General features: G+C 68.8%; 51 protein-coding genes and 2 tRNA genes (1 of these 53 cut by a window edge). 32 read left to right on the top strand and 21 right to left on the bottom strand.

Annotation, left to right across the window (positions count from 1 at the left end):
- Positions 1 to 331: the 3' portion of a GNAT family N-acetyltransferase gene (locus C0481_RS03335; RefSeq protein WP_293400665.1), read on the top strand. The gene continues 191 nt to the left of window position 1, outside the view; the window shows 331 of its 522 coding nt (coding positions 192–522); its start codon lies beyond the left edge, outside the window; it ends in the stop codon at positions 329 to 331.
- Here C0481_RS03335 and C0481_RS03330 read toward each other — a convergent pair.
- Entirely contained in the window at positions 328 to 930 is a 603-nt protein-coding gene (locus C0481_RS03330; protein WP_293400663.1) for a TIGR00730 family Rossman fold protein, read from the bottom strand. The genes C0481_RS03335 and C0481_RS03330 overlap by 4 nt on opposite strands.
- 246 nt (positions 931 to 1176) lie before the next feature.
- Here C0481_RS03330 and C0481_RS03325 point away from each other — a divergent pair, with 246 nt between their 5' ends.
- Genes C0481_RS03325 through C0481_RS03315 form a run of 3 tightly spaced genes read left to right on the top strand, consistent with a single transcriptional unit; the run spans position 1177 to position 3996 of the window.
- Positions 1177 to 1806, top strand: a complete 630-nt coding sequence (locus C0481_RS03325; RefSeq protein ID WP_293400661.1) for a hypothetical protein — start codon at positions 1177 to 1179, stop codon at positions 1804 to 1806.
- Positions 1807 to 1825: 19 nt separating this feature from the next.
- On the top strand, positions 1826 to 3649 hold the full coding sequence (locus tag C0481_RS03320) for an ABC transporter ATP-binding protein/permease (protein WP_293401047.1): 1824 nt from the start codon (positions 1826 to 1828) through the stop codon (positions 3647 to 3649).
- 56 nt (positions 3650 to 3705) lie between these two features.
- Positions 3706 to 3996, top strand: a complete 291-nt coding sequence (locus C0481_RS03315; protein ID WP_293400659.1) for a hypothetical protein — start codon at positions 3706 to 3708, stop codon at positions 3994 to 3996.
- Positions 3997 to 4000: 4 nt separating this feature from the next.
- Here the strand turns inward: C0481_RS03315 and C0481_RS03310 are convergent, their stop codons facing one another.
- Both C0481_RS03310 and C0481_RS03305 read right to left on the bottom strand, forming a co-directional pair.
- Positions 4001 to 7237, bottom strand: coding sequence for an efflux RND transporter permease subunit (locus C0481_RS03310; RefSeq protein WP_293400657.1), 3237 nt, complete (start codon positions 7235 to 7237; stop codon positions 4001 to 4003).
- Positions 7238 to 7267: 30 nt separating this feature from the next.
- Complete coding sequence (locus C0481_RS03305; protein ID WP_293400655.1) at positions 7268 to 8332, bottom strand: efflux RND transporter periplasmic adaptor subunit; 1065 nt, start codon at positions 8330 to 8332, stop codon at positions 7268 to 7270.
- A 251-nt stretch (positions 8333 to 8583) separates the two neighbouring features.
- On the opposite strand from C0481_RS03305, the gene C0481_RS03300 reads away from it, so the two are divergent.
- The 3 genes from C0481_RS03300 (at position 8584) to C0481_RS03290 (ending at position 11596) form a co-directional block, all read left to right on the top strand.
- Positions 8584 to 9024, top strand: coding sequence for a VOC family protein (locus tag C0481_RS03300; RefSeq protein WP_293400653.1), 441 nt, complete (start codon positions 8584 to 8586; stop codon positions 9022 to 9024).
- Positions 9021 to 9806 (top strand): SDR family oxidoreductase, encoded by a 786-nt coding sequence (locus C0481_RS03295; protein WP_293400651.1) that lies wholly within the window; start codon positions 9021 to 9023, stop codon positions 9804 to 9806. The genes C0481_RS03300 and C0481_RS03295 overlap by 4 nt, the downstream gene beginning before the upstream one ends.
- 176 nt (positions 9807 to 9982) lie before the next feature.
- Complete coding sequence (locus C0481_RS03290) at positions 9983 to 11596, top strand: NAD(P)/FAD-dependent oxidoreductase (protein WP_293400649.1); 1614 nt, start codon at positions 9983 to 9985, stop codon at positions 11594 to 11596.
- Between the two features lie 70 nt (positions 11597 to 11666).
- Here the strand turns inward: C0481_RS03290 and C0481_RS03285 are convergent, their stop codons facing one another.
- The 4 genes from C0481_RS03285 to epmA all read right to left on the bottom strand — a co-directional run bounded on the left by C0481_RS03285 (position 11667) and on the right by epmA (position 15293).
- Positions 11667 to 12125, bottom strand: coding sequence for a hypothetical protein (locus tag C0481_RS03285; RefSeq protein WP_293400647.1), 459 nt, complete (start codon positions 12123 to 12125; stop codon positions 11667 to 11669).
- A gap of 68 nt (positions 12126 to 12193) precedes the next feature.
- Positions 12194 to 13093, bottom strand: coding sequence for an alpha/beta hydrolase (locus tag C0481_RS03280; protein WP_293400645.1), 900 nt, complete (start codon positions 13091 to 13093; stop codon positions 12194 to 12196).
- Positions 13094 to 13149: 56 nt separating this feature from the next.
- Positions 13150 to 14196 carry a lysine-2,3-aminomutase-like protein gene (locus C0481_RS03275; protein WP_293400643.1) on the bottom strand — a complete coding sequence of 349 codons (1047 nt, stop codon included), beginning with the start codon at positions 14194 to 14196 and terminating at the stop codon, positions 13150 to 13152.
- Positions 14197 to 14240: 44 nt separating this feature from the next.
- Complete coding sequence (gene epmA / locus C0481_RS03270; RefSeq protein ID WP_293400641.1) at positions 14241 to 15293, bottom strand: EF-P lysine aminoacylase EpmA; 1053 nt, start codon at positions 15291 to 15293, stop codon at positions 14241 to 14243.
- A gap of 142 nt (positions 15294 to 15435) precedes the next feature.
- Here epmA and efp point away from each other — a divergent pair, with 142 nt between their 5' ends.
- On the top strand, positions 15436 to 16002 hold the full coding sequence (gene efp, locus C0481_RS03265) for an elongation factor P (RefSeq protein ID WP_293400639.1): 567 nt from the start codon (positions 15436 to 15438) through the stop codon (positions 16000 to 16002).
- A 20-nt stretch (positions 16003 to 16022) separates the two neighbouring features.
- Here the strand turns inward: efp and C0481_RS03260 are convergent, their stop codons facing one another.
- Complete coding sequence (locus C0481_RS03260; protein WP_293400637.1) at positions 16023 to 16883, bottom strand: DMT family transporter; 861 nt, start codon at positions 16881 to 16883, stop codon at positions 16023 to 16025.
- 105 nt (positions 16884 to 16988) lie between these two features.
- Between C0481_RS03260 and C0481_RS03255 the strand changes: the two genes are divergently transcribed.
- Positions 16989 to 18377 (top strand): PLP-dependent aminotransferase family protein, encoded by a 1389-nt coding sequence (locus C0481_RS03255; RefSeq protein WP_293400635.1) that lies wholly within the window; start codon positions 16989 to 16991, stop codon positions 18375 to 18377.
- A gap of 148 nt (positions 18378 to 18525) precedes the next feature.
- Complete coding sequence (locus C0481_RS03250) at positions 18526 to 20157, top strand: hypothetical protein (RefSeq protein ID WP_293400633.1); 1632 nt, start codon at positions 18526 to 18528, stop codon at positions 20155 to 20157.
- Between the two features lie 10 nt (positions 20158 to 20167).
- On the opposite strand, the gene C0481_RS03245 is transcribed toward C0481_RS03250, so the two are convergent.
- Positions 20168 to 20776 (bottom strand): peptidylprolyl isomerase, encoded by a 609-nt coding sequence (locus C0481_RS03245; protein ID WP_293400631.1) that lies wholly within the window; start codon positions 20774 to 20776, stop codon positions 20168 to 20170.
- A 154-nt stretch (positions 20777 to 20930) separates the two neighbouring features.
- A tRNA-Asn gene (locus tag C0481_RS03240) sits at positions 20931 to 21006 on the bottom strand.
- A gap of 280 nt (positions 21007 to 21286) precedes the next feature.
- Here C0481_RS03240 and C0481_RS03235 point away from each other — a divergent pair.
- Positions 21287 to 22696, top strand: a complete 1410-nt coding sequence (locus C0481_RS03235) for a Mur ligase family protein (RefSeq protein WP_293400629.1) — start codon at positions 21287 to 21289, stop codon at positions 22694 to 22696.
- 92 nt (positions 22697 to 22788) lie between these two features.
- The gene (locus C0481_RS03230) at positions 22789 to 23901 is read left to right on the top strand and encodes an FAD-dependent oxidoreductase (protein WP_293400627.1); all 1113 of its coding nucleotides are present in this window, start codon (positions 22789 to 22791) and stop codon (positions 23899 to 23901) included.
- A gap of 1 nt (position 23902) precedes the next feature.
- Here the strand turns inward: C0481_RS03230 and C0481_RS03225 are convergent, their stop codons facing one another.
- Entirely contained in the window at positions 23903 to 25201 is a 1299-nt protein-coding gene (locus C0481_RS03225) for an acyl-CoA dehydrogenase family protein (RefSeq protein ID WP_293400625.1), read from the bottom strand.
- A gap of 167 nt (positions 25202 to 25368) precedes the next feature.
- Between C0481_RS03225 and C0481_RS03220 the strand changes: the two genes are divergently transcribed.
- From C0481_RS03220 to kynA, 5 genes are all read left to right on the top strand, one after another.
- Positions 25369 to 25923 carry a hypothetical protein gene (locus C0481_RS03220; protein WP_293400623.1) on the top strand — a complete coding sequence of 185 codons (555 nt, stop codon included), beginning with the start codon at positions 25369 to 25371 and terminating at the stop codon, positions 25921 to 25923.
- Positions 25924 to 25997: 74 nt separating this feature from the next.
- Positions 25998 to 26987 carry a phosphotransferase family protein gene (locus C0481_RS03215; RefSeq protein WP_293400621.1) on the top strand — a complete coding sequence of 330 codons (990 nt, stop codon included), beginning with the start codon at positions 25998 to 26000 and terminating at the stop codon, positions 26985 to 26987.
- Positions 26984 to 27340 (top strand): DUF6285 domain-containing protein, encoded by a 357-nt coding sequence (locus C0481_RS03210; RefSeq protein WP_293400619.1) that lies wholly within the window; start codon positions 26984 to 26986, stop codon positions 27338 to 27340. Before C0481_RS03215 ends, C0481_RS03210 begins: the two co-directional genes overlap by 4 nt.
- A 52-nt stretch (positions 27341 to 27392) precedes the next feature.
- Entirely contained in the window at positions 27393 to 28619 is a 1227-nt protein-coding gene (gene kynU, locus C0481_RS03205) for a kynureninase (protein ID WP_293400617.1), read from the top strand.
- Positions 28616 to 29422, top strand: coding sequence for a tryptophan 2,3-dioxygenase (gene kynA / locus C0481_RS03200; protein WP_293400615.1), 807 nt, complete (start codon positions 28616 to 28618; stop codon positions 29420 to 29422). Before kynU ends, kynA begins: the two co-directional genes overlap by 4 nt.
- Here kynA and C0481_RS03195 read toward each other — a convergent pair.
- Positions 29419 to 29805: a response regulator gene (locus tag C0481_RS03195; protein ID WP_293400613.1), complete on the bottom strand. Its 387-nt coding sequence runs from the start codon at positions 29803 to 29805 to the stop codon at positions 29419 to 29421. The two genes, kynA and C0481_RS03195, sit on opposite strands and share 4 nt — an antisense overlap.
- 2 nt (positions 29806 to 29807) lie before the next feature.
- Entirely contained in the window at positions 29808 to 30497 is a 690-nt protein-coding gene (locus C0481_RS03190; RefSeq protein ID WP_293400611.1) for an alternative oxidase, read from the bottom strand.
- 193 nt (positions 30498 to 30690) lie between these two features.
- On the opposite strand from C0481_RS03190, the gene C0481_RS03185 reads away from it, so the two are divergent.
- The 6 genes from C0481_RS03185 (at position 30691) to C0481_RS03160 (ending at position 36752) form a co-directional block, all read left to right on the top strand.
- The gene (locus tag C0481_RS03185) at positions 30691 to 32118 is read left to right on the top strand and encodes a PAS domain S-box protein (RefSeq protein ID WP_293400609.1); all 1428 of its coding nucleotides are present in this window, start codon (positions 30691 to 30693) and stop codon (positions 32116 to 32118) included.
- Positions 32111 to 32719: a response regulator FixJ gene (gene fixJ / locus C0481_RS03180; RefSeq protein WP_293400607.1), complete on the top strand. Its 609-nt coding sequence runs from the start codon at positions 32111 to 32113 to the stop codon at positions 32717 to 32719. The genes C0481_RS03185 and fixJ overlap by 8 nt, the downstream gene beginning before the upstream one ends.
- 314 nt (positions 32720 to 33033) lie before the next feature.
- Complete coding sequence (locus tag C0481_RS03175) at positions 33034 to 33987, top strand: BadF/BadG/BcrA/BcrD ATPase family protein (protein WP_293400605.1); 954 nt, start codon at positions 33034 to 33036, stop codon at positions 33985 to 33987.
- Entirely contained in the window at positions 33987 to 35258 is a 1272-nt protein-coding gene (locus C0481_RS03170) for a hypothetical protein (RefSeq protein WP_293400603.1), read from the top strand. Before C0481_RS03175 ends, C0481_RS03170 begins: the two co-directional genes overlap by 1 nt.
- Before the next feature lie 10 nt (positions 35259 to 35268).
- Positions 35269 to 36105, top strand: coding sequence for a polysaccharide deacetylase family protein (locus C0481_RS03165; RefSeq protein ID WP_293400601.1), 837 nt, complete (start codon positions 35269 to 35271; stop codon positions 36103 to 36105).
- Between the two features lie 8 nt (positions 36106 to 36113).
- Positions 36114 to 36752: a TetR/AcrR family transcriptional regulator gene (locus C0481_RS03160; protein ID WP_293400599.1), complete on the top strand. Its 639-nt coding sequence runs from the start codon at positions 36114 to 36116 to the stop codon at positions 36750 to 36752.
- On the opposite strand, the gene C0481_RS03155 is transcribed toward C0481_RS03160, so the two are convergent.
- The 3 genes from C0481_RS03155 to C0481_RS03145 form a co-directional block, all read right to left on the bottom strand.
- Positions 36749 to 38740 (bottom strand): oligopeptide transporter, OPT family, encoded by a 1992-nt coding sequence (locus tag C0481_RS03155; RefSeq protein WP_293400597.1) that lies wholly within the window; start codon positions 38738 to 38740, stop codon positions 36749 to 36751. The two genes, C0481_RS03160 and C0481_RS03155, sit on opposite strands and share 4 nt — an antisense overlap.
- A gap of 68 nt (positions 38741 to 38808) precedes the next feature.
- Positions 38809 to 40020 (bottom strand): acyl-CoA dehydrogenase family protein, encoded by a 1212-nt coding sequence (locus C0481_RS03150; RefSeq protein WP_293400595.1) that lies wholly within the window; start codon positions 40018 to 40020, stop codon positions 38809 to 38811.
- A 534-nt stretch (positions 40021 to 40554) separates the two neighbouring features.
- Positions 40555 to 40628: transfer RNA gene (locus C0481_RS03145), tRNA-Cys, on the bottom strand.
- Between the two features lie 156 nt (positions 40629 to 40784).
- Between C0481_RS03145 and C0481_RS03140 the strand changes: the two genes are divergently transcribed.
- The 6 genes from C0481_RS03140 (at position 40785) to C0481_RS03115 (ending at position 49193) form a co-directional block, all read left to right on the top strand.
- Positions 40785 to 41357 (top strand): protein-L-isoaspartate O-methyltransferase, encoded by a 573-nt coding sequence (locus C0481_RS03140; protein WP_293400593.1) that lies wholly within the window; start codon positions 40785 to 40787, stop codon positions 41355 to 41357.
- A gap of 174 nt (positions 41358 to 41531) precedes the next feature.
- Positions 41532 to 43010 (top strand): TolC family outer membrane protein, encoded by a 1479-nt coding sequence (locus C0481_RS03135; protein ID WP_293400591.1) that lies wholly within the window; start codon positions 41532 to 41534, stop codon positions 43008 to 43010.
- A 134-nt stretch (positions 43011 to 43144) separates the two neighbouring features.
- Positions 43145 to 43684 carry a DUF2497 domain-containing protein gene (locus C0481_RS03130; protein WP_293400589.1) on the top strand — a complete coding sequence of 180 codons (540 nt, stop codon included), beginning with the start codon at positions 43145 to 43147 and terminating at the stop codon, positions 43682 to 43684.
- A gap of 165 nt (positions 43685 to 43849) precedes the next feature.
- Positions 43850 to 46513, top strand: a complete 2664-nt coding sequence (locus C0481_RS03125) for a valine--tRNA ligase (protein WP_293400587.1) — start codon at positions 43850 to 43852, stop codon at positions 46511 to 46513.
- 177 nt (positions 46514 to 46690) lie between these two features.
- On the top strand, positions 46691 to 48445 hold the full coding sequence (locus tag C0481_RS03120; RefSeq protein ID WP_293400585.1) for a class I adenylate-forming enzyme family protein: 1755 nt from the start codon (positions 46691 to 46693) through the stop codon (positions 48443 to 48445).
- A gap of 16 nt (positions 48446 to 48461) precedes the next feature.
- On the top strand, positions 48462 to 49193 hold the full coding sequence (locus tag C0481_RS03115) for a TlyA family RNA methyltransferase (RefSeq protein WP_293400583.1): 732 nt from the start codon (positions 48462 to 48464) through the stop codon (positions 49191 to 49193).
- Positions 49194 to 49395: 202 nt separating this feature from the next.
- Here C0481_RS03115 and C0481_RS03110 read toward each other — a convergent pair whose 3' ends face one another.
- Together C0481_RS03110 and C0481_RS03105 are read right to left on the bottom strand one after the other, a co-directional pair.
- A complete protein-coding gene (locus C0481_RS03110; protein ID WP_293400581.1) occupies positions 49396 to 49983 on the bottom strand; it encodes a hypothetical protein in 588 nt (195 codons plus the stop codon).
- 48 nt (positions 49984 to 50031) lie between these two features.
- Positions 50032 to 50487: a glycine zipper 2TM domain-containing protein gene (locus C0481_RS03105; protein WP_293400579.1), complete on the bottom strand. Its 456-nt coding sequence runs from the start codon at positions 50485 to 50487 to the stop codon at positions 50032 to 50034.
- Positions 50488 to 50659: 172 nt separating this feature from the next.
- On the opposite strand from C0481_RS03105, the gene C0481_RS03100 reads away from it, so the two are divergent.
- Positions 50660 to 51946 (top strand): class I SAM-dependent RNA methyltransferase, encoded by a 1287-nt coding sequence (locus C0481_RS03100; protein ID WP_293400577.1) that lies wholly within the window; start codon positions 50660 to 50662, stop codon positions 51944 to 51946.
- On the opposite strand, the gene C0481_RS03095 is transcribed toward C0481_RS03100, so the two are convergent.
- Entirely contained in the window at positions 51943 to 53028 is a 1086-nt protein-coding gene (locus C0481_RS03095) for a PA0069 family radical SAM protein (protein ID WP_293400575.1), read from the bottom strand. The genes C0481_RS03100 and C0481_RS03095 overlap by 4 nt on opposite strands.
- A gap of 78 nt (positions 53029 to 53106) precedes the next feature.
- On the opposite strand from C0481_RS03095, the gene C0481_RS03090 reads away from it, so the two are divergent.
- Positions 53107 to 53553 carry a cell wall biosynthesis glycosyltransferase gene (locus C0481_RS03090; RefSeq protein ID WP_293400573.1) on the top strand — a complete coding sequence of 149 codons (447 nt, stop codon included), beginning with the start codon at positions 53107 to 53109 and terminating at the stop codon, positions 53551 to 53553.
- Here the strand turns inward: C0481_RS03090 and C0481_RS03085 are convergent.
- Positions 53550 to 55139 carry a lytic transglycosylase domain-containing protein gene (locus tag C0481_RS03085; protein ID WP_293400571.1) on the bottom strand — a complete coding sequence of 530 codons (1590 nt, stop codon included), beginning with the start codon at positions 55137 to 55139 and terminating at the stop codon, positions 53550 to 53552. The two genes, C0481_RS03090 and C0481_RS03085, sit on opposite strands and share 4 nt — an antisense overlap.
- Positions 55140 to 55205: 66 nt before the next feature.
- A complete protein-coding gene (locus C0481_RS03080) occupies positions 55206 to 56027 on the bottom strand; it encodes a uracil-DNA glycosylase (RefSeq protein WP_293400569.1) in 822 nt (273 codons plus the stop codon).
- A gap of 143 nt (positions 56028 to 56170) precedes the next feature.
- Here C0481_RS03080 and C0481_RS03075 point away from each other — a divergent pair.
- Positions 56171 to 56959, top strand: a 789-nt coding sequence (locus C0481_RS03075) for an NAD(P)/FAD-dependent oxidoreductase (protein ID WP_293400567.1), incomplete at its 3' end; no start/stop codon positions are given.

Genomic DNA, 56959 nt, shown 5'->3' with positions numbered 1-56959 from the left:
CTTCTGGGCGGTCTGCGAGAAGTCTAGCGGCCGCTTCGTCGGCGAACTCGGCCTGGCCGACTTCATGCGCAGCTTCGAGCCGGGCTTCGGCGACACGCCGGAAATGGGCTGGGTGCTGAGCCCCGCCGTCCACGGCAAGGGCTATGCTAGCGAGGCGATCGCCGCGGCCCTGGCCTGGGCGGACGCCAATCTGGCCGGCGCGCGCACGGTCTGCATGATCAATCCGCAGAACGCGCCGTCCCTCCGCGCCGCCGACAAGGCCGGCTTCCGCGAATACGCCCGCGCCGACTACCACGGCGAAGTCGTGCTGCTGGAGCGGATGCGCCCCTAGGTCAGTTGGGCGACGTCCGGCGCGGCGTCCGGGCCGATCGGCATGCCGCGGCGCAAGGCCGGGATGACGTCCTCGATCGTATCCACCGCCGCCCAGCTCTCCATGAAGCTGGGCGGCGTCAGGTGTTGGTCGACGGTGTGCTGGAACAGGTGGAACAGCGGCTCCCAGAAGCCGTCCGGATTGTAGAACACCACCGGCTTGCCATGCAGGTCGAGGCGTCGCCAGGACAGCAGCTCGACCACCTCTTCCAGCGTGCCGATGCCGCCGGGCAGCACGACGAAGCCGTCGGAGCGCTCGAACATCATCATCTTGCGCTCGTGCATCGACTCCACGACCACCGTCTCGACCACGTCGAGGCGACGCTCACGCTCCTTCAGAAAGGCCGGGATGATGCCCAGAACCTTGCCGCCGGCCTCGTGCGCGGCGACCGCGCAGGCGCCCATCAGGCCGACCCCGCCGCCGCCGTAGATCATCGTCAGGTCGGCCGCCGCCAGCCCGCGTCCGAGCTCGGCGGCGCTGGCCAGCAGGGCCGGATCGGCCGCATCTGAAGAGCCGCAGAAGACGCAGACAGAGTCGAGGCGGTCGGGCGCGTCGCCCATTTGATGAAGCTCCTGGAGAATCAACGCGGCGCGCTTGCAGAGGCGCCGGGAAAGACCGATTAGCTAGGCCGAGAACCAGGGAGTTTCAAGCTGCGCCGAGTCCCGCTTCATCCGCCGCTTCTGGCGGCGCTCGCCCTCGGTCTGGCCGCCTGCGGCCAGGACCCTGCGCCCGGCGCTTCGTCGGCCGCCAACAGCGCGCCGGCCCAGACCGACGTCGGCTATCTGGCCCCGCCGCAGGTCAGCGCGGTGCGGCTCGACGGCGACAGCCTGCAGATCAGCGGCTCGGCCCCCGGCTCCTCGCAGGTGCGCCTGGCGACGCCCGAGGGCAAGGCGCTGTTCGCCGAAGCCGATGCCAAGGGCGCCTGGCGGCTGGCCGCGCCGCGCGGCAGCCAGCCGCAGATCTACGGCCTCTCGGCGACTGGCGGCGGGCGCACGGTGCAGAGCGAGGGGTATCTGCTGCTCACTCCCGACGGCGAGGCGGCGCTGCTGCGGGCCGGAACCGGCGCTCTGCGGGTCGGCCGCACCGGGAAGAACGACCTCGACGCCGTCGATTTCGACCGTGAGGGCGGGGCGGTGGTGTCCGGCCGCGCGCCGGCCGGCGCGGCGCTCAGCGTCCATGTCGACGGCCGCAAGCTCGCCGAGGGCCGGGCCGACGCGCGTGGCCGCTATGTCCTGTCCCTGACCCAGCAGCTGGAGCCGGGTCGGCGGCAGATCGACGTCTTCGGCGACGCCACCGAAAACCCGGTGGAGATCGAAGCGACCCCGGCGGCGGCGCTTTCCAGCGGCCCGTTCCGCGCCGCCTCGGTGGCGGCTGGCCTGCGTGTCGACTGGATGACGCCGGGCGGCGGGGTCCAGTCGACCATCCTGTTGAAGTGACCTGCCCATGACCCCGGCTATGGCCGCCCGCCGCCAGCCCGACGCCATCGCCCCGGCCTCGGTGAAGTTCGATTTCTGGCGCTCCATGCGCGACCTGGCGGCGCTGGTCATGCGCTCGGGCGCGCCCGGCCTGGGCTGGCGCGTGGTCGCGTCCTTGGCCCTGGTGTTTGCGGGCAAGGCGGCGGGCGTGGCCGCGCCGGTCGCGCTGGGCGAGGCGATCAACCGCCTGGCCCCCGGGGCCGGGCAGGCCGCCTCGCTGGGCGTCGACTTCGTCATGCTGGCGCTAGCCTTTACGGCCTTGCGGCTGGTGTCGGCCTTCGCGCCGAACCTGCGCGACATGATCTTCACCGTGGTCGCCCAGTCGACCATGGCCAAGGCGGCCACCGAGACCTTCGCCCACACCCTGGCTCTGGGGCTGGACTACCACCAGGGCAAGCAGACCGGCTCGCTGGCGCGGGTCATCGATCGCGGCGCGCGGTCCACCGACTTCCTGATGCGTAGCGTGGTGTTCAACCTCGGGCCGACGGCGATCGAGCTGGTGCTGGCCATGGCGGTGATGGCCATGCGTCTGGATTGGCGGTTCGCGGCGACGGCTCTTGTCACCATCGTCCTCTATGCTGTGCTGACCTTCAAGATCACCGACTGGCGGCTCAGCCACAGGCGCGAACTGAACGAAGCCGACAGCCGCAGCGCCGGCCTGTCGGTGGACGCGCTGCTGAACTACGAGACCGTGAAGACCTTCGGTTCGGAGGATCGCACCGTCGACCGCTACGAGGCGGCCATGGCCGACTATGTCCGCGCCGGCGTCCGCGCCAACGCCTCGCTGGCCATGCTCAACGCCATCCAGGCGGTGGTGCTGAACCTGGGCTTGGCGCTGATGACGGTGATGGCCGGCTACGAGGTCATCAACGGCCGCATGCGGATCGGCGATGTGACCATGGCGATCCTGCTGCTGATCGGCATCTACGGGCCGCTCAACATGCTGGGCTTCAACTACCGCGAGATCCGCCAGGCCTTCATCGACATGGAGCAGATGGTCCAGCTGCGCGCCGTGAAGCCGGATATCGTCGATGCGCCCGACGCCCGGCCGCTGCCGCCTGCCAGCGGCCGCGGGGCCGAGATCGTGTTCGAAGACGTGGAGTTCCGCCACGACGCCCGCTCCACCGGCCTGATCGACGTCAGCTTCCACGCCCCGCCCGGCGCGACGGTGGCGCTGGTCGGTCCGTCGGGGGCCGGCAAGACCACGGCCATCCGCCTGGCCCTGCGCCTGATCGATCCGCAGAGCGGAAGCATCACCCTCGACGGCGTGGACCTGCGAAAGGTCCAGCAGAGCTCGCTGCGTCAGGCGATCGCCCTGGTGCCCCAGGACGTGGCGCTGTTCAACGACACCATGGCCGCCAACATCGCCTTCGCGCGGCCCGGCGCCAGCCTGGCCGAGATCCGCGCCGCGGCTGACGCCGCCGAGCTGGGCGGCTTCATCGACAGCCTGCCGAACGGGCTGTCGACCCTGGTCGGCGAGCGCGGTCTGAAGCTTTCGGGCGGCGAGCGCCAGCGCGTCGGCATCGCTCGCGCCCTGCTGGCCGATCCGCGGCTGCTGATCCTGGACGAGGCGACCAGCGCCCTCGACGGGCCGACCGAAGCGGCGATCCAGGAGACGCTGCGCAAGGTCCGCGCCGGCCGCACGACCTTGGTCATCGCGCACCGCTTGTCGACCATCGTCGACGCCGACCTGATCCTGGTCCTGCGCCGCGGCCGCATCGTCGAGCGCGGCCGCCATGCCGAACTGCTCGAGAAGGGCGGCGAGTATGCGGCTCTTTGGCGTCGTCAGACCCGCGAGGCGTGACGCGGCGCCTCCACTGGGTCTAGGGTCCGGCCCTCAGGTTTCGCAAGGCCACGCCGATGTTCAATCCCAATCCCTGGCTGAAGCTGTCGATGGACGCCTTCTGGCTCGGGGCCGAGTCGAGCCAGGTGGTGGCGCTGCGCATGATGAAGCTGGCCGGGGGCGGGGCAGGGGCCGCGGCCGAGGCTCAGCGCATGGTGGCCGAGAAGGTGTCCGCCGCCATGGCCGCCCAGACCGAGCTCGCGCTCGGGGCCATGAGCGGTTCGCCGCATGCCGGCCCGACCAAGGCGATGGCGCTCTACCGCCGCCGGGTGCGCGCCAACCGCCGCCGGCTGGCGCGCGAAGTCTGACCCGCTACTCGGCGGCCTTCGGGATCTCGCCCTCGGCGGCGCCGGCGAAGGCGTCGGGACGGGGCTTGCGGCGGCGCAGGCCGAGCCGTTGGCCCAGCCAGCCGAACCGCCGGCCATAGACCTTCGGCGCAGCCAGCATCACCGGCGTCAGGATCAGCGTCAGCAGGGTGGCGAACGACAGCCCCCAGACCACCGCGCCAGACAACTGCACCCACCACTCCGACCCAGGCGCCTTGTACTCCATGTGCATGCCGTGGAAGTTCGGGTGCAGCTGGAACATCAGCGGCAGCAGCCCGACGACCGTCACCAGCGTGGTCAGCATCACCGGCCGGAACCGCTGGGTGGCGGCGCGCACAGCCGCCTCGTCGGCCGGGAAGCCGGCCCGGCGCAGCTGGTAGTAGGTGTCGACCAGCACGATGTTGTGCCCGACGACCACCCCGGCCAGGGCCACGACCCCGGTCCCCAGCATGATCACCGAGATGTAGTCGAACGTGTGGTGGATGTTGACCACCACGCCCAGCAGCACGCCGACCGTCGACAGCGCCACCGCCGACAGCGTCACCACCACGCCGTAGAACGAGTTGAACTGCCAGAGCAGGATCACGCCCATCAGGAACAGCGACACCGCCATGGCGGTGACGAAGAACTTCGCCGCCTCCTGGCCTTCCTCGTCGGCGCCGGTGAACTTCCAGCGCACGTTCGGATCGATGTTGGCCTTTTCCAGCCAGGGCCGCAGCTCCGAGATCTTGTGGCTCGCCGCCACGCCTTCGACGGTGTTGGCCTGGATGACCGCCAGGCGCTGGCCGTCGCGGCGCTGGATCGTGGTCACCTGCTGGGCGGGGGCCAGCTTGATGAAGTAGCTGGCCGGCACCGGGCCGAACTGGGTCGGGATCTTCAGAGTGTCGAACGCCGCCACGTTGCGGCTTTCAGGCGGGAAGCGGACACGGATGTCCAACTCATCGTCGGCGTCGTCGGGGCGGAAGCGTCCGACCAGCACGCCGCCGGTGACGAACTGGATCGCCTGGCCGACGGTCAGCACGTCGACGCCGTAGCGGCCCGCCGCCTCGCGGTCGACGGTCATGTTCCACTCGATGCCGGGCGAGGTGCGGTTGTCCTCCAGCTCGTGCAACTGCCGGTCGGCGGCCAGCTTGGCCTTGACGATGTCGGCCGCCTTGTTGAGCGCCGCCGGGTCCTGGCTGCGCAGTTCGACCTGCACGTCCTTGCCGGTGGGCGGTCCGCCCTGCGGTTCGCGCACCTCGACCTCGACGCCGGGGATATTGGCGACACGCTTGCGGACCTCGTTGGCGATATCCTTGCCGACCAAGCCGAGCGCCAGCCGATCTTCGTAGTCGACGAAGTCCAGGCTGATACGGCCGATGGTGTCGTTGGGGATCGAGTTCGGCCCGCCGCCGGGGCTGGCCGTGCCCGAGCGCACGAAGATCGAATTGACGCCCTTCTGCCCGATCAGCCGGTTCTCGACCTGGCGCACGATCTGGTCCTGGGCCTGCGGCGACAGGTTGCCCCGCGCTTTGACGTAGACCGAGACGTATTCGGGGTCCTGCTGCAGGAAGAACTCGGTCGGCTTGTTCTCGGCCCGGAAGGCGATCACCACCACGATGATCACCGCCAGGGTGGTGAACATGGTCGTGGTCGGGTGCCGGCCCAGGACGTCGATCGTGCGCGCGTACCAGCCCATGAAGCCGGTCATCTCGCGCGGGTCGCCGCGTTCTGACTTCTCGATCTCGGCCAGATGCGCCTCGTCGACCGCCGCCTTGCGCCCGAAGATCGAGCCCAGGGCCGGGGTGAAGATCAACGCGATGAAGATCGACGCGCCCAGCACGTAGAACAGCGTCATGGGCAGGAAGCTCATGAACTTGCCGGGGATCGAGTTCCAGAACAGGAACGGCAGGAAGGCGCAGAGCGTCGTCAGGGTGCCGTTGAGCACCGGCCAGAACATCCGCTTGCCGGCCGCGGCGAAGGCCTCTTCCTTCGACATGCCCTCGGCCATCTTCCGGTCGGCGTACTCGACCACCACGATGCCGCCGTCGACCAGGATGCCGACCGCCAGCACCAGCCCGAACATGACCATCTGGTTCAGGGTCACGCCGGTGGCGTTGAGCATCAGGAAGGCCAGCATGAAGCAGGCCGGGATCGCCGCGCCCACCATCAGCCCCTGGCGGATGCCGAGCGTCGCCACAATGATCAGCATGACCAGGATGGTGGCGATCAGCAGCCCGCTCTCCAGCACCACCAGGGTGCGGCCGATGAAGTCGCTTTCGTCGAAGATGTAGGAGACCTTGACCGTCTCGGGCCAACGCTTCTGCTCCTCGGCGACGACCTTGCGGACCTCCTTGACGGTGTCGAGGACGTTGGCCCCCGAGCGCTTGGCGACGTCCACCGAGAAGGCCGGCTGGCCGTTGAAGCGGGTGATGTAGTTGGCTTCCTTGAAGGTCCGCCGCACGTCGCCGATGTCGCCGACCGTGATCAGCCGGTCGCCGTTCTTCTTGATCGGCAGCGCCAGGATGTCGGCCGGCTGGTTGACCACGCCGGGCACCTTGACCGCGAACTTGCCGGCCCCGGATTCCAGGTTGCCGGCCGGAACCAGCTGGTTGTTGCGGCCGATCACCTGCGCCAGCTCGCCGGGGGAGACGTTGGCCGCCTCCATGCGCACGGGGTCGATGGTGACTTCCAGCAGCTCCTCACGGCCGCCGTTCAGATAGACCTCGAGCACGCCGGGGGTGCTCTCCAGCCGGTCCTGCAGGCTGCGCGAGATCTGGAACAGCGTGCGTTCGGGGGCCGCGCCGGACAGCACGATGCCGATGATCGGCTCGCCAGAGGCGTTGGCCTCCTCGATGATCGGCTCCTCGGCGTCGGGCGGGAACTTGCCGCGGGCCAGGTCGACCTTGGCGCGGACCTCGCCCAGGGCCTTGTCCTTGTTGAAGTCGGCTTCGAACTCCAGGTTCACGATCGCCATGCTCTGGCGGGCGACCGCGTTCATCTCCTTGACGCCCTCGATCGTCTGCAGCTCGGTCTCCAGCGGCCGCACGAGCAGGCGCTCGGCGTCCTCGGGACTGACGCCGGGATAGGGCACCACCACGGTGATGAACGGGAAGTCGATGTTCGGGTTGGATTCCCGCGGCATCGACAGATACGCAAAGAACCCGAACAGGCTGGCGATCAGCGTAACGGCCAGCACCACCTTGCGCCGTTTGATCGCGCCGTCGATCAGAGGTCCGATCATAGCCTCGTCTCCTGATGAGCAGGGGCGCGCCTAGCGCGCCGCGGCCACTCGAACCTTCTGCCCCTCGGCCACGTACGACTGGCCGACGGTGATCACACGGACCGGGCCCTTCAGGCCGGTCACCCAGATGCCTTGCGGGGTCTCCTCCAACACCTTGACCGGCGCGAACGCGACCTTGTCGTCAGCCAGCACGTAGCGAACGCCCTGGCGTCCGCTCGCGTCCAGCACCAGCGTCGACAGCGGCACCAGGTGGGCCGGGCCCGAGCCGCTGTTGATCCGCACCGCCGCCGACAGGCCCGAGCGGGTCATCTGCGGGTTCGCGGTGGTGATCTCGATGCGATAGGTGCGGGTCTGGGCGTCGGCCTCGCGGGCGGCGTAGCGCACCTTGCCGGTCAGGGTCTCGCCGGAGGTGAGCTGAGCGCTGGCGCTCGACCCGATCTTGACCTTGGAGGTCTCGGTCTCGGGCAGGTCGCCGACGATCAGCAGCGGATTGAGCTCGATCATCGTGCCGCAGGGCTGACCCGGCGCCAGATAGGCGCCGACCTCGGCGTCGCGCTTGTCGAACACGCCGTCGAACGGCGCGCGGATGCTCATCTGCTCGACGCCCAGCTCGGCCTGGCGGACCGTCGCCGAGGCGGCGTCCAGGTTGGCCTGGTCCTGCAGGACCTGGGTTTGCGAGCGATAGCCCTTGGCGGCGAGGTCGGCCGAAGCCTTCTGCTGCAGCTGGCGCGAGCGCATGTTGGCGCGCGCCTGGTCCAGCGTCGCTTGGCGGGCGTCGACGTTCAGCCGGCAGAGCACCGTGCCCTTGCGCACGAACGAGCCTTCGACGGCGGGGGTGGCGGCGACGACGCCGGCGGTCTCCGAACGAACCACGACGCTGCGCGCCGCCTCGGTGCGGCCGCGGATCGCCACGGCGTATTCGTGTGTCGCTTCAGGGGTGAGGACCGCCTGCACGGTCGGCAGGGCGCCGGCGCCGGTGGTCTTGGCCTCGGCCTTGCCCTTGCCCGCACGGCTCACGATCGTCCCGATGCTGAAGGCCAGCACCAGCACCACCACCACCGCGATCACAAACAGGTACTGTGATTTTACTCGCATTCAGTCGTTTCCCCCCGGGCAGCAACGAAGTCGCGACCGCATCTGAATCGCAGTCGTATGCCCGGACCGCAGAAATCAGGTTTTAGCGTCTTCTGATGCCGCTGTTCTGCGACTGCAAATGAAATCGCGGACAGACAACCTAAAGGACGGATAATGTGCCCCCGGCGCCGCATGATTGCAGCATGGCCTTGCTTGCTCTTTAACGCCGCGGACGCTCAAATATCCGTCGCCTGCAAGGAAAGTACGCCGCCGTGAAATACCTGCACACCATGGTCAGGGTCGCAGACCTCGATGCTTCGCTCGACTTTTACTGCGCCAAGCTCGGCTTGGTCGAAGTTTCCCGCGCAGAGAACCCGGGCGGGCGATTCACCCTGGTCTTCCTCTGCGCCCCGGGCGACCGCGAAGCGGCCTTGGCCGCCAAGGCCCCGATGGTCGAGCTGACCTACAACTGGGATCCGGAGGACTATCAGGGCGGCCGCAACTTCGGGCACCTGGCCTACGCGGTCGACGACATCTACGCGACGTGCCAGCGCCTGGCCGATGGCGGGGTGACCATCAATCGTCCGCCGCGCGACGGCCACATGGCCTTCGTGCGCTCGCCCGACGGCATCTCGATCGAACTGCTGCAGGCCGGTCCGCGCAAAGAGCCGGCCGAGCCCTGGGCCTCGATGCCGAACACGGGGGCGTGGTGAGCGGCCGCCTCTCCGGGCGCTCGGCGCTCATCACCGGCGCGGCCGGCGGCATCGGCCTGGGCTGCGCGCGCGCCTTTGCCGCCGAGGGCTGCGATCTCGTCCTCCTCGACCTCGACGAGGCGCGGGTGATCGCCGCCGCCGAGGCGTTGGCCGAGGCCAGCGGCCGCAAGGTCCATGCTCTGGCCTGCGACCTCGCCGACGCCGAGGCGGCGCGCAAGGCGGTGATCCGCGCCGCCGCTCTGCTGGGACGGATCGACGTGCTGGTCAACAACGCCGGCATGTTGGTCCCGGGCGATATCCTGGACGCCGACCTGGCCGACTTCGACCGGGTGATGACGGTGAACCTGCGCGCCCCGTTCGTCGTCGGCCAGACGGTCGCGCGGCACATGGTCGACGCCAAGATCAAGGGCTCGATCATCAACATGTCCTCGATCAACGCCGTGCTCGCCATCCCCGGCCAGTTGGCCTACGTGACCTCCAAGGGCGGCCTGGCGCAGCTGACCAAGGCCATGGCCCTGGGCCTTGCGCCGCATGGCGTGCGGGTGAACGCCATCGGTCCGGGCACGATCGTCACCGACATCTTGAAGGGCGTGCTGGAGGACGACGACGCTCGCCGCAGGGTGCTGCAGCGCACGCCGCTGGGCCGCTTCGGCGAGGCCGACGAGGTCGGCAAGGTGGCGGTGTTCCTGGCCAGCGACGACAGCTCCTACATCACCGGCCAGACCATCTATCCCGACGGCGGCCGGCTGGCGCTGAACTACACGGTGCCGGTGGCGGACTGACCTCAATTGCTCCCCCACTGGGGGAGCTGTCAGCCGAATGGCTGACTGAGGGGGACCTTGCCTCTCGTTTTTCGAGAGTGGTCCCCCTCCGTCTCGATGCTCCGCCTCGATCCACCTCCCCCAAGAGGGGAGGAACTCGGCTGTTTTCCGTCCCCAGACCCGCTACAAGCCCGCCGATGTTGCGACTGACCGAACTCAAGCTGCCCCTCGGCCATCCGGAAGAGGACCTGCGCGCCGCGGTGCTGGCCAAGCTGGCGGGCCCGGAGGCCGAACTCGTCTCGTTCGAGGTCTTCCGCCGCGCCAACGACGCGCGGCGCAAGTCGGCGATCCTGATGGTCTACACCGTCGACGTCGTCGTGACTGACGAGGCCGCCGTGCTCGCCCGCCATGCCGGCGACCGCAACGTCCAGCCGACCCCGGACATGGCCTATCGCCAGGTCGCCCAGGCCCCGGCCGATCTGGCCAAGCGGCCGGTGGTCATCGGCGCCGGCCCGTGCGGCCTCTTCGCCGGTTTGATCCTGGCCGAGATGGGCTTCAAGCCGATCATCCTCGATCGCGGCAAGGTCGTGCGCGAGCGTACCAAGGACACCTGGGACCTCTGGCGGCGCAGCAAGCTGCACCCGGAATCCAACGTCCAGTTCGGGGAGGGCGGCGCCGGCACCTTCTCCGACGGCAAGCTCTACAGCCAGGTCAAGGATCCGCGCTTCCTCAGCCGCAAGGTGCTGACTGAGTTCGTCGACGCCGGCGCGCCGCCCGAGATCCTCACCGAGGCTCACCCCCACGTCGGCACCTTCCGGCTGGTGACCATGGTCGAGGCCATGCGCGAAAAGGTGGAGAGCCTTGGCGGCGAGTACCGCTTCCAGCACAAGGTCGAGGACTTCGACATCGTCGATGACGGCGGCCAGCGCCGGATCCGCGGCCTCCACTTGCAGGACGGCGGCTACATCGAGGCCGACCACGTGGTCCTGGCCCTCGGTCACAGCGCCCGCGACACCTTCCACACGCTCTACGACCGCGGCGTCCACATCGAGGCCAAGCCGTTCTCCCTGGGCTTCCGGATCGAGCACCCGCAGTCCTGGATCGACCGCGCCCGCTTCGGGACCAACGCCGGGCACAAGGACCTGGGCGCGGCCGCCTACAGCCTCTCGCACCACTGTTCCAACGGCCGCACGGTCTACAGTTTCTGCATGTGCCCGGGCGGCACGGTGGTCGCCGCCGCCTCCGAGCCGGGGCGGGTCGTCACCAACGGCATGAGCCAGTATTCCCGCAACGAGCGGAACGCCAACGCCGGCATCGTCGTCGGCATCGAGCCGGAGCGTGACTATCCCGGACACCCGCTCGCTGGCATCGCCCTGCAGCGTCACTGGGAGGCCCAGGCCTTCGTCGCGGGCGGCGAGACCTACGCCGCGCCTGGCCAGCGGGTCGGCGACTTCCTTGCCGGCAAGCCTTCGACCAGCCTCGGCGAGATCGTCCCTTCGTACCGCCCCGGCGTGACGCCCACCGACCTTTCGTCCTGCCTGCCGGACTACGCCATCGAGGCGATCCGCGAGGCCCTGCCGGCCTTCGCCCGCCAGATTCCCGGATTCGACGCCGCCGACGCCGTCCTCACGGGGGTCGAGACCCGTACCTCCTCGCCGGTTCGCATCACCCGCGGCAAGGACTTCCAGAGCCTCAACACCGCCGGTCTCTATCCGGCCGGCGAAGGCGCAGGCTACGCTGGCGGGATCCTCTCGGCCTCCATCGACGGCATCAAGGTCGCCGAAGCGGTGGCGCGGAGCATCGTTGGCTAGGGCGCGGCCCCAGGACTGGCGGTCTGGCCTGATAGGCTCCCGTTGGACGGCGTTGGAATTCGAGCGATTTTCAGTCTGTCGCTGGCAGGCTCCGCCGCGCGAACCCGGCGATGATCAGGCCGAAGGCCAGCATCGCCAGCCCGTTCTTGACCAAGCCCTCGACGCTGAACGTCGGGTAGCGGCCGACGGCCGACAGCGGCATCACCACGTAGTTCATGACCCCGTAGATCACGACGCCGTAGGCTAGGCCCGCGGCGATCCAGGCGCGGCGCAGCGCCGGCGCGGCGAGCGTCGCCAATACGAAGACCGCGGCGATGATCAGGCCCATCAGTTCCTGCAGCACGGCGCCGAGCGCCGCCGTGGCCGCGCCGCCGTCGAACGCCGCCTTGCCAATCAGGCCGCTGGCGATGAAGTGCAGGATGGTCGTCAGGCTGGCGCCGCTGATCAGCATGGCCGCACCGATGTCGAGGGTGGCCGCGACCACCCCGCCCAGGATGATCGCCGTCAGGATCGAGCGTTTCGAAGCCACGTGCGTCCCCCGTCCAGCCTCGGACGCGAGGACGCTAGTCGAAGACCGGCGTTTGCTCAATCGGGCCGCTAGCCGCGTGCGAACGCCTCGATGTCGGCGTTCAACGGGGCGACGTGGGTGACGAACAGGCCATGCGGGGCGCCGGCATAGACCTTCAGAGCGCCGTTCTTCAGCAGAGCCGCCGCCGGCTTGCCGGTAATCTCCAACGGCGCCGAGGCGTCCATGTCGCCGTGGATCACCAAGCAGGGCAGGTCGATCTGAGCCATCTCGCGGCGGAAGTCGGCGCTGGTCATGGCCCGGTTGCAGTCGATCACCGCCTGCATCGAGGCCTGCAACATCATCGCCTTGATCCCGTCGCGCATGGCCTGAGAGGTCGCGGGGACCACGAACGGCGCTTCGTTGGCGCTCAGCCAGCCGGGGAAGTCGGCCATGATCGCCTTGAGGTTCAGATCCAGCAGTTCGGCCGGCACGCCCATGGGGTTGTCCGCCTTCTGCTCGATGCAGGGCAGGGCGGGGGCCAGGAACAGCACCTTCTTCACCCGGCCTGCTGAGCCATGGCGGGTCAGGTAGCGGACGGCCTCGCCGCCGGCCATCGAGTGGGCGACCAGGGTCACGCCGCGCAGGTCCAGGGCGTCCAGCACGCTGGCCAGGTCGTCGGCCAGGGTGTCGTAGTCGTAGCCGCGGCCGGGATCCTGCGAGCGGCCGTGCCCGCGGCGGTCATAGGCGATGCAGCGGAAGCCGGCGGCGCTCAGCGGCGCCATCTGGTAGCCCCACATCTCCGAGGTCAGGGCCCAGCCGGCCAGGAACACTATGGGCTCGCCCGCGCCCCAGTCGCGGATGAAGAGGCTCGCGCCGTCGCGGGCGGCGACATGGGTGCGGACGGCGGGCTGGGCGGCGTGGGCCGGCGCGCCGGCGGCCAGAACGGCCCCGCCGAGGGCTCCGGTGGTGAGAAGGTTGCGCCTGTCCATGTGTCTCTCCCTGGTCTGATGGACACAGGGATGCCGCACGCCATGCGGCTGCGCGATTACGCGTCAGGTAATGACGGCGCCTTCGGCGGATAGGCGTGGATCACCCCGTTCGGGTCTTCGATGGTGGTCTCGCCGACATAGTCGGGGCCGACCGGAACCTTGCCGTGGCCGTCCGGGATGTCGAGCACGTAGGTCGGCTGGCAAAGCCCCGAGAAGCGGCCGCGCATGGCGCGCATCAGCGCCCGGCCTTCTTCGATGCTGGTCCGCAGATGCGCGGTGCCCGGCGCCAGGTCGCCCTGGTGCAGGTAGTACGGCTTGATCCGGTTCTCGACGAAGCCGCGCATCAGCGCGCCCAGGGTCTCGGGATCGTCGTTCACGCCCTTCAGCAGAACGGTCTGGCTCAGCATCGGCAGGCCGGCGTCGATGATGCGGGCGCAGGCGGCGCGGGCCGCAGGGGTCAGCTCGCGCGGATGATTGGCGTGCAGGGCGACATAGACGGCCTTGCCCTCGCACTGGATCGCCGCGACCAGTTCGTCGCTCACGGCGCCGGGGTCCACGACCGGTACGCGGGTGTGGTAGCGGACCACCTTCACATGCTCGGTGGCCGCCAGGCGGGCGGAGATGTCGGCCAGCCGCCGCGGTGACAGCACGAACGGGTCGCCGCCGGTGACGATGACTTCCCAGATCTCCGGCCGTCCGGCGATGTAGGCGAAGGCGGCGCCCAGCTGCGCTGGAGTCAGGTTCGACAGCCCCTCGGGCCCGACCATCTCGCGCCGGAAGCAGAACCGGCAGTAGACCGCGCAGGTATGGGTCGGCTTCAGCAGAACACGGTCGGGATAGCGGTGGACGATCCCCTCGACCGGGCTGAAGGCGAAGTCGCCGACCGGATCGGGGTTCTCTTCGGCGCGCATCTCCAGCTCGGCCTCGCTGGGCATCAGCTGGCGGGCGATGGGATCGGCGGCGTCGTCGGGATCGATGAGCTCGGCCATGTCCGGGGTGATCGCCAGCGCGTAGCGGGCAGCCACGCGCTCAAGCTCGGGCAACCGCTCCAGCGGCGCCAGCCCGGCGGCGACCAGGTCGCCAGGTTTGCGAAGCGTGCTCATCCTGCGCGCATATGGCCCATGCAGGGCGAGGGGGCAAATGCGGCCTAGCGCGCGACGTCGGCCACCGGGGTCCAGACCACCTGCTCGATGCGGCTCGCGCCGGTCGCCAGCATCACCAGGCGGTCGAACCCCAGCGCCGAGCCGCAGGCGCTCGGCATGTGGGGCAGGGCGGCGAGAAAGTCCTCGTCGATCGGGTAGCGCTCGCCGTAGACGCGGGCCTTCTCGTCCATTTCGGCCTGGAACCGACGGCGCTGCTCGACCGGATCGGTCAGCTCGCCGAACGCATTGGCGAGCTCCACCCCACAGGCATAGAGCTCGAAGCGTTCGGCCACCCGCGGGTCGGACGCCTTGGGGCGGGCCAGGGCCGCCTCGCTGATCGGGTACTCGCAAAGAACGGTCGGCCGGCCCATGCCCAGGTTGGGCTCGACCTTCTCAACCAGCACCTTCGAATAGATATCCTGCCAGACGTCATCGTCGGCGATGCGGACGCCGCAAGCCCTTGCCGCGTAAGCCAGTCCGTCGCGGTCGGTCTCGCCGTCCGCCGCGACCGTGGCCAGCAGGTCGATCCCGGCATGGCGCTGGAAGGCCTCCTGCAGGCTCAACCGTTCAGGTTCCTGGAAGGGATCGCTGGAAACCTGCCGATAGGAGAGGGTTTTGGCCCCAATCGTCTCCGCCGCGAGCCGCAGCAGGTCCGCGCAGTCGACCATGAGTTGTTCATAGGGCTCGCCCGTCCGGTACCACTCGAGCAGGGTGAACTCCGGGTGATGCAGCGGCCCGCGCTCGCGATTGCGCCAGACCCGCGCGAAATCGAAGATCCGCGTCTCGCCGGCGGCCAGCAGCTTCTTGCACGCGAACTCGGGCGAGGTGTGCAGGTAGAGCGGTCGACGCTCGCCGGCATTGCCAATGATTTCAGTGCCGAAGGCGTGCAGATGCGCCTCGTTGCCGGGCGAGACCTGCAACGCCGCGCCCTCGACCTCAATGAAGCTGCGATCCTCGAACCAGCGGCGCACGGCGCGGGTGATCGCGCCTCGCGCCAGCAGGAACGGCCGGCGGTCCTGGTGGATGTCGGCCCGCCACCATGGCGATTGTGAAGTCATCGGCACGGCGTCCTCTATGCGGCCAATTCGATCATGACTGGCGAATTTCGCCTTCATCGTATAGGTGCGCGCCAAGACCGCCGCTCGGCGGAATCGCGCGAGGCCGATGCCCGGCCTCCCAATAGGCTCGAGGACGAACTACGTGAAGGTCGCTGCCAGCTCGCTCAGGAAAGGCGCCGTCGTCGATATGGACGGCAAGCTCTATGTCGTCCTGACCGCCGAAAACATCCATCCCGGCAAGGGAACCCCGGTCACCCAGCTCAACATGCGCCGCATCTCCGACGGGGTGAAGGTGTCCGAGCGCTGGCGCACGACCGAGCAGGTCGAACGCGCCTTCGTCGACGACCGCAACTACAACTTCCTCTACCAGGACGGTGAGGGCTACCACTTCATGCAGCCCGAAACCTACGACCAGGTCGTGGTTTCCGAAGATACCGTCGGCGACAACGCGCCGTGGCTGACCGACGGCATGACCGTCGTGCTCTCGGTCCACGAAGGCGTGCCGATCGCCATGGAACTGCCGCGTCTGGTGACCTTCGAGATCGCCGAGACCGAGCCGTCGGTGAAGGGCCAGACCGCTTCGTCGTCGTACAAGCCGGCGATCCTGACCAATGGCGAGCGCGTCATGGTGCCGCCGTACATCACCGCCGGCACGCGCGTGGTGATCCTGACCGAAGACTGGACCTATCAGGAACGCGCTAAGGACTAAGTCTCTCGCGAGGCGGGGGATCAGGCGAAGCGCCTGGCCCCCGCCACGCACAGCACCACCGCGACGGTCACCGCCGCCATCGACCAGCCCACGGGCTCGCCCAGTAGGCCCGCCGCCAGGGCCAGCCCCATGAAGGGCTGCAGCAGCTGCAACTGCCCGACCGCCGCCACGCCGCCCGCGGCCAGGCCGCGGTACCAGAACACGCATCCGATCAGCATGCTGAACAGCGAGACATAGGCCAGGCCCGTCCAGGCCTGCGCGCTGATCGCTGCGAGCTCCGCCGGGCGCGCCAGCAGCGCCGCCGGCGCCATCAGCGGCAGGCATAGGATCAGCGACCAGCAGACCGCCTGCCAGCCGCCCAGGCGGCGCGAGACGCGGCCGCCCTCGGCGTAGCCCAGGCCGCAGACGACAATGGCGGCGACCATCAGCAGGTCGCCCTGCACGGAGCCCGCGCCGCCTTGGCTGAAGGCGAAGCCCGCGACCAGCGCCGCCCCGATCAGGGCGAAGATCCAGAACGAGCGCTTGGGCCGCTCGCCGCCCAGCAGCACCGCGAAGACCGCGGTGGTTATTGGGAGCAAGCCGACGAACACGATCGAGTGGGCGGCCGTGACGTGTTGGAGCGCCAGGGCGGTCAGCATCGGGAAGCCCAGCACCACCCCTAGGCCCATCATCGCCAAAGGGGCGAGGTCGCGTCGCTCCGGCCTCGGCGCGCGGAAGGCGGCCAGCAGGGCGATCGCCAGCAGGCCGGCGATGCTCGCCCGTGCCGCGGTCAGAAAGGTCGGCGAGAGTTCGGCCACGGCGATGCGCGTGGCGGGCAGCGATCCCGAAAAGATCGCCACCCCGAGAAAGCCGTCCAGCCAGCCGCGCGTCTTCGCATCCATGTCCGCATCTCCGTTCTTCGTCGGTATGCGCCGCGCGGCGCTCGCCCAGCCAGGAACGGTCAGGTACAATTGCGCCAAACTGTACTGATCAGGATTGCAATACAGATGACGTTCGAAAGCGGCGGCACGCGCGTCGATCAGGTCATGGCCGCCATCCGTCAGCGCATCGCCGGCCGCGCCCTCCAGCCGGGGGCGAAGGCGCCGTCGATCCGCGCCTTCGCCGTCGCCATGGGCGTCTCCAAGTCGACGGTGGTGGAGGCCTACGACCGCTTGGCGGCAGAGGGCGTCATCCAGGCCCGGCGCGGCTCGGGCTTCTATGTCGCCGGCCGCACGCCGCCCCTGGCGCTGGCCGAGCTGGGACCTAGGCTCGATCGGTCCATCGACCCGCTGTGGGTGTCGCGACAGTCGCTGGAGACGTGGCCTGACGCGCTGAAGCCCGGTTGCGGCTGGTTGCCCACTGACTGGATGCCGCAGGACGCCGTGCGCCGCGCCTTGCGCAGCCTGGCGCGGTCCGAGCGCGCCAACCTGACCGACTACGGGCCGCCGCTGGGGCTGCCGGCTTTACGCCAGCATCTCTCTCGGCGTCTGGCCGAGCACGGCGTCGAGGCGCCGCCCGGCCAGATCATGCTGGCCGAGTCGGGAACCCAGGCCATCGATCTGGTGTGCCGCTTCCTGCTCGAGCCGGGCGACACGGTGATGGTCGACGATCCCTGCTACTTCAACTTCCACGCTATGCTGCGCGCGCACCGGGTGCAGGTGGTCGGCGCGCCGTGGACTGCGTCGGGGCCCGATCTCGAGGCGTTCGAGCTGGCGCTGATCGAGCACCGGCCGCGGCTCTACATCACCAATTCGGGGCCGCAGAACCCGACCGGCGCCATCCTGACTCCGGTCGTGGCCCACCGTCTGTTGAAGTTGGCCGAACGCCATGGCGTGACCATTGTCGAGGACGACATCTATGCGGACCTGGAGATCGAGCCTGCTCCGCGCCTGGCGGCCTTCGACGGCCTCGACCGCGTCGTCCACATCGGCAGTTTCTCCAAGACCCTGTCGGCCGCAGCGCGCTGCGGCTTCATCGCCGCCCGCGCTGACTGGATCGAAGGACTGGTGGACCTGAAGGTCGCCACGTCGTTCGGCGGCGGGCAGCTGGCGGCCGAACTGACCCTGGCGATCCTCACCGACGGCGGCTATCGCCGCTACTTGGCCAGCCTGCGCGAACGACTGGCCCGGGCGAGGGGAGAAACCTTGCGGCGCCTGCGGACCATGGGGCTCGAGCCCTGGATCGAGCCGCAGGCAGGGATGTTTCTCTGGATGGCCTTGCCCGAAGGCGTGGACGCAGCCCGGCTCGCGCAGCGCGCTCTGTCGGACGGGGTGGTGCTGGCGCCCGGCGACGCCTTCAGTCTCTCGCAGTCGGCGCGCGGCTACATGCGCTTCAACGTCGCCCAGTGCGCCGATGGACGGGTCTACGAGGCCCTTGAGCGCGCGATGCGGGCCTAGGCGGGAGTCGCGCCGGCGCGCCGGGTTGAGCTCGCAGTCGGGCGCTACTAATGATGGCGGTGAGCTTTGAATGCTCGCCGTTGTTGTGAATGGACGCATGGCTAGTCTGACCGCCCAGCAAATCCTCGATGGGATGCTGTTCCCGAACATGAAGTGGACCGGCCCGGTCATCACCTTCAGCGTTCCCGGGCCCGCAAGCACCTGGGAGGCCTATCCGGACCTGGGGAGCGAATGGAAGGAGTACTGGGGCAATGAACCTCGGCGGGCCGGCTTCGGCTTTCTGACCGAAGATCAGGCCAGCGCCGTCCGCGTCTTCGTGGCGAGCTACGAGCGCCTGATCGCGACGCCGATCAGGGAAACTGTCGACGCGGCGCAGCAGGGCGACATCCGCATCGCCTTCGTCGATGCACATCCGTGGGGAGGCTACGCATCGCCCCCGCCAGCGATCGGCGGCGGAGCCGATCCGGGCGCTGGCGACATTTGGCTCGACGACGGCATGGCGAAGAGCACGCTGGGGGTGGGCTGGAACTTTGAAAAGGGCGAGACGGTCTTGCCGGTCGTGCTTCACGAGTTGGGGCATGCGCTGGGGCTGAATCACCCGTTCGACCACGCAATGGCGCTTCCGGCGGCGTTCGATTCCACCCGCTATTCGGTGATGTCCTACACCACCGCAGAGGACGTCGAGACTCTAAGCTTCTACCGCTACGGCGACGGCATGATGACACGGGGGGAGCGCCTCGTCGTCGCGCAGCCGATGGTGTTCGACATCCTGGCGCTACAGTCGCTCTACGGGGTTAACCCGACCACGGCGGCCGGCGCCGACATCTATAGTTGGGACGAAAACACTCCGTTCCTGACGTCAATTTACGATGCGGGCGGGGCGGATCGCATCGATCTGTCGGCGCATAGTCGGCCGTCTTACATAGACCTGACCCCAGGCGCCTACAGCAGCATCGCCATCTACACGCGTGAGGCCCAGCAGGCCTTGTGGACGGCGAAATTGCCCGACTTCGCCGACGACATCGCCAGAGCCTACGACAACTCGGAGACGCACGGCATTCTCTACACCGGGCGCGACAATCTCGGCATCGCCTACAGCACGACGATCGAGGACATCGCCGCCGGGGGCGGAGCCGACACCTTGATCGGCAATGCGGCGGCCAACACCTTGGCGGGAAACGCGGGCGGCGACCGAATTCTGGCCGGCGAGGGGAACGACACGATCCTCGGCGGCGCGGGGAGCGACTTCCTCCGGGGTGAAGACGGCGACGACAGCCTCATGGGCGGCGACGGCTTTGACGACATGCACGGCAACAAGGGCGCCGACACCCTGTTCGGAGGCCAGGGCGACGACTGGGTGCTCGGCGGCCAGCATGACGATCTGCTCTACGGCCAGGCCGGGAACGATCTCGTCTACGGGAACATGGGGCGCGATCTGCTGGAAGGCGGCGATGGCGCAGACACGATGCTGGGCGGTCAGGACGACGACACTCTGGTCGGCGGGTCCGGCGCGGACTTCCTCTCCGGCGACCGCGGCGACGACACAATCCGCGGCGGGGCTGGGGCCGACACTTTCCACTCGTTCGCGGGCGCTGGAATCGATCGCGTTCTGGACTTCAATCGCGCTGAAGGTGATCGCGTCGCGATCGGCGGGGGCGCCGCCTATGCGGTTACAAGCGGCGGCGGCGACGTCTTCATCACCCTGGACGGCGGCGGGCAGGTCATCCTGGTCGGGCGGTCGCTTGCCGATCTGACCGGAGACTGGATCGTCTCGATTTAGGCTTGGGCGCTTAGGGCGTGGTCATGCGGCGGGCGGTGATGATCTTGACCGGCTTGGCCAGCATCTCGCCCTTCATCACGCCTTCGCCGGCGGTGGGCGAGGTGGGCGCGGCCAGGATCTTCTTCACGGTGTCCATGCCCTCGACCACCTTGCCGAAGGTGGCGAAGCCCAGGTTGTCGCCCGGCTGCTTGGGGTCGGCGTCCATATAGGTCATGTCGCCGACGCAGATGAAGAAGTCCGAGGTCGCCGTCCCCGGATTGGTTCGGCCCATCGAGATCGCCCCGTCCACGTGCGACAGGCCGGTCTTGGTCGTCGGCTCGTGCGCGATCGGCGTCAGGACGCGCTTGGGGTCGTTCTGCACGCCGCCCTGGACCAACCCGTACTCCGGCGCGTTGGGCACCTTGGACGCGCGATAGAAGGTGGCCCCGTCGAAGCGCTTCTCGTCGACATAGCGCAGGAAGTTGTTGGCGGTGATGGGCGCCTTGTCCGGATAGAGCTCCAGCACGATGGGGCCGTCGGCAGTTTCCAGAGCCACCCGAACCGGCGCGGGCGGCGTCTGCGCCGCCGCCGGAAGGGCCGCCGCCGCGGCCATGGCGCCCAGGAATACGCGTCGCTTCATCGCCCAACTCCAGTTTCATGCGCAGCTTAGCGCCCGACGAGCCGCAGGCAACGCGGGCGTGCGCCGTTTGCTCAGGGCGGGGGGGCTCAGTAGGCGCTGGGCGGCCCGGTGATAAGATTTTTGGGAGGACCGCTGCTCAGAGCGGTAGTCCAAGTGGCTCCCCGAGCAGGACTCGAACCTGCGACAAGTCGGTTAACAGCCGACTGCTCTACCAACTGAGCTATCGGGGATCACGTTGGAGGCGGCGATATACCCAGCACGAGCCGGGTGTGCAAGCGCTCAAATCGACTTTGTCCACAGAGCAAAAAAAGAGCCCGGCCGGAGCCGGGCTTGAAACGAAGTTCGGTGATGGTGGGGTGTCTTCAAGGAAGACCCCGGCATGGTCCCGCTCCGATGGTTAAGTGGCGATTAACGCTCATGGCCGCCAATGGGCAGACGCGACGCCGAGACCTCTCGACGGGCTGTGTTCTCGCCGCTACCAGGGGCGAAATCGTAAGACGTAGGGCGGAAATGCGTATCCATTTCACCGGCATAGCTGGCGCGGGCATGAGCGCGGTGGCCTTGATGATGCGTGACGCCGGCCACGAGATCTCCGGATCGGACGAAGACGTCTTTCCGCCCATGTCGACCTATGTCGAGGGGCTGGGCTTTCCGTTTCATCGGCGATTCGATGCGGCCAACTTGCCGGACGGCCTCGACGTGCTGGTGCTGGGAACCAGCGCCAAGCTTGGCGCCGAGAGCAATCCCGAGGTGATCGCGGCCCGTGCGCGCGGCGTGCGAGTCACCACCTTCGCCGAAATGCTGGGCGAGGCCACGCGCGATCGCGCCGTCACCGTGGTGGCCGGGTCGTTTGGCAAGTCCACCTGCACCGCCCTGATGGCCCACGTGCTGCGGCAGTCCGGGACCAACCCGGGCTGGATGGTCGGCGCCATTTCGCCGTCGCTGCCGGCGACCGGCCAGTGGGGAGTGGGCGAGGTGGTGTTGGAAGGCGACGAGTACATCGTCTCGTCGACCGACCCGCGCTCCAAGTTCGAACTCTACCATGCGAACCATCTGCTGCTGACCTCGCTGGTCCATGACCACGTCAACGTCTTTCCGACCTTTGAGGAGTACGAGGCGCCGTTCCGCATCCTGCTGCGCAAGCTGCCGGCAGACGGCCTGGCGGTGATGCGCGAGCACCCGGCGACACGGGCCGTGGCCGGCGAGACCGCCGCGCGCGTCGTCTGGTACGACACCAAACCCTGCGACGGCTGGTACGCCGCCAATGTCGCGTTCGGCGAGACCACCTCGTTCGATCTCATTGGCCCCGGCGGGCGGACGATCGCCCTGACCACCCAGCTGCTGGGCGCCCACAACGTCGAGAACGTGGTTGGCGTCGCGGCCTACCTGCTGGAGCGCGGCCTGGTGTCGGAGGCGGCGCTGACCGCTGGCGTGGCGAGCTTCGCGGGCATCCGCCGCCGCCTGGACCGCCTGACCACGACCTCGCGCATCCCGGTGATCGAGGGCTTCGGCAGCTCGTACGAGAAGGCGCATTCGGCCATCGACGCGATGCGGCTGCACTATCCGGACCGGCCGTTGGTCGTGGTGTTCGAGCCGCACACCTTCAGCTGGCGCAGCCGCGACGCCCTGCCGTGGTACGACACCGTGTTCGACGGCGCATCGCGGGTGCTGATCTGCCCGCCGCCGGTGCATGGCGCCGGCAGCCATCACCAGTCGACTTTCGAAGAGATCCTGGCCCGCGCCCAGGCGACCGGCATCGCCATCGAGGGCGTCGCCGACGCCCAGGCGGCCGTGCAGGCGCTGTCGCACCTGCGCGGCGACGAGGTCGTGCTGCTGCTGTCCTCCGGGCCGCTGCTGGGGCTGCCCGACAGCCTGCCGGCGCTGTTCGACCGTCTCTATGGCGCGCATGCCTACGCCTGAGGCGCCTTGCAATCGCCCGTTGCGGACCTCCACCTAGCGGTTGGAGGCTGAGGCCGTCCGGTGCAGCTTGCCTGCATCCAGGGGAGCGGCGCATGCCCACACGGCGAAACTTCGGACTGATGCTGGGGGCCGGCGCCTTGGCCGGCTGCGCGACCACGGCGCCCATGGGCTTCTCCGATCCGCTGCAGCCGTCGGGACCGCTTCGCCTGGCGCCGGTGCATGTGTCGGAGGATCGGGTGATCCGGGTGATCGCCGGCCTGCGTCCGTTTCGGCCCGGCGGCTTCGTGGTCCGCGCGGAGCCGTTCGGCGGCAAGACCCTGGTCCACAACTACGGCCACGGCGGCGGAGGCATCACCCTGTCCTGGGGGACCTCGCACATGGCGGTCAATCTCGGCTTCGCCGGACCCGAGCGCGATTATGCGGTGCTCGGCTGCGGGGCGGTGGGGCTGGCGACGGCGCGGCTGATCCAGCGACGCGGCGGGCGGGTGACGATCTACGCCAAGGCCCTGCCGCCGGAGACCACCTCCAACATCGCCGGCGGCCAGTGGTGGCCGGCCTCCGTCTACGACTCGAAGGTGGCGACGCCGCAGTTCATGGACCAGCTCGTTCAGGCTGCGAAGCTGTCCTACCACCACTACCAGCAGCTCTCCGGCCCGGAATACGGCGTCCACTGGACCCGCAACTACGTGGTCGACGAAGACCGCTTCGGCGCGGGCGAGCTATTCGCCCGCATGTCGGGGATGGCGCCGGAACTCAGGACCGCGGCGCCGGGCGAGCATCCGTTCGGCAAATCGACCCTGCAGTACTGGGACAGCATGATGGTCGAGCCCCCGATCTACCTGCAGGCGATGATTGAGGACGTGCTGACCGCTGGCGGCAAGATCGTCGTGCGCGACTTGAAGACCGCCGCCGACGTCCAGGCGCTGAGCGAGCCGGTGGTATTCAACTGTACAGGTCTGGGGGCAGGGCAACTGTTCGGCGACAAGGAGATCATGCCCGCTCGCGGCCAGCTCGTGGTGCTGCTGCCCCAGCCGGAGGTGACCTACAATCTGATGTCGGGCCGCGCCTACATGTTCCCGCGACGCGACGGGATCATCCTTGGCGGCTCGTTCGATAAGGGGAACTGGTCGACCGAGCCGGACGGCGAACTCACCTCGCGGATCCTGGCGGACCACAAGGCGATGTTCGCCAAGCTCAAGGCCTGAGCTACTCGGCCGCTTCCTTGAACTGCGCCCGCTTCGGGCCGAGATAGCCGAACAGGAAGGCGGCGACCTTGCGCATCTGGATCTCCTCGGCGCCCTCGGTGATCCGATAGCGGCGGTGGTGGCGATAGATGTGCTCGAACGGCTTGTGGCGCGAATAGCCGATGCCGCCGTGCACCTGCATGGCCCGGTCGGCGGCCTCGCAGACCAGGCGGTTAGCCCAGTAGTTGCACATCGAGACCTTGTCGGAGATCTGCTTCTCGATCTCCTTGTGCGGCATGCGATCCATGTCCCAGGCGGTCTTGCGGATCAGCAGGCGCAGCATCTCGGCCTGGGTGGCCAGTTCGACCAGCGGCCACTGGATGGCCTGGTTTTCGGCCAGCGCCTTGCCGAACGGCTTGCGGGCGCGGGCGTACTTGACGCTCTCTTCGATGCAGTAGACCGCCGCGCCCAGCGACGAAGCCGCCTGCCGGATCCGGTTCTGGTGCACGAACGACTGGCCCAGCCCCAGGCCGCGATCCACCTGGCCCCAGTAGCTGTCCTCGGGCACCCAGACGTCGGTGAAGCTGACCCGCGGGTGGTCGGTCGGCATGTTGAAGGTCCAGAGGTACTCCTCGACCTTCACGCCCGGCGCGTCGGCCGGCACGATGAAGCAGGTGATGCCGGTGGCGTCCCCGTCCTTGCCGGACGTGCGGGCGAAGACCATGACGTGCGTGGCCACGTGCATGCCCGTCGTCCACATTTTTTCGCCCCGGATCAGCCAGCCGGGCTGGCCATCCTTGTCCTGGCGGACGGCGGTGGTCTCCATGAAGGTGGCGTCCGAGCCGTGGTTGGGTTCGGTGAGCCCAAAGCCCGTCCGCATACCGCCGTTCAGCAGCTTGTCGCCGTCGCGCTCGTACTGCGCGTTCGTCGCGAACTCCTTGAACATCAGGATGAAAGGGTTGTTGCCGACGATCGAGTGCTCGTTCTGCAGGTCGTTGTGCAGGCCCAGCCCCTTGGCGGCCAGGTGCTCGCGGATCACCGCCATGTCGAGGTTGCTGCCGGCCTTGCCGCCCATCTCCTTGGGCCAGGCATAGCGCAGGTGGCCGGCCTCGTCGGCCAGCTTGCGGGCCTTGCCCAGCAGTTCTTCCCATTCCTTCTTCGGCAGGCCGCCGGCGTCCCAATCGGTGCGCTCGTATTCGCGGCGATGGTCGAAGTAGCGGATGTTGTCGTCCTGGTTTTCCAGCGGCTTGATCTTGGCCTCGATGAAGGCGTCGAGCTCGTCCAGATAGGCGACCAGTTCGGGCGGCAGGCTGAAGTCCATCGCATCTCTCCCTGTTTTGCGAAGCAGCCTAACCCAGGTCTGCGCTTCCGCCGGGTCAGGGGGATTTGTCGATCGGTCGACCGCTCAACGCAGTCCGTCGCATGCGCCTCGTAAGGCCGCAGCTGCGCCGATAGGCGGGCGGAGTTCCACTCTTCTCGGAGGTCCGCATGCGTCTTCTTCTGCTCGGTGCGCTGGCGTCGCTCTCGCTCGCCGCGCCGGCCGCCGCCGGCGTCCCGTCCGGCGCCTGGTCCCAGAAGTCCGACGGGCAGGAGCTCACCCTCGTGCCCAAGCTCAAGATTTCGCCCAGCATGTCGGCGACGGGCATGGTGTTGGGGACGAGCGGCTATGGCGGCAATTCGACGACCACGACCCTGCAGAGCGAGTTCGTGCCGATGCGCACGCAGCGCGCCATGTCGCTGGTCATCCGGCCGGACGGCGCTTTCACCTGGACCATCGACAAGAGCCGGCCGGCTTCCGCGCAAGGCTCCGACTGCAAGCTTCTGATCCGGGAGGAGAAAAACGGTCGTGTCCGGCTCGAAGGCGACCGCCTGGTGTTCGACGTGACCGGCGGAAATCAGAGCTCGCGCGACAGCTGCGATCCGACCAAGGCCTCCCGCGGACCGATGGCCCCGGCCAGTGAAAGCTACGGCTACCGGCTCTCCGGCGGCGCCCTGAACCTGACCGCCGCCGGCGGGGTGAACTGGACTTTCCGCGGCGGTTGACGCGGCGAGAGCCGTTTACAGTCGCGCAAAACCCCGCCCTGATCGCGCAAAAGCCAAGGGAGGCTGCGCGGCGGATGTCGGATCAGGTGCTGGAAGGGCTGCAACGGCTGGCGCCGGAACTGGCCGGCGAGGGGGCGAGCGTCGAGGGCCTGCAACGCCTCTCCGGCGGCGCCAGCATGGAAACCTGGGCCTTCGTGCTGGTCGGCCGCGACGCGCGCGACGAGCTGGTCCTGCGCCGCCGCACCGCGCCGATGGCGCCGGAGGAGGGCCGTTCGGTCTCGCTGGCCACCGAGGCGGCGCTGATCACCGCGGCGCACGCGGCCGGCGCGCCGGTGGCGCAACTGGTGCATCTGGCGCGGCCCGCCGACGGCCTGGGCGAAGCCCACATCACCCGCCGCGTCGCTGGGGAGACCCTCGGCCGCAAGATCGTCTCCGACCCCCGTTTCGAGGCCGTCAGGCCGAAGCTCGCCCGCCAATGCGGCGAGATCCTCGCCCAGATCCACGCCGCGCCGCCGCCTCCGGGCCTCAAGACCGTCGACGCCCTCGAGGAACTGGCCCGCTACGAAGAGGTCTATCGCAAGTCCGGCGCCGAGCGGCCGATCCTTGAACTGGCCTTCCAGCACCTGAAGAAGATCGCCCCGCCGCCCGTTGCGCCGGTGCTGCTGCATGGCGACTTCCGGAACGGCAATCTGATGATCGATTCCGAACGCGGGGTCAGCGCGGTGCTCGACTGGGAGCTGTCGCACTGCGGTGATCCGGCCGAGGACCTGGGCTGGATCTGCGTCAATTCCTGGCGCTTCGGCCGCGCCGACCTGCCGGTCGGCGGCTTTGGTCACTACGAGGACCTGCTGGCCGGCTACGTCGCCGCTGGCGGCCAGGAGATCCCGCTCTCGCGGGTGCTCTACTGGCAGGCGCTGGGCTCGCTGAAATGGGGCGTCATGTGCCTGATGATGTACGCCAGCTACGCCTCGGGCGCGGAAAGCTCCGTCGAGCGGCCGATGATCGGCCGGCGTGTCTCCGAGACCGAAATCGACCTGGTGACCCTGTTGGAGAACGGGCTGTGATCGAGCATCCGAAAGCCGAGGAACTGGTCGAGGCCGTCGCCCGCTGGATCGACAGCGTGCGGCCCCAGCTCGCCCCGCGCGACGCCTTCCTGGCCCGCGTCGCGGCCAATGCGCTCGGCGTAGTGAAGCGCGAGCTTCAACAGGGGGCAGCGGCCGAAGCTGCGGCCGTCGAGCGGCTGTCGGCGGTGCTGGGCCGGGGCGGGACCCTGAGCGAACTCAATGCCGATCTCTGCGCACGGCTGCGCGCTGGCGAGATGGATGCGGCCACGCCGGGGCTGCTCGCGGCGCTGCGGGCAAACATCACCGAACAGATCGCCATCGACCAGCCAAGCTATGCGCCGGAGCCGGGCTGACCGGCGAATTCCTGCCCTAGCGGAGGGCGCGGTTCACGGATAGAGCGGCGTCATGTTGAGCCGCAATGACTGTCTGGACCTCGACGCCCGCGATCCGCTCGCGGCGCGGCGCGAGTTGTTCGACCTGCCCGCCGGGGTCATCTACCTCGACGGCAATTCGCTGGGCGCGCTTCCCCGCAACGTTCGACCCCGCCTGGAGGCGGCGGTGCAGGACGAATGGGGCCGCGACCTCATCAAGAGCTGGAACACCGCCGACTGGATCAATCTGCCGTCCCGCGTCGGCGACCGGATCGCCCAGTTGATTGGGGCGGGCGCGGGCGAGGTGATCGCCGCCGACTCGACCTCGGTAAACCTCTTCAAGCTGGCCGCCGGGGCGCTGAAGGCGCGGCCCGGCCGCAAGGTGATCGTCACCGAGCCGGGCAATTTCCCGACCGACCTCTACATCCTCCAGGGTCTGCGCGACCTGCTGGGCGACGTCGAGTTGCGGGTGGTCGAGCGCGCCAAACTCGCCGCGGCGTTGGACGAGGACGTCGCCCTGCTGCTGCTGACACACGTCCACTACAAGACCGGCGCCATCCACGACATGGCCGCCCTGACGGCCCGCGCCCATTCGGTCGGCGCGCTGGCTCTCTGGGACCTCAGCCATTCGGCCGGCGCCTTGGCGGTGGACCTCAACGGCTGCGGCGCTGACCTCGCCGTCGGCTGCGGCTACAAGTACCTGAACGGCGGGCCGGGCGCTCCGGCATTCCTGTTTATCGCCAAGCACTTGCAGGCGAATTTTCAGACGCCGCTGACCGGCTGGATGGGCCATGCCGCGCCGTTCGCGTTCGGCGACGAGTACGCCCCGGCGCCCGGCGTGCTGCGCGGCCTTTGCGGCACCCCCGCGGTGCTGGGCCTCACGGCGCTGGAAGCCTCCCTGGACGCGTTCGACGGCGTCGACATGGGCCAGGTCCGCGCCAAGTCGATGGCCCTGGGCGACCTCTTCCTCGACCTGGTTCTCGAACGCTGCGAAGGCTTTGGGCTGGGATGTTCGCGCGACGCGGCCTCCCGCGGCAGCCAGGTCGCCCTGACCCATGAGAGCGGCTATGCGATCATGCAGGCGCTGATCGCCCGCGGCGTCGTCGGCGACTTCCGTGCGCCCGACGTCCTGCGCTTCGGCTTCACGCCGCTCTATGTCCGCTACGTCGACGTCTGGGACGCCGTCGACATCCTTTCCGACATCATGGCCCGCGGCGAGTGGCGGCAGGCCCGCTATCACGAGGTCTCGGCCGTCACATGAGCGAGAAGCTGCACACCCCGCCGGCGATGAGCTACGGCGACTATCTCGGTCTCGACACCCTGCTGGCCTCGCAGAAGCCGCGCTCGGACGAGCACGACGAGCTGCTGTTCATCATCATCCACCAGGCGTCCGAGCTGTGGTTGAAGCTGTCGCTGCACGAACTGCAGGGCGCGCGCGCGCACATCCGCGCCGACGACCTGGGCCCTGCCTTCAAGATGATCGCCCGGGTCAGCCGCATCCAGGGCCAGCTGATCCAGTCCTGGGACGTGCTCGGCACCATGACCCCCAGCGACTACCACGCCCTGCGCCCGCACCTGGGCCAGAGCTCGGGCTTCCAGTCGTTTCAGTATCGGATGCTGGAGTTTGTGATGGGGGCCAAGGACGCCAGCATGCTGCTCGTCCACGAGGGGACCGAGGTTCACGCCTCGCTGGCCGCGGCCCTGGCCGAGCCCAGCCTCTATGACGAGGCGATCGCCTTGCTGGCCCGGCGCGGATTCGACATCCCGGCCGCGGTGCTGAACCGCGACTGGCGCGAGCCGCATCGCGCCGATCCGGCGGTGGAGGCGGCCTGGATCGCGGTCTACCGCGATCCGGATAAATACTGGGATCTCTATGAGTTGGCCGAGAAACTTGTCGACCTGGAGTTCCGCTTCCAGCAGTGGCGCTTTGCGCACCTGAAGACCGTCGAGCGGATCATCGGCTTCAAGGGCGGCACCGGGGGCAGCGCCGGCGCGGCATATCTGGCCAAGGCGCTGGAAGGGTCGTTCTTCCCCGAACTCTTCAGGGTCCGCACGGTCCTCTAGGGCGGCGGCGGGGCGGTCAGCGCACGGTTGATCGCCTCGCCCAGGGTTTCGGCCAGCAGCGGCTTTTCGACGATGTCGACGCCGGCGGCGCGGGCGCGGCTGCGCACCTGGGCCGTCGGGTGGGTGGTGATCAGCAGAGCCGGCAGCCGCACAGCCCGGCGGCGCAGCACCTCGACCAGTTCCAGCCCGTCCATCCCCGGCAGCTGCAGATCAACCACCAGGCAGCCGTCCGCCGGGAGCCGCGGGCGGGCCGCGAGGCTCTCGGCGTCGGCGAAGGTCTCGACCTCGTAGCCGTCGATCTCCAGGGCGAATTTCAACGCCGTGCGCACGGCCGGATCGTCATCCACCAAAAGCAGCGGGGCAGGGCGCACGGCGGTTCCCATGGTTAGGCCGCGGCCTTCCAGGTCGGCTCGAGCTGAGCGTGCGGCGGGCAGGGCGCGACCGGGGTTTGCGGCAGGCCGACCATTTCGTTGGCGAAGCCGTGGTTGACGTCGCGGTGATGGGCTTCGTCGGCCCGCACCACCAGGACCACGTCGCGCAGGGTCGCGGTGTCGGGCAGTCCCCAGTAGCGCTTGGCGATCTCGGGCGCGGCCACGTTCGGGCTGCGGCCCTCGTCGATCTCGGCGAGGTAGTGCGTGTAGCTGATCACCGCCTCTTCCTCGAAGTAGCCGACCACGCGGTGGGCGGTCTTGGCGGAGACGAGATAGAGGCCGAAGAAGAACAGGTAGAACACCCACTGCACGGCCACGACGACGAAGCGTTCGAACAGCGTCGGCTTGCTGACCTCGATAAAGGTCATCAGGTGCATGCGTTCGTTTTCGGCCTCGTCCATCAGGGTCTTGATCCAGCCCTTGTCGTCGCACATGCGGCGCAGGCACTTCAGGTGGGTCAGGGTCGCACCGACCATGCCGGGCACCGCCGCGACGGTCTCCAGCACCACCGCGCGGTGGCCGTAGCGCTTGGCGAAGAAGGTGTCCGCGCAGAACCGCAGCAACTTCACGAAGCCGAAGGCGACGCTGTCTGAAACGCCCTGCGGCTTGTGATGGACGCTGGTGTCGACGAGGGGGGCGGTCATGTTCGGGCTCCTGCTCCGATGATGGCGAACAGGTACGCGTGCATGGGCTTGGACAGAATCCGTGTCTTCCTCTTAAGGGGTATCCCCTAGCTTCGCCGCGCGCGCCGGTGCGGTATCGGACAGGCGGCGCAACAGGTTCAAGGAAGGCCACGCCCTGCAGAACGGCTCGTCCAACGTCTGGATCGGCGCGGCGGTGGCGATCCTGGCCACCCTGGCCGGCGTCGCCGCCCATGTGTTGCTGGCCCCGATCGTCGGCGACCGCGTCGCCTTCCTGGTGTTCGTGCCGGCCGTGGTGCTGGCCTCGGCCCATTCGGGCTTGGCGCCGGGCGCGTTGGCGGCGATGCTCGGCGTCTGGTGCGGCCTGTTCCTGGCCCAACGGCATGGGCCGATCAGCGACGCCGATATCGTCAGCGCGGTGGTCTTCGCCGGTGTCGCCGCAGCCATCGTCGTCGGCGGCGAATCCTTCCAGCGCTCGCGGCGCGAGGCCGCCGCCGTCAACCGCGACCTGGCCGCGCGCGAAGCGCACCTCAGCTCCATCCTCGACACCGTGCCGGACGCCATGATCCTCATCAACGAGCAGGGGATCGTGCAGTCGTTCTCCAGCGCGGCGGAGCACATGTTCGGCTGGACGGCGGCCGAGGCGCTCGGGCGCAATGTCAGCCTGCTGATGCCCCCGCCTCATAAGGAGGCGCACGACGGCTATCTTGAGCGCTACTACGAGACCCACGAGCGCCGGATCATCGGTCTGGGCCGCGTCGTCGTCGGCCTGCGCAAGGACGGTTCGACCTTCCCGATGGAGCTGTCGGTCGGTGAAATGCGCACCGCCGACGGCCGTTTCTTCACCGGCTTCGTGCGCGATCTGACTGAGCGCGAGCGCACCGAAGCGCGGCTCAAGGAACTGCAGTCCGAGCTGGTGCACATCTCCCGGCTCACCGCGCTTGGCGAAATGGCCTCGGCCCTGGCGCACGAGCTGAACCAGCCGCTGTCGGCGATCGCCAACTATCTGCGCGGCTCGGTGCGGCTGCTGGCCAACGACCCGATCCCGCGCGAGCGGCTCAGCGAGGCGCTCGACAAGGCGGGCGAGCAGACCCTGCGCGCCGGCCAGATCATCCGTCGCCTGCGTGACTTCGTGGCCCGCGGCGAGACCGAACGTCGTGTGGAGAGCCTGCCCAAGCTGATCGAGGAGGCCGGCGCCCTGGCCCTGGTCGGCGCCAAGGAGCACGGCGTGCGGGTGGCCTTCGATCTCGACCCGGCGGTCAAGCACGTGCTGGCCGACAAGGTTCAGGTCCAGCAGGTGATCCTCAACCTGATCCGCAACGCCATCGACGCCATGGAGGAGTCGCCGCGGCGCGAGCTGCAGATCATCACCCGGCCGGCCCCCGACCACCTGGCGCAGGTGACCGTGTCCGACACCGGGCCCGGCATCAGCCCGGAAGTGGCCGAGCAGCTCTTCCAGCCTTTCATCACCACCAAGCGGCATGGCATGGGGGTCGGGCTCTCGATCTCGCGTACGATCGTCGAGGCGCACGGGGGCCGAATCTGGGTGGAGACCACGCCCGGCGGCGGGGCCACCTTCCATTTCACGCTGCGTAGCGTTGCGGACGAGGAACTCGATGGCTGACGAACTGGTGCATGTGATCGACGACGATCCTGCGGTTCGCGATTCCCTGGCCTTTCTGCTGGAGGCCGCGAACCTGACGTCGCGCACCTACGACTCGGCCGTGGCGTTTCTGGAAGCCCTGCCGGAGGTCACGAGCGGCTGCGTCGTCACCGACGTCCGGATGCCCGAGATGACGGGCATCGAGCTGGTGCGGCGGTTGAAGGGGCAGGGCTTCCGCCTGCCGATCGTGATGATCACGGGCCACGCGGACGTGCCGCTGGCGGTCGAGGCCATGAAGGCCGGCGTCGCCGACTTCATTGAAAAGCCGTTCGACGACGAGGTGCTGCTGGCGGCGATCAATGCGGCGCTGCGCGACGGCGAGAAGGACCGTCAGGGTGCAGCTGAGGCGGCGGAAATCACTGCCCGCATGGACACGCTGTCAGGTCGCGAGCGCGAGGTCCTGGGGGGGCTGGTGGCGGGCCACGCCAACAAGGTGATCGCCTTCGATCTGGGGATCAGCCCGCGCACCGTCGAGATCTATCGCGCCAATGTCATGACCAAGATGAAGGCGGCCAGCCTGTCCGAGCTGGTCCGCATGGCGATGCTGGCGGAGAGAGGCTGAAGCTCAGCGCTTCTTGCCCCCCGCGCTCCAGATCGCGACGCCGCCAAGGGTGAGCGCGAAGGCCGAGAACGAGACGACGACCAAGGCCAGATAGAGAGTGTCGAACGGCATGGGTGGGCTCCTGTGATGAGCTCACGGTGACGCTTTCAACCCCGCCGGAACATTCGTGAGTGCTCCTTAAGGGCTTCTACGGACCCGCTCGGCCCGGGAATCCGACGCCAGGTCCTGCGCGGCGCCAGGGCGTCGCTTTGCCCGTTGCGAAGATTCCTAGTGCTCGCTAGGAAATACTGAGCGGTCACCAGGAAAATGGCGAAGTGAGCGGGCGTCTTCTCATCGGACTCGACAGCGGCGGGGCCAAAACGGCGGCGGTGCTCTGCGATGAGACGGGCCGTGTCCGGGCGCGGGTGCGCGACATCGGCGCCGCGATCGTCGGGCTGCCCGACCTGCGCTTCTACAAGGTCGTCGGCCGGGTGCTGGCCCGGCTGTGCGAACAGGCGAAGGTGGCTTTGGGCGATGTCGAGCGGGTGGCCATGGGGCTCAGCGGGGTCGACTATGCCGACGAACAGGCTGAGCAGCATCGTCTGATCGCCGCGCGTTTCGGCCTCGAGGGCCGGCTGGAGCTGGTCAACGACGGGCTCGTGGCGCTGTGGGGCGTATCGCGGGCGCAGGCGGTCGCCTTGTTTCAGCACGGCAGCGGCGTCACCACCGCCTATCGCGCTGCGCCCGGCAGCGAGGCGATCTATGACAGCCTCGACGTCGCCGAGGTCTTCGATGTCCGCCGCGCCGCCTTCGCCCAGACCGCCCGGATGATCGACGGCCGCGCCGAACCGACCGAGCTGAAGGAGCGGGTGCTGGCCCATTGCGCGGTGCCGGCTGAACGCTTCGCCGAATGGGCGTTTCGCGACGAGGCCGCGCGCGAGCGGCGGATGGCGGTCGCCCCCGTGGTCTTCGCCGCCTGGCAGGCCGGCGACCTCGCCGCCGCCGAGTTGGTCGCCCGCGCCGCCGACGACTACGTGCTGACCATGCGGGTGATGGGCGAGCGGATCGGCGCCCCGTTCGAGGCGGCGTTCGCCGGCGGCGTCATCACCCAGGGCGGGACCGCCTTCCAGCTGCGGCTTGGCGAGATGCTGACCCGCCAGCTGCCCGATGCGCGCCTGACCCCGGTGGCCTTGCCGCCGGAACTCGGCGCGGCGGTGTTCGCCGCCTTCCGCGCCGGGCTCGACCCCCAGGCGTTCTTCGCCAAGCTCGCCGAACTGGAGGCCGCCTGATGCGTCCCATCGTCCTTTGCATCGTCGGCGCCGGCGGCAGCTACACGCCCGAGATCGTCGAAGGGGTGCTGGACCGCCAGGGGCTGACGCTCGCCGAGATCAGCCTGACCGATAGCGATCCGCAGCGGCTGGCGGTCATGGCCGGCCTGACCCGCCGGATGATCGCCGCCAAGGGGGCCAAGATCGCCGTCCGCGAGAGTTCCGATCTCGCCAAGGCGGCCGCCGGGGCCGACTTCGTCGTCACCCAGATCCGGGTCGGGGGCATGGCCGCCCGCCAGCTCGATGAGACGATCCCCCTTCGCTACGGGGTGATCGGCCAGGAGACGACCGGCCCCGGCGGCATGTTCAAGGCGCTGCGGACCATTCCGGTGATGATCGAGATCGCCCGCACGATCGCCGACGTGGCGCCGAACGCCTTCATCCTCAACTACACCAACCCCAGCGGTATCGTGACCGAGGCGGTGCTGAACCACACCGACGCCAAGCTGCTCGGCCTGTGCTCCTCGATCCCGCTGCTGCAGCACCGCCTGCGCCGCATCCTCGCCCCAGTGTTCGGCGAGGTGCAGATCGCCAGCGTCGGCCTCAACCACCTGGGCTTCATCCACCAGATCACCGCCGGGGACGAAGACGTCACCGCCCGGGCCATCGTCCACCTGGCCGCCAGCCACACAGCCAACGACGCCCTGTTCGCCTCCGCGCTGAAGATCGCCCCGTTGCTGGGCGCGATCCCGGTCGAGAAGTACGGCGACCTCTACTTCCATCGCCGGGCCGAGTTCGAGGCCATGGCGGCGGCCGAGCGCACTCGCGCCCAGTCGGTCATGGACATCGAGGCAGAGGTGCTGGCGCAGGCCGCAGACCCGGCCGTGGACCGCAAGCCGCCGGCGCTGATCCGACGGGGCGGGGAGGGCTATAGCGGCGTCACCTTCGACACCCTCGACGCCATCCTCAATGACCGCGGGGCGCGTATCGTGATGAGCGCGCTGAACAACGGTGCGGTGGCCGGACTGCCCGACAACATCGCGGTGGAGACGGTCTGCCATGTGGACTCCAAGGGCGCGCGAACCCTGCCGGTGGGCGAGATTCCGCTGGCCTATCGCGGCCTCGTCCAGGCCGTGAAGACGCACGAGAGTCTGACGGTGCAGGCGGCGGTGACGCGCAGCCGCGACGTGGCGCTGCAGGCGCTGCTGGCCCACCCGCTGGTCGGCGACATCGATATCGCTGCGCCGATGCTCGACGAGATGCTCGCCGCGCATGGCCTGAATTACCGGTGAGAGGGACGCGATGAGCCTCGTCGAACGCCTGGGCTATGGCCCGCACGACCGCCTGCTGATCTTCAACTGCGATGACGTCGGGTCTAGCCATGCAGCCAACCTGGCCTGCTTGGAGGCCATGACCTCGGGCCTGGCCACCAGCGGCACGCTGATGGTCCCATGCGCCTGGGCGCGCGAGGCCGTCGACATGTTTGCCGGGCTCGATCTCGGGGTCCACCTGACCCTCACGGCGGAGTATCCCGGCTATCGCTGGCGTTCGCTGACGGGCGGCGCTTCACTGCACGACGCCGACGGCTTCATGCCGGCCAATGTCGCCGATGTGTCGGCCCGGGCCACGCCTGATGATGTCCGCGCCGAATGCCGGGCCCAGATCGAGCAGGCGCTGGCCTGGGGCGTCGACGTCACCCACCTGGACTCGCACATGGGGACCAACCAGATCGATCCTCGCTACTTCGAAATCTACGTCGAGCTGGCGGCCGAGTTCGAGCTGCCGCTGCGCATGGTTGGACCGGGCCTGGAGGCGCGGCTCGGGTTCGCCGGCCGCGACCAGGCCGCCGCTGCGGGCGTCGTCTTCAACGATGAGTTCGTCTCGCAGTGGGGGCGAGCGACCGACGACCTGCTGCGATCGGTGCTGCCCAAGCTTGGTCCCGGCGTCGCCGAAGTGAACCTCCACCCGGTCTTGGATGGCCCCGAACTGCGCGGCTACGACAAGAAGGAGCCTGACATCCGCGTCGGTGACTATGCCGTGGCCATGGATCGCGGCATGGCCGCGTTCGTCGCCGAGCAGGGCTTCAAGCCGATCAGCTTCCGTCCGTTGCGGGACCTTCAGCGCTCCGCGGCGTTGTGATGCCGTCGATGGCCAGGATGCAAGTTGAGGCCGATGCTCGCAGCGTCCCCGGAACGCGGCAGCAACGGGGACGTGAGCGCCGCGCGGCGGTGCTGGAGGCGGCGCGGCGGCTGTTTTCAAGCCAGGGGTTCAAGGGGGCGAGCCTGGCGGCCATCGCTCACGAGGCCGGCATCACCGACGCCGGGCTGCTCTACCACTTCCCGACCAAGAACGACCTGCTGCTCGCGGTGATCGCCGAGGGCGACCGCGAGCAGGACGAGGCCCTGGAGAAGGTCCGCGACGTCCAGGGGCTGCCCCTGCTGCAGCGGATGGCCGAGTTCGGCGCCGACCTGGAGGCCGACCCGATCCTGACCGCTCTCGACGTGACGTTGTCGGCCGAGAACCTGTCGGGCGGATCGGAGATCAACGCCTACTTCGTCGGCCGCTATGATCGTTTCCGGGCGATGCTGGCCCAGGCCTTCGAAGAGGCGCGCCGCGCCGGCGACCTGGCGGGCGATTTCGACCCGGCGGTCGAGGCGGCGAACATGACCGCGGTGCTCGACGGCCTGCGCCTGCAGTGGCTGCTCAGCGACGGGGCGGTGTCGATGGCCGGCGGCATGCGCGCCTATGTGACCGGCGTCATCGCCCGGCTGTCGCCGAAACCCTAGCCCACGTCCGGCGGCAGCCTGCGGGCGCGCGCCTCGGTCCAGAGATAGAGCCCGAGCACGCTCAGCGCGACGACGCCGGCGCCTGCCCACATGGTCTGTTCGGGGAACGCCTCGGGGACCACGGCGATGGGCGAGGGATTGTTGGTCGCCACGATCAGCCCGGCCAGGGCCACGTTGAACAGGCTCTCGCCGACGATGAAGCCCGAGGCCAGCAGCACCCCCAGCCGCTGGGCCGCGGCCCCATGCGGCTTGCGGCTCACCCAGCGGTCATAGACCCAGCCCACCACGGCCCCCAGGACGACGGGCAGGGTCACGGCGGCCGGCAGGTAGATGGCGATGCCGACGCCCAGCGGCGGCAGGCTGTACTTCCCTGTCCGCCGCAGCAGTTCGTCGACGACCACCAGCACCACGCCCAGCGCGACGCCGACGCCGATGTAGATCCACGGCAGGTCGCCCTGGATGACGCCCTTGGCCAGGGTCGAGATCAGCACCGCCTGCGGCGCGGCCAGCGGCTGGTCGGAAATGGTGTGGAGGTTCGGCGCGCCGGCGAAGCCGAAGGCCTTGTTGAGGACGTCGAGGATCGGCGGAATCACGCAGGCCCCGGCCACCACCCCGACGATCAGCGCCGCCTGCTGCTTCCAGGGTGTCGCGCCCACCAGCTGACCGGTCTTCAGGTCTTGCAGGTTGTCGTTGGCGATGGTCGCGACGTTGAGCAGCACCGCGGTGACGAAGAGCGCGTAGGCGACGAGCGCAGCGTGGCCGGTCGGGCCGACGGTGTTGGCCGCCAGCAGCACCAGCAGCAGCGAGGCCCCCAGCACCGAGAGGATGGCGAGGCCCGAAACCGGACTGTTGGACGAGCCGATCAGCCCGGCCATGTAGCCGCAGACCGCCGCCACCAGGAACCCGGCGACCACGACGTAGAGCACCCCACCCGCGATCAGCGGCCAGATCACGCTCTCCAACGGGCCGGCGTTTAGGAAGCTGTAGAGCAGCACGGCCAGCGGCAGCAGGCTGCCCAGGATCACCGCTCCGACGATCCAGATCGGCATGTCGCGCTCGGTCAGCGGCAGGTCTGCGCCCTTGCCAGCGGCGCGCAGGCCGGAGGCGCGGATCGCGCCCGCCAGGCCGATCCAGACCGGCCCGGCCAGCTTGGCCAGCGTCCAGATCGCCGCCGCGCCGATCGCTCCGGCCCCGATGAAGCGGACATTAGGGGCCCAGGCCGCCTGGGCGATCTCGGCTGCGGTTCCGCTGGCGGCCGGGTTCAGGTGGGTCATGATCGGCACCGCGACGCCCCAGGCGATGACCGTGCCCACCAGCATGGCGATGCCGACCGCGACGCCCATCAGGTGCCCGGCGCCGATCAGCGCCAGCTGCAGCCCGCCGGCCAGGCCAGTCGCGGTGGTGGGAGTGGGGCGGAACCAGATGGCGACCTCGGCGGCCAGGGCTCGCATGCCCATCGCCGCGGCGATCGCCGCCGACCCCAGCGATCCGACGATCACGGCGGCCAGTCCGGCCTTGGCCTCGGCCCCGCCGGACGAATCGCGCGAACCCGAGCCGACCTTCAGCACCTCGGCGGCCGCGCGGCCTTCGGGGTAGGGCAGGTCCGAATTGGTGACCAGCGCCCGGCGCAGGGGGATGGTGTACATCACGCCCAGGACCCCGCCGATCACGCAGATCCAGAATGAGGTCCAGAACGGGAAGCCGGTCCACCAGCCGACCATCACCAGGCCGGGCAGGACGAAGATGATCGACGACAGCGTCCCCGCGGCCGAGGCCACGGTCTGGACGATGTTGTTCTCCCAGATGGTCGAGGTCTTCAGGCCTCGCAGGATCACCATCGAGATGACCGCCGCGGGAATCGACGAGGCGAAGGTCAGCCCGACCCGCAGGCCGAGATAGACGTTGGCGGCGGTGAACACGACCGTGATCAGGCAGCCCAGGGCCAAGCCCCGAAGGGTCAGTTCGACTCGCTTGTCGCCCGCGTCCATGCCCGATTCCCCCGGTGGCGCCGTGTTCGGACCAGTTGTGGCCGAACACGCGCGCCCCCGCCAGGGCATCAGGTCGACTGGGTGTTGTCGGGAAGGCCCAGGATCCGCTTGGAGATGATGTTGTTCTGGATCTCGGCCGAGCCGCCGTAGATCGACATCGCCTTGCCGCCGAGCCAGCTACGCACGGTCTCGATCTCGTCCTTGGTGAAGGCCTCGCCCTCCCAGCCCAGGCCCTGGTGGCCCATGATCTCGACGGTGAGCTCGGCGCGGGTCTGGGCGACGTTGGTGGCCGAGTTCTTGAGCACCGAGGCGGCGTTGGTCGCCCCAGATGCGCCCTTCGATTCGGCCGCCGCGCGGGCCAGGGTCAGACGGTGGATCTGGGCGTCCATCAGGTGGCGGGTCAACCGCGTCCGCAGGTCGGTGTCGGCGATGCGGCCGTCGGCGTCCAGCTCAAGGTAGCGCTTGGCGATGTCCTGCATCGGCGTGGCCCGCGGGCCGTTCGCCGCGCCGGTCTGGCTGGCCCGCTCGTGCTGCAGCAGCCGCTTACCGACCGTCCAGCCGACGTTCAGCTCGCCCAGCACCGCGTCCTTTTCGGCGCGGGCGTCGTTGAAGAAGGTCTCGCAGAACGGCGAGGCGCCGGCGATCAGCGCGATCGGCCGGGTCTCGATGGCCGCCTGCTGCATGTCGATCAGCATGAAGGTGATGCCGTCATGCTTCTTGGCCTTGGAGTCGGTCCGCACCAGGGCGCCGCACCATTGCGAATGCTGCGCGCCCGAAGTCCACGTCTTCTGGCCGGTGACCACCCAGTGGTCGCCGGTCTCCACCGCCTTCATCTGCAGCGAGGCCAGGTCCGACCCGGCGTTCGGCTCGGAATAGCCGACGCACCAGCGAATCTCGCCGCGCACAATCGGCGGGATGTGCTTGCGCTTCTGCTCTTCGGTTCCGTAGTCGAGGATGGTCGGGCCGACCATGGTCACGCCCATGCCGAAGGTCAGCGGGTTGAAGGCGCCGATCTTGGCCATCTCCTGCTGCAGCACGCGGGCCTGCTGGCCGCTCAGGCCGCCGCCGCCGTACTCGGTCGGCCAGGTCGGGGTGCCCCAGCCCTTTTCGCCGATGCGCTTCATCCACAGCAGGACGTCGCCCTCAGGCTTTTCGCCTTCCATCAGCGCCGAGGCGATGCCGGGCTTGCCGCGCAGCGAGGCGGGGAAGTTCTCCTCCAGCCAGGCGCGGGCCTGCGCGCGGAAGTCTTCGAGCTCCAGGTCGCTTCCGAAGTCAGCCATGTCCGTTCCTCCGCTTTCGCGGACAAACTATTGGCTGCCGCGGGCGCGGCAAGGCGCCCGTCGCGTAAGCCTGCGCAGATTTCCGCAGGGCCGGGCGGGAACCATCGGGCGAATTTCCGCCGCTAGGGAGTGTTTCCAGGCGGTCCCTGGCGCAGGTTCCAGGACTGCGTGTCACGGATCTCGGAGCGCTGCAGAAACGGCGGCTGCGCGTCGCGCAACAGCACGGCAAGACGTCCGACAAGGTCGCTTATTTGACTGCGGGTCAGCGCCCCGCGTGCCTGGCTGACGGTTCTGTCGCCCATAGCCCACCTTCCAACCCCACGGCGCTTCGACGGCGCAACGGGCTCCCATGACCAGCATAGAGGCCAGACCTGTTAAGGAAAGCTAGGGAAATCCCTTGCGGGGTGTGATCTTCCGTATACGTCACCTCTCGCGTGTAGGCGGGCGGGCCGTCGCGGGGCGGAACATGCGGGCGCATCGGACGCCTGCCAGGCTGCCGACGCCGGTGGAAAGTCGTTGTTTCGTGGGAAAATTTGGAGGCCTGACCGAGAATCGAACTCGGGTTCACGGATTTGCAGTCCGCTGCGTCACCACTCCGCCATCAGGCCGCCGCCGGCCGGAGCCGGGGAGGGCGGATCGCTAACAGAACCGATCGCTCCCTGCAATCCTCTCTCACCTCTCTCATGGGCCGATTGCCTTCACGTCAGCGGCGGACCTATAAGCGCGCCAAGTTTCCAATCTTGCGTCTGCCCCGTCGAGGATACATGGCCGCCGATTTCGTCGCCGCCCGGCTCAACATGGTCGAGAGCCAAGTTCGCACCAACGACGTGACCGACGTGCGTCTGCACGACGCCATGCGTGCGATCCCGCGTGAGGCGCTGATCCCGGCCGACAAGGGTTTCCAGGCCTATGCCGACGTCGACGTCGAATACGCGCCGGGCCGCTACCTGCTGCGGCCGCGTGAAGTCTCCAAGCTGTTGCAGGCGGCCAAGCCGGTCGAGGGCGAGCGGGCTTTGGCCATCGCCGCGCCTTATGCCGCAACGGTGCTCGAGACGATCGGCCTGGACGTGACTCGCTTCGACGCCGAGGAACTCAAGGCGCTGCCCGGCGGTGATTACGATCTCATCGTCGTCGAGGGAGCGGTCACCCGCGCGCCCCAGACCTGGCTCGACGCGCTGGCCCCGGGCGGTCGTCTGCTGGTGATCGAACGGAACGGACCTACCGGCCAAGCTGTTTACTATGTCCGCGCCGATGACGGCGTGGGCCGTCGCACGCTGTTTGACGCCATGGCGCCTGTTCTGCCTGGCTTCGAACCGAAGGCGGGGTTTGCGTTCTAGGTCGAGGCGATCCTCGCGTGCAGATGGCGCACGTGAAACATGGCCGAAACCTTGGGGTGAAAAAAGCTTAAGGTCGCGCCCACTAGTCCGGCGCTGAATAGCCGGTCATATAGGACCCGGTCTCACTACGCCGTTTCGGGGATAACCATGTTCAATAGTCGTCGCGGAGGTTTGTTGGCCGCGGTCTACAGCGCAGGACTTGCGCTCACGATCGCCGCGCCGGCGTCCGCCGAAACCCTGGCCGAGGCTATCGCGCTCGCGTACGAATCGAACCCGACCCTCCAGGCCCAGCGCGCCACGCAGCGCGCGCTTGATGAGAACTGGGTGCAGGCGCGCTCCGGCTATCGGCCGCAGGCGTCGGTGACCGGCTCGATCGCCTATGCGGACCTTCGCACCCCCGGCGCGGGCGACTACGTCGACACCAACGGCGACGGCATCCGCGACACGCTCATCACCGGCCGCCGCGACGACAACAGCGCCAGCGCTACCCTGCAGCTGAGCCAACCGCTCTATACCGGCGGCCGCGTCGCTGCGGCGGTGAACGCCGCCGAGGCCGACATCCTGGCTGGGCGCGAGCAGCTGCGTCGCACCGAGGCCACGGTGATCCAGTCGGTCGTCCAGGCCTATGCCGACACCCGGCGCGACCAGGAAGGCTTGCGGATCCGCGAGGAGAACGTCGGCGTCCTCCAGCGCCAGCTCGACGAATCCAAGGCCCGATTCGAGGTCGGTGAAATCACCCGCACCGACGTCGCGCAGTCGGAAGCCCGCTTGGCCGCCGCCGAGGCGCAACTTTCTCAGGCCCAGGCGCAGCTGGCGTCGAGCCGAGCGGTCTACGCCGCCGTGGTCGGCCAGAACCCAGGCGACCTGGCTGCCGAGCCGGCGATCTCGACGATGCTGCCGGCCGAAGTGGCGCAAGCCTACGAGACCGCCGAAATCAACAACCCGCAGATTCGCCAGGCCCAGTACGCAGAGCAGGGCAGCCGCGCGCGCCTGTCGGCGGCCCGAGCCGAACGCATGCCCAACCTGGGGCTCACCGGTTCGGTGGGCTATAGCGGGATGGCCGATCCCTGGTCCGGCGAGGACTCCTCGCGGGCCGTCCGCGCCGGGGCGACCCTGAGCGTGCCGCTGTTCACGGGCGGGCTGGTCTCGTCACGCGTGCGCGCGGCGATGGAGCGCAACAATGCCGACCGCATCAACGTCGAGGTGGCCCGCCGCTCGGTCATGCAGAGCCTGACCCAGGCCTGGAACCAGCATCTGGCCAGCAAGGCGAACATCGCCTCCACCGACCAGCAGGTGAAGGCCGCCCGAATCGCGGCCGAAGGTACCAAGCAGGAGCAGCAGGTCGGCCTGCGGACCACGTTGGACGTGCTGAACGCGGAGCAGGAACTGCGCAACGCCGAGCTGTCGCAAGTCACCGCGCGTCGCGACGAGTTCGTCGCCGGCTCGCTGGTCCTGGCCCAGATGGGCCAGCTGGAGGCGCCGATGCTGGAGCCCGGCCTCACCCGCTACGACCCGACCAGCAACTTCCGCAAGAACCGCATCACCTGGGGCTGGGTGCCGTGGGAAGAGCCGATCGCCGTGGTCGACGGCGCCTTTGTCCCTAAGACCGTCGAGAAGCCGACGGCTGCGCCGCCCCCCGCCGCGCCGAAATAGGGTTAAAGTTTTCGTTCACGGTTTCGCCTGAGAGGCGATTAGGCGCTTGCGCCTTTTGGCGGAACTTGCAGGATCACACCGTCGCGCCAAGCTTGGCGTGACGGATTCTCTCTCGCACCACCGGCGGCCCTGAAATGTCTGAACAGACCTCGCAAGAACCGACGATGGAGGAGATCCTGGCCTCCATCCGACGCATCATCTCGGAAGATGACGCGCCGGCGGAAGCCTCGGCTCCCGAGCCCGAGCCCCAACCGGAACCCGTGCAGGCCGCCGCCCCGGTGTTCGAACCCGAGCCCGAACCCGAGGTTGAGGACGACGGCGCGCTGGAACTGACCGACAAGATCGAGTCGGTCGGCGATCTGGATGTCTACACCCCCTCGGTGAGTGAAGAGCCGGAGGTCGCGGCCTATGAGCCGCCGGCGCCTCCGCCGCTGCCGGCGATCGAACCGGGCGAAGCGCTGGTGGGCGCGGTCGCGGCCAGCGCCGCGGCGTCCGCCTTCGGCCAGCTGTCGGCGGCGATCCAGATGCCGGCCGAAGGCCGGACGCTGGAGGACGTGGTTCGCGAACTGCTCCGGCCGATGCTGAAGCAATGGCTCGATGAGAACCTGCCGGGCATCGTCCAGCAGACCGTCGACCAGGAAGTCGAGCGGATCGCGCGCGGCCGAGTACGCTAAGGCCCGACACGAGCACCGCTCACCCCGGCCTGTCCGGGACCCAAGCTGGGTCTGCACTTTCGATTGTTTGCGTGTCCGCTTGGATCCCCGCTCACGCGGGGATGAGCGGATTCCCATGTCATCGCGCTTCCACGGCGATGATCGAAAATGTATGCAGCGCCCCAAATGCTTGAAAAGAATTTCGACCCCAAGACCGCCGAACAGCGCCTCTACGCCATGTGGGAGGGCTCCGGCGCGTTTGCGCCCAGCGCCGACCCGGCCGCCGAGCCGTTCTCGATCGTCATCCCGCCGCCGAACGTCACCGGCTCGCTGCACATCGGCCATGCGCTGAACAACACGCTGCAGGACGTGCTGACCCGCTTCGAGCGGATGCGGGGCAAGGCCGCGCTGTGGCTGCCGGGCACCGACCACGCCGGCATCGCGACCCAGATGGTGGTCGAGCGTCAGCTGGCCGCCGCCGGCAACATCGGCCGCCGCGACATGGGCCGCGACGAGTTCATCGCCAAGGTCTGGGAATGGAAAGCCGAAAGCGGCGGGACCATCACCAACCAGCTGCGCCGCCTGGGTGCGTCCTGCGACTGGAGCCGTGAGCGCTTCACCCTCGACGAGGGGCTGTCGGCCGCAGTCCGCAAGGTGTTCGTCACCCTGCACAAGCAAGGGCTGATCTACCGCGACAAGCGCCTGGTGAACTGGGACCCGCACTTCCAGACCGCGATCTCGGACATCGAGGTCGAGCAGAAGGAAGTCGACGGCGCCTTCTATCACTTCGCCTATCCGCTCGAGGACGGCTCCGGCGAGATCGTCGTGGCCACCACGCGCCCGGAAACCATGCTCGGCGACACCGCCGTCGCGGTGCATCCGAGCGACGAGCGCTACAAGGGCCTGATCGGCCGCGCCGTCCGTCTACCGATCGTGAACCGTCCGGTGCCGATCATCGCCGACGAATACGCCGATCCCGAAAAGGGCTCGGGCGCGGTGAAGATCACCCCGGCGCACGACTTCAACGACTACCAGGTCGGCAAGCGCAACAACCTGCCGATGATCAACATCTTCACCGATGATGCGAAGATCAACGAGAACGCTCCGGCGGAGTACCAAGGCCTCGACCGCTTCGCGGCCCGCAAGAAGGTGGTCGCCGCCTTCGAGGAACTGGGCCTGCTGCGCGAGATCGAGAAGACCCGCCACGCCGTCCCGCACGGCGACCGGTCCGGCGTGGTCATCGAGCCCTACCTGACCGACCAGTGGTACGTTGACGCCAAGGTCCTGGCCCAGCCGGCGATCAAGGCGGTCGAAGAAGGCCGCACGGTCTTCGAGCCCCGCCACTGGGAAAAGACCTACTTCGAGTGGATGCGGAACATCGAGCCGTGGTGCATCTCGCGCCAGCTCTGGTGGGGGCACCGCATTCCGGCCTGGTACGGCCCGGACGGCAAGATCTTCGTCGCCGAGACGGAGGAGGGCGCCAAGGCGCTCGCCCGCGAGCACTACGGCCACGATGAACCGCTGCGCCAGGACGACGACGTCCTCGACACCTGGTTCTCGTCGGGCCTGTGGCCGTTCTCGACCATGGGCTGGCCGGAAAAGACCAGCGACCTGGAACGGTTCTACCCGACCAGCACCCTGATCACCGGCTTCGACATCATCTTCTTCTGGGTCGCCCGGATGATGATGATGGGCATCCATTTCATGGGCGAAGTGCCCTTTGACCGCGTCTTCATCAACGCCCTGGTTCGCGACGCCGAGGGCAAGAAGATGTCGAAGTCCAAGGGCAACGTCATGGACCCGCTGGAGCTGGTCGACGACTACGGCGCCGACGCCCTGCGCTTCACCCTGACTGCGATGTCGGGCCAGGCGCGCGACATCAAGCTCTCGCGCCAGCGCATCGAGGGCTACCGCAACTTCGGCACCAAGCTGTGGAACGCCGCCCGCTTCGCTCAGGTCAACGGCTGCGCCCGCGCCGAGGGTTTCGATCCCGCCAACGTCAAGGGCGTGCTCAACCGCTGGATCGTCGGCGAGACGGTGCGCACCGCCCACTCGATCACCAAGGCGCTGGAAGGCTGCAGCTTCGACGGCGCCGCCAACGGCCTCTACCGCTTCATCTGGAACACCTTCTGCGACTGGTACGTCGAGCTCTCCAAGCCGCTTCTGAACGGCGCGGACGAGGCGCTGAAGGCCGAGACCCAGGCCACCGCCGCCTGGGCGCTCGACGTCATCCTGAAGCTGCTGCACCCGGTCATGCCGTTCCTGACCGAGGAACTGTGGGCCCAGACCGCCGACCTCGGCGCGCCGCGCGGCGAGGGCATGCTGATCACCGCCCGCTGGCCGCAGCTGTCCGACACCCTGATCGATCCGGACGCCGACGCCGAGATCGGCCTGATCGTCGCGGCGGTCAGTGAAGGCCGCTCGGTGAAGGCCGAACTGAACGTCCCGCACTCGGCTCGTCCGGCGCTGCTGGTCGTCGACGCGACCGACGCTCAGCGCACGGTGTTCCAAACCAACGCCGCGGTCATCGCCCAGACCCTGCGCGTGGCCGAGGTCAGCTTCGTCGAGCAGGCGCCGCAGGGGGCCATCCCCTTCGTCGTCAACGGCGCGACCCTGGCCCTGCCGGTGGCCGAGTTCATCGACCTGGCGGCCGAGCGCGCGCGCCTGGCCAAGGAGATCACCGGCCACGCTTCGGACATCGCCCACGTGATGAAGAAGCTCGGCAATCCGGCGTTCGTCGCCAACGCCAAGGAAGAGGTGGTCGAGGAGAATCGCGAGCGCCTGGCCGAGTCCGAGGCCGCGAAGGCCAAGCTCGAGCACGCGCTCAGCCTGCTCGAGGCCGTGGTCTAGCCACCCCCGTTATGCCGCTTCGCCGATGAATGGTCGGCGAGGCGGCGTTCGTCCAGCTTTGGTGCGATTACGTGACGCCGCGTCAAACGCACGTTTGCACCGAGCGCTAGGTTATGCTTGTTCACCTACGACGACGCGGGTGCGTTCAAGGCCCGTGCGAGCATTAGGAGAACGCCTATGTCCGAGGCTGCGCTGCCCGCTGGCTGGCCCGCTATGTCCATCGCCCAGGCCCACGCGCTGATCACCGCGCCTGGTTCGCCGGCTGAGATCGAGACGGTGAACATCCGCGGCGTTCCCACCCGGACCTGGAAGAACTTGCCGCCGTCGCTGCGCTCGATCGTCGAACTGGGCCGCGCCCACGGCGAGAAGGTGTTCCTGGTCTACGAAGACGAGCGCGTCACCTACGAAGCCTTCTATCGCGCGGTCTCGGCCCTGGCCCGCCAGCTGGCGGCCGACGGCGTCCAGAAGGGCGACCGCGTCGCCGTGATCATGCGCAACCTGCCTGAATGGGTGGTGGCCTTCTACGCCGGCGCGTCGCTGGGCGCGATCGTGACCCCGCTGAACGCCTGGTGGACCGGCCCTGAACTGGAGTACGGCCTGACCGATTCCGGCAGCAAGGTCGTGCTGATGGACGCCGAGCGCTACGAGCGGCTGACCGAGCACCTGCCCAACTGTCCGGACCTGGTCCGCGTCTATGTGAGCCGCTCGCGCGAAGAGATCGCCCATCCGCAGGTCACGACGCTGGAAAGCGTCCTGGGCGGCGCCAACGAGTGGGCCAACTTGCCGGATCAAGCACTGCCGCCGGTCGACATCCATCCCGACGACGACGCCACGATCTTCTACACCTCGGGCACCACGGGTAAGCCGAAAGGCGCCCTGGCCACCCAGCGCGGCGTCAATTCCAACATCATGGCCGGCGCGGTCGGCGGCGCGCGCGCCTTCCTGCGCCGCGGCGAGAAGCCGCCCGAGCCCGATCCCGCCGCCCCGCAGCGTTCGTCGCTGATCTCGATCCCGTTCTTCCACGTCACCGGCTGCATGGCCGTGCTGAACCCGTCGCTGGCCGGCGGCGCCAAGCTGGTGATGATGCACAAGTGGGACGTGATCCGCGCCTTCGAGCTGATCCAGCGCGAACAGATCCAGTCGGCCGGCGGCGTGCCGACCATCGCCTGGCAGCTGATCGAGCACCCGGCCCGCGCCAACTACGACCTGTCGTCGCTGGAGTCGGTCTCCTACGGCGGCGCGCCCTCGGCCCCGGAACTGGTTCGCAAGATCAAGGAAACCTTCCCGAAGTCGGCTCCCGGCAACGGCTGGGGCATGACCGAGACCTGCGCCACAGTCACCACCCACGGCGCTGAGGACTACGCCAACCGTCCCGACAGCTGCGGCCCGGCCGTCCCGGTCAGCGATCTGGAGATCCGAGATCCGGCGGACGGCGTCACCGTGCTCGGCCCGAACGTGGTCGGCGAGCTCTGGGCCCGCGGCCCGCAGGTCGTGAAGAACTACTGGAACAAGCCGGAAGCCACCGCCCAGACCTTCGTCGACGGCTGGGTGCGGACCGGCGACCTGGCGCGCGTCGACGAGGAAGGCTTCTGCTTCATCATCGACCGCGCCAAGGACATGCTGATCCGTGGCGGTGAGAACATCTACTGCATCGAGGTCGAGAACGTTCTCTACGACCACCCGGCGGTGATGGACGCCGCCATCGTCGGCATCCCGCACCGCACCCTGGGCGAGGAGCCGGCCGCGGTCGTCACCCTCAAGCCGGGCGCCTCGGCGACGGAAGAAGAGCTCCGCGCCCACGTGGCCGAGCATCTGGCGGCGTTCAAGGTGCCGGTGAAGGTCCGTTTCTGGCACGAGACCTTGCCTCGCAACCCGAACGGCAAGATTCTCAAGAACGAGCTGAAGAAGCTGTTCGTTGAGGAGCAGGCCTAACCCGCCTGAGATAGGCTTGGGCAAGAAGCGCGCGGATGTCGTCCTGGTCGAACGCGGCCTGTTCGACAGCCGCGCCAAGGCCCGGGCGGCGATCGAGGCCGGCGGCGTCAGCGTCGCCGGCCGCTTGCTTTCCAAGCCTTCCGAACTGATCGACGAGGCGGCCCCGGTCCAAGCCGTCGCCGCTCACCCCTATGTCGGCCGCGGGGCGCTGAAGCTGGTCCACGCCCTCGGCCTTTGGCCGGTGCAGGTCGAGGGCCGCACCGTGCTCGACGTCGGGGCCTCGACCGGCGGCTTCACCGAGGTCTGCCTGCAGCATGGCGCGGCCAGGGTCTACGCCGTCGACGTCGGACGCGGGCAACTGCATCCCAAGCTGGCGGGCGATCCGCGCGTTGTCGGGCTCGAGGGCGTCGACGCCCGTAACCTTGACCCGAACCTGATCCCAGTGGCTCCGGATCTCATTGTCACCGATGTCAGCTTCATCGGCCTGGCCAAGGCGCTGCCCGCGGCCCTGGCGCTTGCGGCCGGCGGCGCCGATCTGGTCGCGCTGGTAAAGCCGCAGTTCGAAGTCGGCCCCGACCTCGTCGGCAAGGGCGGGCTGGTCAAGGACGAGGCCGCGCGCCGCCGGGCCTTGGACGATGTCGCGGCGTTCCTGACCGCCTCGCGCTGGGCGGTGCGCGAGGTGACCGACAGCCCGATCGCCGGCGGCGACGGCAATCACGAGTTCCTGCTCTGGGCGCACCGCCCCTAGCGCGGCGGGTTCAGATCGTCCGCCAGAAGGCCTGTTCCACGCTGACGGTGTCGAACAGGCCCTTCTCCTGGGCCGAGCGCCTAGCTTCGGGGCGTTCGAATGTGATCGAGATTAGAGCCCAAACAGGAGAAGCCGCCCGCGCGGGGCGGCGCGGGCGGCTTCAGTCCGTCGAATACGCCGACGGGCTCTCCCCCTGGGAGGGTTAGTCGACGACCTGGAAGTTGCCGTTCGCGTCGGGGCAGACGCGGACGAAGCGCTTCTGGGTGCGGCCGTCGGGGAGGTAGATCGGGCTTTCGGCCAGGGTGCAGCCGTCAGTGGCCGCGGCTGGGCGCTCGACGACGCGATAGGACTCGCCGCGGTCGTAGTCGCGACGGTCATCGTACGAACGGGCGTAGTAGCCGTTGTCCGCCGGCTGTCCGTAATAGCCGTTGTAGGTGGTCTGCGGAGCGCGATAGGCCGTGCCGCCGCAAGCGGCCGAGTTCTTGCCGACCGCCGCGCCGCCCAGCGCGCCGAGCGCGCCGCCGAGCAGGGCGCCTTCGGTGCGGGCGTTGCGGGCCGCGGCGTTCGAGCCGATCGCCGCGCCGAGCGCGCCGCCGACCAGGGCGCCGACCGTACCGCGGTTGGTCGAGTCACGACGGCAGGGGTCGTAGTAGGTGCTGCCATAGCTGTTGCCGTAGTACGGCGCCGACTGGGCGGCCGCGAAGGTGGGGATGGCGGCGGCCGAGCCGAGCGCCATGACGCCGGCCACGCCAGCAAGTGCGCTCTTGGCGAAGGTCGAACGGAAGTTCATTGCGAAATACCCTCTGGGGACTGATGCGATGATGGTCTTGTTCTTGGCTTAGCTGCGGCCGCTGGGGCGCCAGACGCCGTCGCGGCCCTCGCAGACTTCGTAGCTGTGGTTGCGGCCGCCATAGTTGTCCTGGACCCAGCGGCAGTTGCTGGAGGCGCTGTAGTTGCTGCGCTGATAGTTGCTGCTGGTGCGAGCGGCCGGACGCGGGGCAGGGGCGGGCCGGTAGGTGCTGCATTTGCTGTTGCGCTTGCCGATCTCGTGACCGGCCACCGCGCCGACCGCGCCGCCCAAGAGCGCGCCTTCGGTCTTCACGCCCTTGGCCGCGACGCCGCCGCCGGCCAGCGCCCCGACCAGGCCGCCGACGATGGTGCCCTTATTGGCGCTCTGGCGTTGCTGGTCGCGGCACGGGTCGTAGGACTGCGCCGACGCGATGCTCGGGAACGTCACGGCGGGAACGGTCACGGCCATCATCCCGGCGGCGGCGAGAGCAAGAGCGCGTTTCATCGGCTTTTCCTTCATTTGAACTCGGAGGCGGCGCCGAAGCCCCGCCTGCGCTATGGAACTTGGCTGAACGAGTCTGAACGGCCCTTGAGCGGGCTGTTCATGTACGTTCATCTTCGTTGACGCCTTGTCCCGCCAGGGATCGCGGGGTCGGCGCCATCAGGCGAGTTTGAGCATGCGACGTCCCCGGCCTCATCGGGCCCGATCCACCGAAGCCCCCTCCGGCCCGCCGGTAGAGGTTCTAATCGAGGCTGTCGGCGGCGAAGGCGACGGCATTGCGGCCGGGCCGCTCTACGCGCCCTTCACCTTGCCGGGCGAGCACGTGCGGCTGGCCGCCGGCCCTCAGCGGCGGGAGGTCGAGGCCATCCTGCAGGCCAGCCTGCAGCGGGTGACCCCGCCGTGTCCGCACTTCGGCGTCTGCGGCGGCTGCGCTCTGCAGCACTGGGAGCACGAGGCCTACCTCGCCTGGAAGGTCGAGCGGCTGATCGGCACCTTGGCCCGCGAACGGATCGAGACGGAAGTCCTGCCGGCGTTCGCCGCCAAGCCGCACAGCCGTCGCCGCTTGGCGCTCCATGCCCGGCAGGGCAAGAAGGACGCCGCCCGTCTCGGCTTCAAGACCCGCAAGTCCTGGGACGTGGTCGACATCAGCGCCTGTCCGATCGCCGATCCGGCGCTTGAGGCCGCGCTCCCGGCGCTGCGCCGCTTGGCCGCGCCGCTGTTCGAACATCCGAAGTCCGCGCCGACTCTGCACGTGACGCTCACCTCGACCGGCCTCGACATCGACATCAGCGGCGTCGAGCGCAAAAGCGGCGGGCTGTCGGCCGACGCGCGCATGCGCATGGCCGAAATCGCGGCGGAGGCCGACTTCGCCCGCGTCACCATGGATGGCGAGGTCGCCTACATGGCCCGCCAGCCCACCGTCCGCATCGGCGCGGCGACCGTCGCCCTGCCGGCCGGCGCCTTCCTGCAGGCGGTCCCCGAGGCCGAGGCGGCCATGGCCGCCATGGTCGTGGAGGCCGCCGGCGGCGCCGAGCGGATCGCCGACCTGTTCTGCGGCGTCGGCACCTTCACTTTCCGCCTCGCGGCGATCGCGCCGGTGCTGGCCGCCGACGGCGCGGCCCCGGCCGTGCGCGCGTTGAGCGCGGCGATCTCCACTGCTCCGGGCCTGCATGGCGTCACCGCCGAAGCCCGCGACCTGACCCGCCGCCCGCTGTTGGCCGAGGAGATGAAGCGCATCGACACCGTCGTCTTCGACCCGCCCCGCGCCGGCGCGGCCGAACAGGCGGCCGAGATCGCCCGCTCAGGCGTGGCCCGCGCCATCGGCGTCTCCTGCAACCCGGCGACCTTCGTCCGCGACGCTCGCACCCTGATCGACGCCGGCTTCACCCTTGAGCGGGTGCTGCCGGTCGATCAGTTCCTATGGTCGCCGCACGTCGAACTGGTCGGGGTGTTCAGCCGCTAGCCCGCAAACAGGTCGCCCTGGTCGCCGACCTTCGCCGGGACCTTGAACTGCGACAGGTCGAGCGCGGGCAGTTTGGCGTCCAGGCCGAGGCGTTTCTTCGCCGCCTGGAAGCGCTGCGACATCAACTCGGCGATCGGGCCTTCGCCGCGCATCCGCTTGCCCCATTCGGGATCATAGTCGAGGCCGCCGCGCATCTGGCGGACCAGCGACATCACCCGCCGGGCGCGGTCCGGATGGTCGGTCTCCAGCCACTCGCGGAACAGGTCCTTGATCTCCCGCGGCAGCCTCAGCGCGACATAGCCGGCCCCCTTGGCCCCGGCCTGCGCCGCGCGCTCCAGCACCGCCTCCATCTCGTGGTCGTTGAGGCTGGGGATGGCAGGGGCGAACATGACCACGACGGGAACGCCGGCGTCGGCCAGCGCCTTGATGGCGCCGATCCGGCGGTCGGGCGTCGCGGCCCGCGGCTCCATGCTGCGCGCCAGCTTGCGGTCCAGGCTGGTGACCGAGATCGCCACCCGGCAGAGGTTGCGCCGGCCCATTGCCGCCAGGATGTCGAGGTCGCGCAGGATCAGCGCCGACTTGGTGATGATCGAGCAGGGGTGGCCGAAGCGCTCCATCACCTCCAGTACCCCGCGCGTGATCCGCGTCGTGCGCTCGACCGGCTGGTAGGGATCTGTGTTGCCGCCGATGTGGATGAACTCGGGCCGGTAGCGCGGCGCCGACAACTCCTTCTCGAGCAGCTTCGCCGCATCGGGCTTGAAGAACAGCTGGCTCTCGAAATCCAGCCCCGGCGACAGGCCCATATAGGCGTGGGCCGGCCGCGCGTAGCAGTAGATGCAGCCGTGCTCGCAGCCGCGATAGGGATTGATCGAGCGCGAGAAACCGACGTCCGGGCTGTCGTTCTTGCTGATGATCGTGCGGGCGTTCTCAGGGCTCAGCGTGGTCTTCAGCTGCTGAGGCTCGGGATCCTCGATCGTCCAGCCGTCGTCGAACGCCTCGCGGGCCTGGCTCTCGAACCGCCCGCTGGCGTTGGACCGCGCGCCGCGACCCCGAACCGTGATTTGCTGGGTGAAGGTGCTCACGGCCGCGAGCATAGGATTGGGACCGAACAAAACAAGAACAATATTGACGCGGGACCCGAACCGTCACCTTTGAAGGGCATGATCTCCGTCGTCGTCATCACGGCCACTTCCGACCGCGACCTCGCGGCCCTGCTGTCCGCCCTGGTGCCGGCGGCGGTCGACGGGCTGGTGCGTGAGGTGCTGGTCGCCGATGCAGGTTCGAGCGACGCCGCCGCGGCGATCTGCGAGGACGCCGGCGCCGACGTCGTCGCCGATTTGGCCGCCGCCCTGCGTCGCGCCAAGGGCGACTATGTGCTGGCGCTGTCGGCGTCGCTGCGCCTGCGGCCGGGCTGGGACGAGAGCGTGCGGCGACACCTGGAGGAGGGCGGCGGGCCGGCGCTGCTGGTCGCCCGCGAGCCTGGCTTGCTGGAGCGGCTGACCGGGCCGAAGCTGGCCGGCGTGCTGGTGCGGGCGCGAGACCTGGATGGCGTCGGCGATCTGGCCGACTTGCGCCGCCACGCGGGCCGCGCGCCGATCCTCAGCTAGCGGTCGAGCCGCGCGTCGACGAAGCGCGCGCCCTGGGCCAGCGCGTCGAGCGTCTTGGTGTCGAGGCCGAACTTCTTGCGATAGGTCCAGTAGCCCGCCATCACCTTCTCGACGTAGTTGCGGGTCTCCGAGCTGGGCAGGCTCTCGATCAGCATGAGGCTGTCGGCTTCGTCGCCGACCATCTTGGCGGTTTTCAGCAGCGTGCCGGGGCCGCCGTTATAGGCCGCGACCGTGCGCAGGATGTCGTAGCCGACGCCGCGCTCCATTAGCCAGGTCACATAGTCCTGGCCGACGCGCAGGTTGAACGCCGGGTCGAACATCGGGCTCATGTCGGCCTTCAGCTTGTCGTCGCCGGCGGCGCGGGCGGCCGCTTCCGGCATCACCTGCATCAGCCCGACGGCCCCGGCCGGCGAGACCGCCTGCGGATTGAAACGGCTTTCCTGGCGCACGATCGCATAGACCAGCGCCCGGTCGATGGTGAAGCCGGACTTCGGCTCCAGCACCGGGGTCGGATAGTCGGGCTCGGCGAACGAGCGCACGCCCGGCAGCGAAGAGGCGATGTCCGCATCGGAGGTCAGCGGCGCGTTCAGCGCCAGGATCAGCGACATCCACTGCGAGCGCTCGGCCTCTGTCCTGGCCATCGCCAGGCCTGCGCGCAGTTCCAGCCCCGCCTCGACCGGCATGCCGATCTGGGCCAGGGCGGTGGCGCGATGGGCGCGGGCGTCGTCGCGGATGAACGGGGTCAGGTGCGCGCTGGGAGCCGAGGCGAAGGCCGCCGGAACGATTTCGCGGAACACCGGCGCCGGCGCTTCCGAAACGCGGTCCAGCGCCTCCAGCCGCACGCGGCGCTCGGCGATCATGCCATAGAAGGTGGTCGGGTGGCGGGCGGCCAGCTTCAGGAAGCCCTGGGCGCGGGTGGTGTCGCCGGTCTCTTCCAGCGCCCGCGCCGCCCAATAGGCCGCGCCCGAGCGCAGCCAGGGGTCTTCCTGCTCGTCGCGGGCGACCTGGCTGAAGAAGGTCTGGGCGACCGCGTAGTTCTTGAGGCGATAGGCGGCGAGGCCGGCGATCCAGCGCTCGCCGGCGGCCGGGGCCAGGTCCATCGCAGTCTGCACGTCGCCGGAATAGAAGGCCTCGCGCGCCCTGCGGGTGCGATCGGCCGGCGCCTTGCCGGAAATCCCCTGGGCGGTGATCTCGACGCGGCGCCAGTCGGCGCCGGCCAGCAGCGGGGTCTTCAGCGGCTTGGCGAGCGTCGGTTGGCGCTTGCTGGCCAGGGTGTAGATGCGCTCGGCGCCGGGCAGGTCGCTGTACTTGTCCAGCCACTTGGCCAGGTCGTCGTAGGTCGCGACGTGCCCGCCGGGATGCATCAGCTGGCGGAACGCCAGATGGCCGGACAAGGAACGGTCCTTGATCTCAGCCGTCTGCATTTCGGCGTCGATGAAATCGCCGCGGTCGACGGCGTCGAACGCGGCGGCGTAGCGCTTGGCGTCCCACGGGCTCAGGGCCTGTGGCGCAGCGTTCGTCGTTCCGGCGATGGCGGAGCAGATCATGGCCAAGACCGCGATCCGCATGCCCTTGAGTGCCCGCATGCGATCCCCACGTCGCCGCCTCTGCGCGCGGACAACGTGACCCTCAGTTCTCGTGACGCTTAAGTCTTAAGCTCCACGGTCAGGGCGATCAAGCCGTTCGGTCAGGGTCAGAAGGTCGCTCCAGGCCTTCTTCTTGGCCGCCGGCTGGCGCAGCAGGAAGGCCGGATGCAGGGTCGGCATGGCCGGCAATTCGAGGTTTCCGGACTCCGAGCGCCACTCGAACCAGCGGCCGCGCATCGACAGGATGCCCTCGTCGCGCTTGAGCATCGCCTTGGCCGACGGCGCTCCCACCAGCAGCAGCATCTTGGGCGAGATCAGCTCGATCGCGCGCTCCACAAACGGTTGGCAGACAGCCTGTTCCTGCGCTGAGAGGGGGCGGTTGCCCGGCGGGCGCCAGAACACGGTGTTGGTGATGAACACCCGTCCGCTGAGCCCGGCGCCGGCCAGCATACGGTCCAGCAGTTGCCCGGCGCGGCCGACGAACGGCTCGCCGCGGGCGTCTTCCTCAGGGCCGGGGCCTTCGCCGATCACCAGCAGCGGCGCGTCGGCCGCGCCGCGCCCAAACACCGCCTGGCGGGCCCCTTCAAATTTCAGAGAGCAGCCGTCGAATCCGGCGATCGCCGCCTTCAGCGCCTCCAGGTCGCCGGCCGCCGCGGCCAGCTGCCGCGCCTGGGCGATCGCGCCGGCGACGTCCGGGCCCGCGCCGGCGCGCGGCTGTTGCGGCGGCGGCGCGGCAAGGGGCTTCTTCTCCGGCGGCGTAGCCGGCACGAATTTGCCAGCCTCGATCCGATCGACGGGCGTATCATGCAGCATGGCGTCGACGCCTGCTTCCGCCCAGAAGGCGAGGAGGCTTTCGGCGACACGATCGAAGGGCACGGCTTGGTTCATGGTACTCGTTAAAGAGCGTCTATAGCCGAGTTCGCGCTTGACCGCCCTTGTACAAGCTTCGGATAAGTCGCCCGACGGATCAACGCCGCGTGAAACAAGGGGGAGGGGAACCCCGGCGCGGCCTTTTGGGAGTTACGGGGATCATGAGCGAGACCATCGCCACTGATACGATTGAACGCGAAGCGATGGAATACGACGTCGTGATCGTCGGCGCCGGGCCCGCGGGGCTGTCGGCGGCCATTCGCCTCAAGCAGCTGGCCGAGGCCGCCGGGACCGAACTTTCGGTGGCGGTGCTGGAAAAGGGTTCGGAGGTCGGCGCGCACATCCTCTCGGGCGCGGTGATCGATCCTAAGGGGATCAACGAACTGCTGCCCAACTGGAAGGAACTCGGCATCCCGCTGGAGACCAAGGTCACCCGCGACAAGTTCGTGATCCTCGGCCCGAACGGCGAGCTGGACATTTCCTGGCTGCCCTTCCCGAAGTGGATGCTGAACCACGGCAACTACATCGCCTCGCTCGGCAACGTCTGCCGCGCCCTGGGCGCCCACGCCGAAGCGCTCGGCGTCGAGATCTATCCGGGCATGGCCGCCTCGGAAGTCGTCTACAATGAAGACGGCTCTGTGAAGGGCGTCGTCGCCGGCGTGTTCGGCATCGACAAGGACGGCAATCCGGGCCCCGACTATCAGCCGGGCATCGAACTGCACGCCAAGTACACCTTCATCGGCGAAGGCGTCCGCGGTTCGCTGTCCAAGCAGCTGCAGGCGCGCTTTGGCCTCACCAACGGCCGCGACGCCCAGAAGTTCGGCATCGGCATCAAGGAACTCTGGCAGGTGCCGGACGAGAACTTTGAGCCGGGCCTCACCCAGCACACCTTCGGCTGGCCGCTGGACAACACCACCGGCGGCGGCTCGTTCATGTACCACTTCGGGGAC

It is taken from the genome of Phenylobacterium sp., from assembly GCF_013822795.1.
Classification (GTDB): Bacteria; Pseudomonadota; Alphaproteobacteria; order Caulobacterales; family Caulobacteraceae; genus Phenylobacterium.
Note: the sequence above shows the minus strand (reverse complement) of the source record. Positions and strands in the feature narration are given on the sequence as shown.

Bases quoted from the DNA above. Each gene is read 5' to 3' on its own strand.
- C0481_RS03235 (WP_293400629.1), top strand. From the start codon at position 21,287: ATGCGTATCCATTTCACCGGCATAGCTGGCGCGGGCATGAGCGCGGTG.
- C0481_RS03220 (WP_293400623.1), top strand. From the start codon at position 25,369: ATGCGTCTTCTTCTGCTCGGTGCGCTGGCGTCGCTCTCGCTCGCCGCG.
- C0481_RS03120 (WP_293400585.1), top strand. From the start codon at position 46,691: ATGTCCGAGGCTGCGCTGCCCGCTGGCTGGCCCGCTATGTCCATCGCC.
- C0481_RS03110 (WP_293400581.1), bottom strand. From the start codon at position 49,983: ATGAACTTCCGTTCGACCTTCGCCAAGAGCGCACTTGCTGGCGTGGCC.
- C0481_RS03130 (WP_293400589.1), top strand. From the start codon at position 43,145: ATGTCTGAACAGACCTCGCAAGAACCGACGATGGAGGAGATCCTGGCC.
- C0481_RS03275 (WP_293400643.1), bottom strand. From the start codon at position 14,196: ATGAGCACGCTTCGCAAACCTGGCGACCTGGTCGCCGCCGGGCTGGCG.
- C0481_RS03250 (WP_293400633.1), top strand. From the start codon at position 18,526: ATGAAGTGGACCGGCCCGGTCATCACCTTCAGCGTTCCCGGGCCCGCA.
- C0481_RS03150 (WP_293400595.1), bottom strand. From the start codon at position 40,020: ATGGCTGACTTCGGAAGCGACCTGGAGCTCGAAGACTTCCGCGCGCAG.
- C0481_RS03105 (WP_293400579.1), bottom strand. From the start codon at position 50,487: ATGAAACGCGCTCTTGCTCTCGCCGCCGCCGGGATGATGGCCGTGACC.
- C0481_RS03215 (WP_293400621.1), top strand. From the start codon at position 25,998: ATGTCGGATCAGGTGCTGGAAGGGCTGCAACGGCTGGCGCCGGAACTG.
- C0481_RS03320 (WP_293401047.1), top strand. From the start codon at position 1,826: ATGGCCGCCCGCCGCCAGCCCGACGCCATCGCCCCGGCCTCGGTGAAG.
- C0481_RS03140 (WP_293400593.1), top strand. From the start codon at position 40,785: ATGGCCGCCGATTTCGTCGCCGCCCGGCTCAACATGGTCGAGAGCCAA.
- C0481_RS03230 (WP_293400627.1), top strand. From the start codon at position 22,789: ATGCCCACACGGCGAAACTTCGGACTGATGCTGGGGGCCGGCGCCTTG.
- C0481_RS03245 (WP_293400631.1), bottom strand. From the start codon at position 20,776: ATGAAGCGACGCGTATTCCTGGGCGCCATGGCCGCGGCGGCGGCCCTT.
- C0481_RS03080 (WP_293400569.1), bottom strand. From the start codon at position 56,027: ATGAACCAAGCCGTGCCCTTCGATCGTGTCGCCGAAAGCCTCCTCGCC.
- C0481_RS03160 (WP_293400599.1), top strand. From the start codon at position 36,114: ATGGCCAGGATGCAAGTTGAGGCCGATGCTCGCAGCGTCCCCGGAACG.
- fixJ (WP_293400607.1), top strand. From the start codon at position 32,111: ATGGCTGACGAACTGGTGCATGTGATCGACGACGATCCTGCGGTTCGC.
- C0481_RS03170 (WP_293400603.1), top strand. From the start codon at position 33,987: ATGCGTCCCATCGTCCTTTGCATCGTCGGCGCCGGCGGCAGCTACACG.
- C0481_RS03290 (WP_293400649.1), top strand. From the start codon at position 9,983: ATGTTGCGACTGACCGAACTCAAGCTGCCCCTCGGCCATCCGGAAGAG.
- kynU (WP_293400617.1), top strand. From the start codon at position 27,393: ATGTTGAGCCGCAATGACTGTCTGGACCTCGACGCCCGCGATCCGCTC.
- kynA (WP_293400615.1), top strand. From the start codon at position 28,616: ATGAGCGAGAAGCTGCACACCCCGCCGGCGATGAGCTACGGCGACTAT.
- C0481_RS03260 (WP_293400637.1), bottom strand. From the start codon at position 16,883: ATGGATGCGAAGACGCGCGGCTGGCTGGACGGCTTTCTCGGGGTGGCG.
- C0481_RS03310 (WP_293400657.1), bottom strand. From the start codon at position 7,237: ATGATCGGACCTCTGATCGACGGCGCGATCAAACGGCGCAAGGTGGTG.
- C0481_RS03195 (WP_293400613.1), bottom strand. From the start codon at position 29,805: ATGGGAACCGCCGTGCGCCCTGCCCCGCTGCTTTTGGTGGATGACGAT.
- C0481_RS03280 (WP_293400645.1), bottom strand. From the start codon at position 13,093: ATGGACAGGCGCAACCTTCTCACCACCGGAGCCCTCGGCGGGGCCGTT.
- C0481_RS03090 (WP_293400573.1), top strand. From the start codon at position 53,107: ATGATCTCCGTCGTCGTCATCACGGCCACTTCCGACCGCGACCTCGCG.
- C0481_RS03125 (WP_293400587.1), top strand. From the start codon at position 43,850: ATGCTTGAAAAGAATTTCGACCCCAAGACCGCCGAACAGCGCCTCTAC.
- C0481_RS03190 (WP_293400611.1), bottom strand. From the start codon at position 30,497: ATGACCGCCCCCCTCGTCGACACCAGCGTCCATCACAAGCCGCAGGGC.
- C0481_RS03165 (WP_293400601.1), top strand. From the start codon at position 35,269: ATGAGCCTCGTCGAACGCCTGGGCTATGGCCCGCACGACCGCCTGCTG.
- C0481_RS03085 (WP_293400571.1), bottom strand. From the start codon at position 55,139: ATGCGGGCACTCAAGGGCATGCGGATCGCGGTCTTGGCCATGATCTGC.
- C0481_RS03330 (WP_293400663.1), bottom strand. From the start codon at position 930: ATGGGCGACGCGCCCGACCGCCTCGACTCTGTCTGCGTCTTCTGCGGC.
- C0481_RS03315 (WP_293400659.1), top strand. From the start codon at position 3,706: ATGTTCAATCCCAATCCCTGGCTGAAGCTGTCGATGGACGCCTTCTGG.
- C0481_RS03255 (WP_293400635.1), top strand. From the start codon at position 16,989: ATGACGTTCGAAAGCGGCGGCACGCGCGTCGATCAGGTCATGGCCGCC.
- C0481_RS03100 (WP_293400577.1), top strand. From the start codon at position 50,660: ATGCGACGTCCCCGGCCTCATCGGGCCCGATCCACCGAAGCCCCCTCC.
- C0481_RS03155 (WP_293400597.1), bottom strand. From the start codon at position 38,740: ATGGACGCGGGCGACAAGCGAGTCGAACTGACCCTTCGGGGCTTGGCC.
- C0481_RS03305 (WP_293400655.1), bottom strand. From the start codon at position 8,332: ATGCGAGTAAAATCACAGTACCTGTTTGTGATCGCGGTGGTGGTGGTG.
- epmA (WP_293400641.1), bottom strand. From the start codon at position 15,293: ATGACTTCACAATCGCCATGGTGGCGGGCCGACATCCACCAGGACCGC.
- C0481_RS03225 (WP_293400625.1), bottom strand. From the start codon at position 25,201: ATGGACTTCAGCCTGCCGCCCGAACTGGTCGCCTATCTGGACGAGCTC.